The sequence below is a fragment of the Pseudomonas sp. LM13 genome (genome assembly GCF_041381355.1).
Classification (GTDB): Bacteria; Pseudomonadota; Gammaproteobacteria; order Pseudomonadales; family Pseudomonadaceae; genus Stutzerimonas; species Stutzerimonas frequens.
Genome location: NZ_JACBXH010000032.1, coordinates 1 through 53555, shown reverse-complemented (window position 1 = coordinate 53555; position 53555 = coordinate 1). Strand labels below are relative to the sequence as shown.

57 protein-coding genes, 1 other RNA gene and 2 pseudogenes (1 of these 60 running past the window's edge) are annotated in these 53555 nt (G+C 65.9%); 13 read left to right on the top strand and 47 right to left on the bottom strand.

Annotation, left to right across the window (positions count from 1 at the left end; translation table 11 throughout):
- The 16 genes from HZR81_RS17810 to HZR81_RS17735 all read right to left on the bottom strand — a co-directional run.
- Nucleotides 1-213: the 5' portion of a gp16 family protein gene (locus HZR81_RS17810; protein WP_313281186.1), read on the bottom strand. The gene continues 183 nt to the left of window position 1, outside the view; 213 of the gene's 396 nt are visible here — the first part of the coding sequence; the start codon lies at nt 211-213; its stop codon lies off the left edge, out of view.
- On the bottom strand, nt 210-404 hold the full coding sequence (locus HZR81_RS17805) for a hypothetical protein (protein WP_500128874.1): 195 nt from the start codon (nt 402-404) through the stop codon (nt 210-212). The genes HZR81_RS17810 and HZR81_RS17805 overlap by 4 nt, the downstream gene beginning before the upstream one ends.
- Nucleotides 401-682: a hypothetical protein gene (locus HZR81_RS17800; protein WP_143494306.1), complete on the bottom strand. Its 282-nt coding sequence runs from the start codon at nt 680-682 to the stop codon at nt 401-403. Before HZR81_RS17800 ends, HZR81_RS17805 begins: the two co-directional genes overlap by 4 nt.
- Nucleotides 679-906, bottom strand: coding sequence for a hypothetical protein (locus HZR81_RS17795; RefSeq protein WP_500128873.1), 228 nt, complete (start codon nt 904-906; stop codon nt 679-681). The genes HZR81_RS17800 and HZR81_RS17795 overlap by 4 nt, the downstream gene beginning before the upstream one ends.
- A 4-nt stretch (nt 907-910) precedes the next feature.
- Nucleotides 911-983: hammerhead ribozyme type II (locus tag HZR81_RS17790), an RNA gene on the bottom strand.
- Complete coding sequence (locus HZR81_RS17785; RefSeq protein ID WP_500128872.1) at nt 982-1281, bottom strand: HU family DNA-binding protein; 300 nt, start codon at nt 1279-1281, stop codon at nt 982-984. The genes HZR81_RS17790 and HZR81_RS17785 overlap by 2 nt, the downstream gene beginning before the upstream one ends.
- Nucleotides 1282-1295: 14 nt before the next feature.
- A complete protein-coding gene (locus HZR81_RS17780) occupies nt 1296-1523 on the bottom strand; it encodes a hypothetical protein (protein ID WP_143494308.1) in 228 nt (75 codons plus the stop codon).
- Nucleotides 1524-1531: 8 nt separating this feature from the next.
- On the bottom strand, nt 1532-1957 hold the full coding sequence (locus tag HZR81_RS17775) for a hypothetical protein (RefSeq protein WP_500128871.1): 426 nt from the start codon (nt 1955-1957) through the stop codon (nt 1532-1534).
- 1 nt (nt 1958) lies between these two features.
- The gene (locus HZR81_RS17770; protein WP_500128870.1) at nt 1959-2168 is read right to left on the bottom strand and encodes a hypothetical protein; all 210 of its coding nucleotides are present in this window, start codon (nt 2166-2168) and stop codon (nt 1959-1961) included.
- Between the two features lies 1 nt (nt 2169).
- The gene (locus HZR81_RS17765) at nt 2170-2787 is read right to left on the bottom strand and encodes a DUF3164 family protein (RefSeq protein ID WP_042919730.1); all 618 of its coding nucleotides are present in this window, start codon (nt 2785-2787) and stop codon (nt 2170-2172) included.
- Between the two features lie 11 nt (nt 2788-2798).
- Nucleotides 2799-3113 carry a hypothetical protein gene (locus tag HZR81_RS17760; protein WP_042919728.1) on the bottom strand — a complete coding sequence of 105 codons (315 nt, stop codon included), beginning with the start codon at nt 3111-3113 and terminating at the stop codon, nt 2799-2801.
- Nucleotides 3097-3483, bottom strand: coding sequence for a hypothetical protein (locus tag HZR81_RS17755; protein WP_500128869.1), 387 nt, complete (start codon nt 3481-3483; stop codon nt 3097-3099). The genes HZR81_RS17760 and HZR81_RS17755 overlap by 17 nt, the downstream gene beginning before the upstream one ends.
- The gene (locus HZR81_RS17750; protein ID WP_500128868.1) at nt 3480-4130 is read right to left on the bottom strand and encodes a hypothetical protein; all 651 of its coding nucleotides are present in this window, start codon (nt 4128-4130) and stop codon (nt 3480-3482) included. Before HZR81_RS17750 ends, HZR81_RS17755 begins: the two co-directional genes overlap by 4 nt.
- Nucleotides 4130-4858: an AAA family ATPase gene (locus HZR81_RS17745; protein ID WP_500128867.1), complete on the bottom strand. Its 729-nt coding sequence runs from the start codon at nt 4856-4858 to the stop codon at nt 4130-4132. Before HZR81_RS17745 ends, HZR81_RS17750 begins: the two co-directional genes overlap by 1 nt.
- A gap of 39 nt (nt 4859-4897) precedes the next feature.
- The gene (locus HZR81_RS17740; RefSeq protein WP_500128866.1) at nt 4898-6952 is read right to left on the bottom strand and encodes a Mu transposase C-terminal domain-containing protein; all 2055 of its coding nucleotides are present in this window, start codon (nt 6950-6952) and stop codon (nt 4898-4900) included.
- A complete protein-coding gene (locus HZR81_RS17735; protein ID WP_500128865.1) occupies nt 6945-7298 on the bottom strand; it encodes a helix-turn-helix domain-containing protein in 354 nt (117 codons plus the stop codon). The genes HZR81_RS17740 and HZR81_RS17735 overlap by 8 nt, the downstream gene beginning before the upstream one ends.
- Before the next feature lie 242 nt (nt 7299-7540).
- Here HZR81_RS17735 and HZR81_RS17730 point away from each other — a divergent pair, with 242 nt between their 5' ends.
- Nucleotides 7541-8209 (top strand): XRE family transcriptional regulator, encoded by a 669-nt coding sequence (locus HZR81_RS17730; protein ID WP_500128864.1) that lies wholly within the window; start codon nt 7541-7543, stop codon nt 8207-8209.
- A 234-nt stretch (nt 8210-8443) separates the two neighbouring features.
- On the opposite strand, the pseudogene HZR81_RS17725 reads toward HZR81_RS17730, so the two are convergent.
- Nucleotides 8444-8590: pseudogene (locus tag HZR81_RS17725) on the bottom strand (toprim domain-containing protein); the annotation flags it as partial.
- A gap of 188 nt (nt 8591-8778) precedes the next feature.
- Here HZR81_RS17725 and HZR81_RS17720 point away from each other — a divergent pair.
- Nucleotides 8779-8988, top strand: coding sequence for a DUF3079 domain-containing protein (locus HZR81_RS17720; RefSeq protein ID WP_063542673.1), 210 nt, complete (start codon nt 8779-8781; stop codon nt 8986-8988).
- A gap of 6 nt (nt 8989-8994) precedes the next feature.
- Here the strand turns inward: HZR81_RS17720 and HZR81_RS17715 are convergent, their stop codons facing one another.
- Nucleotides 8995-10224: a dicarboxylate/amino acid:cation symporter gene (locus HZR81_RS17715; RefSeq protein ID WP_500128863.1), complete on the bottom strand. Its 1230-nt coding sequence runs from the start codon at nt 10222-10224 to the stop codon at nt 8995-8997.
- A 193-nt stretch (nt 10225-10417) separates the two neighbouring features.
- Here HZR81_RS17715 and HZR81_RS17710 point away from each other — a divergent pair, with 193 nt between their 5' ends.
- The 3 genes from HZR81_RS17710 to HZR81_RS17700 all read left to right on the top strand — a co-directional run bounded on the left by HZR81_RS17710 (nt 10418) and on the right by HZR81_RS17700 (nt 12860).
- Nucleotides 10418-10741: a hypothetical protein gene (locus tag HZR81_RS17710; RefSeq protein WP_500128862.1), complete on the top strand. Its 324-nt coding sequence runs from the start codon at nt 10418-10420 to the stop codon at nt 10739-10741.
- A 72-nt stretch (nt 10742-10813) separates the two neighbouring features.
- Entirely contained in the window at nt 10814-11539 is a 726-nt protein-coding gene (locus HZR81_RS17705) for an SIMPL domain-containing protein (RefSeq protein ID WP_500128861.1), read from the top strand.
- 187 nt (nt 11540-11726) lie between these two features.
- Nucleotides 11727-12860: a Fic family protein gene (locus HZR81_RS17700; protein WP_500128860.1), complete on the top strand. Its 1134-nt coding sequence runs from the start codon at nt 11727-11729 to the stop codon at nt 12858-12860.
- Nucleotides 12861-12947: 87 nt separating this feature from the next.
- Here HZR81_RS17700 and HZR81_RS17695 read toward each other — a convergent pair whose 3' ends face one another.
- From HZR81_RS17695 to HZR81_RS17685, 3 genes are all read right to left on the bottom strand, one after another.
- Nucleotides 12948-13874, bottom strand: a complete 927-nt coding sequence (locus tag HZR81_RS17695) for an ABC transporter permease (protein ID WP_011914010.1) — start codon at nt 13872-13874, stop codon at nt 12948-12950.
- A gap of 65 nt (nt 13875-13939) precedes the next feature.
- Nucleotides 13940-15046 carry an ABC transporter permease gene (locus HZR81_RS17690; RefSeq protein ID WP_156243505.1) on the bottom strand — a complete coding sequence of 369 codons (1107 nt, stop codon included), beginning with the start codon at nt 15044-15046 and terminating at the stop codon, nt 13940-13942.
- A 12-nt stretch (nt 15047-15058) separates the two neighbouring features.
- Nucleotides 15059-16615 (bottom strand): ABC transporter ATP-binding protein, encoded by a 1557-nt coding sequence (locus HZR81_RS17685; protein WP_500128859.1) that lies wholly within the window; start codon nt 16613-16615, stop codon nt 15059-15061.
- A gap of 250 nt (nt 16616-16865) precedes the next feature.
- Between HZR81_RS17685 and HZR81_RS17680 the strand changes: the two genes are divergently transcribed.
- The gene (locus tag HZR81_RS17680; protein ID WP_156243507.1) at nt 16866-17786 is read left to right on the top strand and encodes an AraC family transcriptional regulator; all 921 of its coding nucleotides are present in this window, start codon (nt 16866-16868) and stop codon (nt 17784-17786) included.
- Between the two features lies 1 nt (nt 17787).
- Here the strand turns inward: HZR81_RS17680 and HZR81_RS17675 are convergent, their stop codons facing one another.
- The 11 genes from HZR81_RS17675 to HZR81_RS17625 form a co-directional block, all read right to left on the bottom strand.
- Nucleotides 17788-18243 carry a carboxymuconolactone decarboxylase family protein gene (locus HZR81_RS17675; protein ID WP_500128858.1) on the bottom strand — a complete coding sequence of 152 codons (456 nt, stop codon included), beginning with the start codon at nt 18241-18243 and terminating at the stop codon, nt 17788-17790.
- Nucleotides 18244-18253: 10 nt separating this feature from the next.
- On the bottom strand, nt 18254-18991 hold the full coding sequence (locus tag HZR81_RS17670; RefSeq protein WP_500128857.1) for an SDR family oxidoreductase: 738 nt from the start codon (nt 18989-18991) through the stop codon (nt 18254-18256).
- A 121-nt stretch (nt 18992-19112) separates the two neighbouring features.
- Nucleotides 19113-19583, bottom strand: coding sequence for a nucleoside deaminase (locus HZR81_RS17665; RefSeq protein WP_500128856.1), 471 nt, complete (start codon nt 19581-19583; stop codon nt 19113-19115).
- Between the two features lie 36 nt (nt 19584-19619).
- Nucleotides 19620-20414 carry an ABC transporter permease gene (locus HZR81_RS17660; RefSeq protein WP_014597319.1) on the bottom strand — a complete coding sequence of 265 codons (795 nt, stop codon included), beginning with the start codon at nt 20412-20414 and terminating at the stop codon, nt 19620-19622.
- Nucleotides 20401-21204 carry an ABC transporter ATP-binding protein gene (locus HZR81_RS17655; RefSeq protein ID WP_013983528.1) on the bottom strand — a complete coding sequence of 268 codons (804 nt, stop codon included), beginning with the start codon at nt 21202-21204 and terminating at the stop codon, nt 20401-20403. The genes HZR81_RS17660 and HZR81_RS17655 overlap by 14 nt, the downstream gene beginning before the upstream one ends.
- 4 nt (nt 21205-21208) lie before the next feature.
- Entirely contained in the window at nt 21209-22186 is a 978-nt protein-coding gene (locus tag HZR81_RS17650; protein ID WP_500128855.1) for an ABC transporter substrate-binding protein, read from the bottom strand.
- A 50-nt stretch (nt 22187-22236) separates the two neighbouring features.
- Nucleotides 22237-22986 carry an alpha/beta fold hydrolase gene (locus HZR81_RS17645; protein WP_500128854.1) on the bottom strand — a complete coding sequence of 250 codons (750 nt, stop codon included), beginning with the start codon at nt 22984-22986 and terminating at the stop codon, nt 22237-22239.
- The gene (locus HZR81_RS17640; RefSeq protein WP_500128853.1) at nt 22979-23959 is read right to left on the bottom strand and encodes an isopenicillin N synthase family dioxygenase; all 981 of its coding nucleotides are present in this window, start codon (nt 23957-23959) and stop codon (nt 22979-22981) included. The genes HZR81_RS17645 and HZR81_RS17640 overlap by 8 nt, the downstream gene beginning before the upstream one ends.
- A gap of 333 nt (nt 23960-24292) precedes the next feature.
- Complete coding sequence (locus HZR81_RS17635; protein ID WP_500128852.1) at nt 24293-25360, bottom strand: zinc-binding metallopeptidase family protein; 1068 nt, start codon at nt 25358-25360, stop codon at nt 24293-24295.
- 30 nt (nt 25361-25390) lie between these two features.
- Nucleotides 25391-27004 carry a response regulator gene (locus HZR81_RS17630; protein ID WP_500128877.1) on the bottom strand — a complete coding sequence of 538 codons (1614 nt, stop codon included), beginning with the start codon at nt 27002-27004 and terminating at the stop codon, nt 25391-25393.
- 85 nt (nt 27005-27089) lie between these two features.
- Nucleotides 27090-28613, bottom strand: a complete 1524-nt coding sequence (locus HZR81_RS17625; protein ID WP_500128851.1) for an ATPase domain-containing protein — start codon at nt 28611-28613, stop codon at nt 27090-27092.
- 300 nt (nt 28614-28913) lie between these two features.
- Between HZR81_RS17625 and HZR81_RS17620 the strand changes: the two genes are divergently transcribed.
- A complete protein-coding gene (locus HZR81_RS17620; protein WP_500128850.1) occupies nt 28914-30221 on the top strand; it encodes an ABC1 kinase family protein in 1308 nt (435 codons plus the stop codon).
- 16 nt (nt 30222-30237) lie between these two features.
- Entirely contained in the window at nt 30238-30939 is a 702-nt protein-coding gene (locus tag HZR81_RS17615) for an SDR family NAD(P)-dependent oxidoreductase (RefSeq protein ID WP_500128849.1), read from the top strand.
- Between the two features lie 6 nt (nt 30940-30945).
- Here the strand turns inward: HZR81_RS17615 and HZR81_RS17610 are convergent, their stop codons facing one another.
- Nucleotides 30946-33033: a response regulator gene (locus HZR81_RS17610; RefSeq protein ID WP_500128848.1), complete on the bottom strand. Its 2088-nt coding sequence runs from the start codon at nt 33031-33033 to the stop codon at nt 30946-30948.
- 231 nt (nt 33034-33264) lie between these two features.
- The gene (locus tag HZR81_RS17605) at nt 33265-34008 is read right to left on the bottom strand and encodes a helix-turn-helix domain-containing protein (protein WP_500128847.1); all 744 of its coding nucleotides are present in this window, start codon (nt 34006-34008) and stop codon (nt 33265-33267) included.
- A 126-nt stretch (nt 34009-34134) separates the two neighbouring features.
- Here HZR81_RS17605 and HZR81_RS17600 point away from each other — a divergent pair, with 126 nt between their 5' ends.
- On the top strand, nt 34135-35292 hold the full coding sequence (locus HZR81_RS17600; protein WP_500128846.1) for a DUF3047 domain-containing protein: 1158 nt from the start codon (nt 34135-34137) through the stop codon (nt 35290-35292).
- An 84-nt stretch (nt 35293-35376) separates the two neighbouring features.
- Here HZR81_RS17600 and HZR81_RS17595 read toward each other — a convergent pair whose 3' ends face one another.
- Nucleotides 35377-36216, bottom strand: a complete 840-nt coding sequence (locus HZR81_RS17595) for an isocitrate lyase/PEP mutase family protein (RefSeq protein ID WP_500128845.1) — start codon at nt 36214-36216, stop codon at nt 35377-35379.
- Nucleotides 36217-36446: 230 nt separating this feature from the next.
- On the opposite strand from HZR81_RS17595, the gene HZR81_RS17590 reads away from it, so the two are divergent.
- On the top strand, nt 36447-37076 hold the full coding sequence (locus HZR81_RS17590) for a LysE family translocator (RefSeq protein ID WP_500128844.1): 630 nt from the start codon (nt 36447-36449) through the stop codon (nt 37074-37076).
- 105 nt (nt 37077-37181) lie between these two features.
- Here HZR81_RS17590 and HZR81_RS17585 read toward each other — a convergent pair whose 3' ends face one another.
- On the bottom strand, nt 37182-39284 hold the full coding sequence (locus HZR81_RS17585) for a TonB-dependent siderophore receptor (RefSeq protein ID WP_161612219.1): 2103 nt from the start codon (nt 39282-39284) through the stop codon (nt 37182-37184).
- A 448-nt stretch (nt 39285-39732) separates the two neighbouring features.
- Entirely contained in the window at nt 39733-40629 is an 897-nt protein-coding gene (locus HZR81_RS17580) for a LysR family transcriptional regulator (protein WP_482738697.1), read from the bottom strand.
- Nucleotides 40630-40742: 113 nt separating this feature from the next.
- On the opposite strand from HZR81_RS17580, the gene HZR81_RS17575 reads away from it, so the two are divergent.
- Nucleotides 40743-41171, top strand: coding sequence for a VOC family protein (locus tag HZR81_RS17575; protein WP_500128843.1), 429 nt, complete (start codon nt 40743-40745; stop codon nt 41169-41171).
- Nucleotides 41168-41752 (top strand): glutathione S-transferase family protein, encoded by a 585-nt coding sequence (locus HZR81_RS17570; protein WP_500128842.1) that lies wholly within the window; start codon nt 41168-41170, stop codon nt 41750-41752. Before HZR81_RS17575 ends, HZR81_RS17570 begins: the two co-directional genes overlap by 4 nt.
- A 62-nt stretch (nt 41753-41814) precedes the next feature.
- Here HZR81_RS17570 and HZR81_RS17565 read toward each other — a convergent pair whose 3' ends face one another.
- The 10 genes from HZR81_RS17565 to HZR81_RS17520 form a co-directional block, all read right to left on the bottom strand.
- Nucleotides 41815-43083, bottom strand: a complete 1269-nt coding sequence (locus HZR81_RS17565; protein WP_500128841.1) for a carbohydrate porin — start codon at nt 43081-43083, stop codon at nt 41815-41817.
- A 276-nt stretch (nt 43084-43359) separates the two neighbouring features.
- Nucleotides 43360-45405: a PQQ-dependent dehydrogenase, methanol/ethanol family gene (locus HZR81_RS17560; RefSeq protein ID WP_476477993.1), complete on the bottom strand. Its 2046-nt coding sequence runs from the start codon at nt 45403-45405 to the stop codon at nt 43360-43362.
- Between the two features lie 317 nt (nt 45406-45722).
- Complete coding sequence (locus tag HZR81_RS17555; protein ID WP_285361273.1) at nt 45723-46490, bottom strand: lipoate--protein ligase family protein; 768 nt, start codon at nt 46488-46490, stop codon at nt 45723-45725.
- A complete protein-coding gene (locus HZR81_RS17550; RefSeq protein ID WP_110776322.1) occupies nt 46487-47188 on the bottom strand; it encodes a 2-oxo acid dehydrogenase subunit E2 in 702 nt (233 codons plus the stop codon). The genes HZR81_RS17555 and HZR81_RS17550 overlap by 4 nt, the downstream gene beginning before the upstream one ends.
- 2 nt (nt 47189-47190) lie before the next feature.
- Nucleotides 47191-47430 (bottom strand): lipoyl domain-containing protein, encoded by a 240-nt coding sequence (locus HZR81_RS17545; RefSeq protein ID WP_500128840.1) that lies wholly within the window; start codon nt 47428-47430, stop codon nt 47191-47193.
- A gap of 4 nt (nt 47431-47434) precedes the next feature.
- Nucleotides 47435-48457 (bottom strand): alpha-ketoacid dehydrogenase subunit beta, encoded by a 1023-nt coding sequence (locus HZR81_RS17540; RefSeq protein WP_279647825.1) that lies wholly within the window; start codon nt 48455-48457, stop codon nt 47435-47437.
- 13 nt (nt 48458-48470) lie between these two features.
- Complete coding sequence (locus tag HZR81_RS17535) at nt 48471-49541, bottom strand: 2,3-butanediol dehydrogenase (protein ID WP_500128876.1); 1071 nt, start codon at nt 49539-49541, stop codon at nt 48471-48473.
- 47 nt (nt 49542-49588) lie between these two features.
- Complete coding sequence (locus HZR81_RS17530; RefSeq protein WP_500128839.1) at nt 49589-50578, bottom strand: thiamine pyrophosphate-dependent dehydrogenase E1 component subunit alpha; 990 nt, start codon at nt 50576-50578, stop codon at nt 49589-49591.
- Nucleotides 50579-50601: 23 nt separating this feature from the next.
- Nucleotides 50602-52179 (bottom strand): GMC family oxidoreductase, encoded by a 1578-nt coding sequence (locus tag HZR81_RS17525; RefSeq protein WP_500128838.1) that lies wholly within the window; start codon nt 52177-52179, stop codon nt 50602-50604.
- Between the two features lie 49 nt (nt 52180-52228).
- Complete coding sequence (locus tag HZR81_RS17520) at nt 52229-52732, bottom strand: gluconate 2-dehydrogenase subunit 3 family protein (protein WP_048329608.1); 504 nt, start codon at nt 52730-52732, stop codon at nt 52229-52231.
- A 319-nt stretch (nt 52733-53051) separates the two neighbouring features.
- On the opposite strand from HZR81_RS17520, the pseudogene HZR81_RS17515 reads away from it, so the two are divergent.
- Nucleotides 53052-53555: pseudogene (locus HZR81_RS17515) on the top strand (IS5-like element ISPst5 family transposase); the annotation flags it as partial.

The following is a 53555-nucleotide window of genomic DNA, read 5'->3' as shown; positions in this document are numbered from 1 at the left end:
GCGATCGGGCGTTGGCTTGGGCTGCCGCCCGGCCTTGCGCGCGGGGGCGGGCTGCCAGCCCAGGCGCTGGAACTCGGCGATGACCAGCCCGACCTGGCGGCGGTTGAGGTCCTTGGCCGAGCGCACCCCCGCCACCCGCGCCAGCAGCGCGCGGTAGGTGTCATCGTCCAGGCCGAGCTGGGCCTTGGCGATATGGATCTTGGCGAGGCTCATTGCACCTTCCTCCGCTGGCGGTACTCGTTGGAGCAGGCGCGGCACCAGGCATCGAGCAGGCCGCCTGGACGGGAATGGAAGAACTCCGTATCGGCTGGCCAGTATTCGTCGCAACGAGGGCAGTAGCGCTCAACGCCGTACCAGACGTTGCGCTGCTTGGGCGGGCGCGGAGTGACGGCTTGGGTGTTCACGGTGTGCTCCTTGGGTCCATGGCCTTGGCGAAGCCGGCCGGGTCGGTCCTGGCCAGCCTGGCCAGGTAGCGGATGCCGAGCGTCAGCGCTTCGGCGTCTTCCTCGAAGCCACCACGGCTGCGCACCAGATCGAGGTCGGCGCGGGTGCCGCCGTAGATCTCCAGCTTGAGGGTTTCGGCCTGCATGGCCTGGCGGTGCTGGGCGAGGCGCTGGCGGCGATTGATCTGGCGCTCGCGGGCCAGCCGACGCTTGCGGTCGTTTGGCGTTTCATGGCTCATGCGGCGTGCTCCAGGAGGGTCATCGCTATGGCGGCGACATCGGCCGCGTAGAGGTAGCGCGGCTCCTCGGTCTCGTAGCCGGCCTGGCCGATCACCAGCACGGCGTAGCCGTAGCAGGGGTAGTGCGCCGGTTCGGGCGGGACGTTGTAGGCCGGGCGCAGGCTGATGCCGGCCAGGCGCTCGACCCAAGCTGCCCACTCGGCGCGGTTGCGTAACAGGTGCATAGTTCCTCGGCTGCTCATCAGTACCGGACCACCACGCCCGGCAGACCAGCCCCGGCCAGGCCGGGGTGGTTTCGCTTAGGGTCGGTTGATTGCTTCGTCCAGGCCCTTGCCGACGGCCAGGCGCACCGTGTTCTTGGGCGGGATCTCCATGACCGCTCCGGTGGCAGGGTTGCGGCCGGTACGGCCGGCGCGCTGGACCGGCTTGAGCTTGCCAAGGCCCGGCAGCGGTACGTCACCGCCGGCCTTGAGGGTGCGTGCGGCGACGACGGAGTAGCGCTTGAGCACTGCGTCCACCTGGGTCTTGCTGATCGGCGTACCGCTAGCGCCGAGTTCCTGGGTGATGGCGTCGATCAGCTCTTTCATGGTGATGGTCATGGGGTTGCTCCTTCTCAGTGGATGGTCTTGTTGGAGGTGGGGTGTTCGCCGCGCGCGGCCTTGCATTGCTCGCAGTCGCAGGGGGTTGCCTTGCGCTGGGCGATCGTCGAGATCACGCCCGGCAGAATGCCGAACAGGCCTTGGGCGAGCTGGGCGGCCTTGCTGTCGCTGCTTGCAGGCCCGGCCATGGCGATGGAGAGGCCGTCGCCTTCGTCTTTGATGGTGATGGTGTACTCGGCCATGGGGCCTCCTAGCGTTGGCGGCAGGCGATGCCGTGCTGACGGCAAAGCTGGCGCAGGTGTTTTTCGGTGATGTTCAGGCGCTCGGCCATGTCCTTCGGGGTGCGGCCGAGCAGGGCCCAGGCGCGGATCAGTGCCACCGGGCTGGGCGTTGCTGGTGCCGGCTGGGCGATGCGCCCGACCGGCTGCGGTGTGGCGACCGGCTGCGGCACGGCAGGCGCTGGCGTCCGCTCGGCCTGCTCGAACAGATGGGCATAGACCGGCGTGCGGCGCGGGTTAATGACGAACGGCTCGGGGCCGTCGAGCATCTTGGCGCCGACCTGCTCGATCTCGCCGCCGCGGGCGAGGAAGGCCTCGGTCGCGGCGGCAATCCGGCGGCTTTCGGCCTCCAGCTCCGGCGAGCGCGCGGGCAGCGCGCAGACGATGCGGGCGTGCATGTCAGCTTCCCTCCGTCACGGTGCTTTTGCGCGACTCGGTGAAGCGAGATGGGAACCAGTCGCACACCTCATCAGCCGGGATATGGCCGAACATCAAAGTGCAGCGGCGGCAATGCACACAGTCACCGCAGGTCTTGCCTTCCGGCAGGTCCATTCCATCCTCTGGCCGCTTGCCGCGCCGGTATGGTTCGCGTTCTTCAATCGTGTCCATCTCACACCCCCGCAATGTCGAGGCTGATGGGGCGGTACTGGTCGCTGTCGCCGTCCCGCTCGTAGACGCGGATGTACTCCTTGGAGCCGACCACCTGGCAGGCTTCGCCGATGGCCTTCATCGCGCGTTGCCAGCGGCCGTCGCCGATCTCCAGGCGGCGCAGGGCCAGAACGCGGGCGGTGCGGATCTCGCCCTTGGTGTCGGTGCGGAAGGCGTCGTTGACCAGGGTGACGACCTCGGGGCGGGCGCCTTCGGTCCAGTCGCGCAGGCATTCGTCGATCAGCGCGCGGGCGGCCTGCAGGCGTTCGTCCAGGACGATGCTTTCCTGCACGGCGAGCTGGATCTTGTAGCGGCCGTCGAAGCTGAGCAGGGTGACGTTGCCCTTCTTGCCGCCGACGCGGGCGCCGTATTCCTCGAAGCTCATCTCGATGAAGGCTTTGATGTCGCCGAAGGCGGCCTCCTTGAAGTCGCGCAGCTCGGCGCTGAGTTCGCCGGCGCGATCGACCAGGTGCCGCACCAGGCGGTCGCGCTCCATGTCGAGGGGCTTGATCATGCTTTCGTGCACCAGGCGGCCCTGGGCGTCTTGCCGGTAGCCGGCGGGAATCATTTGAGCGGTCATGCGGGTACTCCTTAGTGTCGGGTGGCCCATTCTTCGGGGCGGCTGTAGCTGATGGCTTCGCGCCATTCGAGGGTGACGCCCATGAACAGGGCGGTGTACTTGGTGCTGCCGGCGCTGGCCGAGCGGGTGAAGCCCTGCAGCACCTGGTGCTTGAGCAGGCGCCGGGCATCGTCCGGGTCGATGACCAGGCGGTGGCCAGTGGGGTCGAAGTGGTGCAGGCGCACCTCCATGCGGCGCAAGGCGCGGGCGGCTTCGTTGAAGCTCTGCAGGCGACCTGCCAGGGCCGGAGTCAGGACCTTGAGGGTGCGTTCAGCGGCGGTCTGCATGGCGGCTCTCCTGCGCGTGGCAGCTGGGGTTGTGCGGGCAGTGCTGGCAGGCTTTCCAGTGCTGCATGGCCAATGGGTTGTGGGTGGGGGCCGGCTTTTCGCGGAATGCTTGGCACTCGACGACGGTGACGACCGCGCCCTGGGCCGGGCAGTCGAGCCGGCCTAGGGCGTCCATCACGCGGCGCTCCACGCCGGCCGTGCTGTTAGACGGATAGCAGTTGCGCAGCACGGTGCTGACGGTGGCGCGGTTCATGCCGATGCGCTTGGCGGCGGCGGTGATGTTGGTGCGCTGCACCTCGGCATCGAGCAGGCGCACCCACAGGGGAGGCTCGGCGCCCCAGGCGCTGAGGCGTTCGGTTGGCTGGCTCATACGCGGGCACCCTCCATCGGGCCTGGCTTGGGCAGATTTACGAAGACGATTTCGCCCAGGTTGGGGTCGAACAGTTGGTGGCCGGTACGCTGCGCGCCAGAGCGTTGCAGCATCGGCGCCTTGGGGCCGGTGTACTTGCCCGGCACCAGGCTGTAACGCGCTGGCCGACCCTTGCAGCCCACCTTTCCGGGCGTCGACTCGACGACATAGCCGGCCTTGCGCAGCCAGCGCAGGTAGCTGCTGGCGGTCTTCAAGGTGGTTGGCACCGAGGCCGAGGCCTGCTCGGCCAGCTCTTCTGCGCTCACTTCGCCGAGGATGCGCAAGGTCCTCCACATGGCCTCGTTCACTAGCCCGGTGCGGCTCGGCGTGCCGTCGCGGGTGATGGCCGGGGCTTCGACGCCACAGTCCCTCACCAGGCGCCAGGGCCGCACTTCGAACAGGCCGGCCGTGCCGACCGGCGCCACATACCCGGCGCGCTGCAGCGAAAGCAGATAGACGCGCACGGTGTTGACATCCACTTTGGCCTGCTGGGCAATCTCGCCCGTTGCGATGCCTTCACGTCCGGCGCGCAGGACTTCCCATATCCGCTGCCGGTTGTTTTTCAAGCCTTTCATTTCCAGATTGATTGGCTTTTTGCCGCCCGCCATTACGCCCGCTTCCGCGCCGGCGCTTCGCCGGTAAACCAGGCGCGGCCGAGTTGCTTCCACTGCGCCAGGTTGACCGCCTGCAGGCCGATGGCTTCGGCCTCGCCCTGGATGCGGTAGAGGTTGACCGCGACGCGGCGCAGGCAGCCCCGCACCGCAATGCGCAGGTCTTCGAGCAGGTCTTCGCTCAGCTCCAGTTCCGGGTAGCTGGTACGGGCCAGCGTCTGCATGTCCTCCAGGGTGGCGGGTTGGGCCGGCACCCACTCCAGTACGCGGTTGTGCAGGCGTTCCAACTTGGCCAGGCTGGCCGGCACGCGCTCTTCGCCGATCAGCACCAGGGTGCCCTGGCTGGCGTTGTAGATGTCGGTGAGGATGTTGGCGGCGGCCTTGTCCAGCAGGTACTGAACGTCGTCGACAATCAGCGGGCGGCCGCTGCGCGACAGCTGCTCGGCCACCTGGTCGACCATCTCCGACATGTTGCGCGCCGGGGCGATGGCCATCTCGCGCAGCACGGCCAGCAGAAAGGCCTTCTTGGTCCAGGTGTCGCGGCACTCGACGTAGTAGGCCCGGTAGCGGTTGGCCGCCCAGGCGGCGCCGACCGACTTGCCCAGGCCGCTGGGGCCGTACATGGCAACCAGCCCCGGCAGGCCCAGCGGGCGTGCCTGGGCGCGCTCGATCGCGCTGGTCAGAAGGCCGACGTTCGTCAGCGGTACGATCTTGGTCACACTCATTTACTGCTCTCCTTGTTGGCCTCCCCCGAGGCCGGTGGGTTACGCCTGGACCTGTTGGCTCTGGTCCGCGTCGAACAAATCGCGCATCGAGGTGAACTCGCTGCGGCTTGGGTAATGGGCATGCCAGCGCGCTTCGTGCTCGCTCAGCGGCTCGCCGCCGTCGCGCACGCGGGCGTCGAGTTGCTTCCACAGGCGATAGCGGGCAACGCTGTCGCCGGGTAGCTGGAAGGTGCTCAGCTGCTCGATCTGCTGGGCCGCGTGCTGGCGTGCAGCGGCCATTTCTTCGTGGCTGAGCTGGGCGCTCGGCGCGCTGCTTGGCGCCAGCAGCTCGACGCGCTTGCCGGTAAGGGTTTCGAGCTTGTCCAGGGCGCGGGCCATCTGGCCCTGTTCGCGCTTTTCGTAGGCCTGCTCGATAAGGGGCTTTGGCATGTAGTCGCTGGCGTTGCCGTCGACCAGGGCTTCGCCGAGCAGCTCGCCCTCCAGGGTGCGAACCCAGATGCGCGAGGCGTCGCGCACGTCGTAGGCGATACGGACCTCTTGGCCGTGCAGTTCGCGCAGGTCGTTCATGAAGTAGCGCTGGCCGGCCCATGGGATCTCGCCGCGCAAGGTCTTGCGGATCACTTGCGGGCGCATCAGGTCGTGCACCAGTTCCGCCGGGGCCAGCATCGGTTCCCAGCCGGTCGCGCGCGCCGCTTCCCAGGCCTCGTTCGGGCTCTGGTGGCGCAGCTTTCCGGTGTGCGGGTCGCGCACCTTGGGCAGGCCGCGGTGCGGGCGGTTGTTGTAGGTCTCGATTTCGTACTCGACGCCGGCCATGAACTCGCCGAAGGTTGGAATGAGCCGGGTGCTGCCGGTTTCGCGCAGTTGCTTGCGGCTGAGCCGGTGCACCTTGGTGCCGGCGTGCTTGTCCATGTCGGCGCCGATGTAGCTGGGCAGCTTCTTGGCGGCGTTGACCCAGACGGTCTGATGGGCGCGTTCGATCAGGCCGCGCGCCTGGCTGTTGTAGGGCAGGGCGTGGGTCATGGTGCCGCCGAGGCGATCGACCACTTCCCGCACGGTGTCGTTGGCAAAGCCGGAGCCGTTGTCGACGTAGAAGATGGCGAACATGCCGCCGCGCTGCACGGCATCGCGCAGGGCGTCCATCACGCCGATGGTCGACTCCGCCTCGCCAATGCTGATGCCGAGGATGCGCCGGGTCGCCACGTCGATGACCGTGGTGGTCTCCGGGCGGTACGGCTTGCCGGTGCGCGGGTTGAGCACCTCGGCATCGAACTTGTGGCCGTCGGCCGTGTAGACATCGCCCGGCAGCAGGTTCTGGGTGCTGCGGCGCTTGAACGGCTGCAGGGCTTTGAGTTCCTGTGGTGTGCGGCGGCCCGTTTCGCGGGCCTCCGGGCTCAGCTTGTTCAGGAAGCGACGCACCTGGTGGATGCTCGGGCGCTCGCCCTGGCACTTGCCGGCGAACTCGGCATAGGCGGCTTCGACGCTGGGCTTGGTCGGCCGTTGGAAGCAGCGCAGGAAGTCGGCGGCCCAGTCCGGTACGCCCATGTCCTTCTGCCGCCGAGCAGGCGCGAGGGCGGTTTCGCCGTGCTTGCGGTAGTCCGACAGCCAGCGCTTGAGGGTGCGCTCGGAAAGACTGCGGTCTTCGGTCTTGCGGTCGTTGGCGCGGCTGACGCGCTCTTCCAGGTAGGGGCTGAGTTCGCCAGTCCTGGCCAGGCTCACCAGTGTTTCGATGGCGCGCTGCTGGGTGACCAGCTGGCTCATGCGCTCGATTTCACGCACGAAGGCCAGGCGCGCCGTCATTACGGAGCGCTGCGAATCACTCAAGCGTGACGCTGAAATGGTGTCACGCTGTTGCGGTTTCGCCACGGGCGCAGGCGGCAATTCGGGCGCCTTGGCGGCAGGGTCGTTGACCTGGGCGGCGAGCAGGGCGGCCTGGGTTTCAGGCGGCAGAACGGCGAAGGCGTACTCGATCGCCTTGCTGCCGAAGCGGCGCTGGCCTTCCCAGCGATCACGTTGGGCCTTGAGCTGGATTGCCCGGACGGTGGAGGGCAGACCGGGGAGGCCGGCGAGCTCTTGGGCGGTGAACCAATTACGCATGGCGACCACCTCGTCCGGTGACGGCTTTAACGTGTTCAAGGTCATAAGCTGCTGTATGCTTTTGGCCATACGTTGCGTTGTTTTCCGCGCGGCGGCGGCGAATACGGTGAGGCGTGCCATTGCCGTTCCAGCGCTCGGGCCAGAGGTCGGACGGCTTCAAGCCGAGTGCTTCAGCAATGGCGCGTTCCATACGCGGGTAGGCAGTGCGCTTGGCGTTCTTTACCGCGGTATCCGAGACGCCCAGCTCACGGGAGAGTTGTGCCAGGGAGGTGCCCCGTGCTCGGAGTTGGTATTTGATCCATTCCCAGCGCAGGGTCGGATCGAGCGGTATTTCGGTTTTGTTCATGCCCTTCATCCATTTCCAACCACCTGGCAGGGTGGTTTTTTTGGGGTGTCTAACGTCACCTTCGGCATAAACATAGCCAATACCAGCTATGCGGTAAAGCGAAAAATGGCGTTTCGCTTCTGGTTTTGGCTTGGTCGAGTGCTAAAAATGGCTATCTTGTTGATTTGTAAGGGTTTAATGACAAAGCTAAATTTCGCTTTGTCGACGAGCGGCGTTTCGCTTTGTGCCTTGGGGAAAACGAAATGACCGCAGACCTGGCGGCGCGCATAAGGCGTTGTGCAGAGATAGCCGGAAGTGGCGATGAGCTGGCGCGAATAACTGCTATCCCGCGGCGGACGCTTGAGTACTACCTGACGGGCCAGAGCGAGCCGAAGGTCTCCCGTTGCGTGGAGATCGCTAAAGCGGTGGGTGTTGACGTGGGGTGGCTGGTTTCGGGCGAGGGGGAGGAGCGTCCATTGCCGCCTGTGCCGCAGCAGAACAACCTCGACCCCGACCTCTACGCCCTCATCCCGCTCTACGACGCCCGCTGCAGTGCTGGCTACGGCTCCTGGAATGAAGGCTGCCGGGTGCTCACGCATCTCGCGTTCACCCGTTACAGCTTGCGCAAGAAGGGGCTTGAGCCGGCGCGGTTGTCCGCAATCCGCGTCGACGGTGACTCGATGGAGGGGCTGCTGAGCGACGGCGACACGGTCATGATCGATCACAGCCGCAACGCCCTGGAGGGGGAGGCCGTCTACGTGATCCGCCTGGACGACCACCTGTACGCCAAGCGCCTGCAGCGCCAGTTCGATGGCTCAGTGCAGATCATCAGCGAGAACCAGGCGTACCGTGACATGCTCGTCCCAAGGGACCGCCTGGCTGACCTGGAGATAGTCGGCCGCGTGGTCTGGGCTGGTGGCTGGATGATTTGAGCGCCTGACTCACTAGGCGCTGAGTGAGTGCCAAACCTCGCGCCAACCGCTGATTTTGAATTGCATCAATTGCCGAAAGCGCTTCGCAGCTATTTGGCACAAATTGACAGCCCGTCGGCCCGCGCGGCTCGGCGCTATCCCGCACCGCGTCTGGCTGTCAGGGTTCCTCCCGGATTGTCCCGGCTCATCCCACCGACTTTCGGCCCCTGTGCCAAACATAAAACCTCCCCACACCGGCGGGGCGGTCTCCAGCAAGTGGCCGATGCACCAGGTCACCGTCACCCCTGCACCCTGCAGGCAGCCGTCGCCGCGCCGATTGGCGCCGAGAACCTTGGCGATGTCGCGGGCCTGGGAGGGTTTTTCGCAGAGGAAGAGCTGCATGCGCGGCGATGACGACGGTGGGCGATGGCGCGAAGCATGTGCACAAATGGCGCGTCAGGCAATCATTATCTGTATGTGCATACAGTTATTTTGCGCGGATGCGCTGCGTTCTTGAGCGTGATCAAGTCTGGAGACGGCACGCAGGCTTAGCCTGTACAGCCTGCAACAACGCCACGAAGGCATGTGCGATGGCCAAGAAATTCCCGCTCAACCCACCGCATCCGGAGCGCATCTGCTGGGGCTGCGACCGCTATTGCCCAGCCACCTCGCTGGCCTGCGGCAATGGCGCCGACCGCACCATGCATCCGTCTGAAATCCTCGGCGAGGATTGGCACACCGTCGGCGGCTGGGGCAACGAGGCGGAGATCATCGTCAGCACCCGGAACGAGCCCTCCTGAGCCGGGCTATTCGCGATCGGCGAAACGCTGCACCACCACGCTGCCGATGATGTCGCCCTCGACGTTGACCGCCGTGCGCACCGTATCCAGCAGGCGGTCGATCGGCAGCAGGATCGCCACCGCCTCGGCCGGCAGGCCGACCGCCTGCAACACCATCACCATGGTCACCATGCCGGCGCTGGGAATGCCCGGCGCGCCGGTCGAGGCGATCATCGCGGTGAAGAACACCACCGCCTGCTGCGCCAGGCTCAGCTCGATACCCATCAGATTGGCGACGAACAGCGCAGCCGCCGCTTCGTAGAGTGCGGTGCCGTCCATGTTCATGGTCGCGCCTAGCGGCAGCACGAAGCCGGCGATGCCCGGGCGCACCTTGAGATTGTCCTCCGCGCAGCGCAGAGAGATCGGCAACGTCGCCGCACTGGAGCTGGTGGCAAACGCCGTAATCAGCGCCTCGCGGGTGCCGCGGAAGAACCACAGCGGCGACTTGCCGGTCGTGAGAAAGAGAATGCCCGGCAGCACCACGATGCCGTGGAACAGCGTGGTGGCGAACACCAGCACGATGAAGCCGCCCACCGCACTGAGCAGCGCCACATCCTGCTCGGCCACCAGCTTGATCAGCAGGGCGAGGATGCCCAGCGGCGCCAGGCGCATGATCCAGCCGATGATGCGCATCATCAGCTCGAGAAATTCCTGCAGCACCACGAGGATATTGCGGTAGCGGTCGCCGCCGGCCACCAGGGCGATGCCGATGAACATGGCGAACACCACGACGGCCAGGATGCTGCCGTTGGCCAGCGCGGCGAAGGGATTCTGGAACAGGTTGGCGAAGAAGTGCAGGAAGAACTCGGGCAGCGTCAGCTGGCGCGCCTCGAAGTCGTTCATCGCCTCGGCGAACAGGTCCAGCGACAGCCCCGCGCCCGGCTTGAACAGGTTCGCCGCGACCAGCGCCACCAGCATCGCCGCACTGGTGGTGAGGGTGAAGTAGACCAGCGCGCCGCCCCACACCCGGTGCACCTGATGGTGCGCCTGCAGGTTGGCCACGCCGACCACGATGGAGGTGAAGATCAGCGGGATCAGCACCATTTTCAGCAGGCCGATGAAGATGCTGCCGGCCAGGGTGCTGGCGTAGAGCACGCTTTCGCGCACGGGTGCGTCGGTTGGCAGCGTGCCGGTCAGCCAGCCGATGGCCACACCCAGGCAGGCCGCGATCAGAATCTGCAGGTTGAGACTGGGCAAAGGGGTGGCTCCTCGAATCGGTAGCGGTGGCGCTGAGCAAGAGAATGAACGCTGCGGCAAAAGTTCGCATCGGGCGGGGTGCAATCATACAGACGCGACGCAACCGACGTGCCAATGACCTGGCGTCGGCCGGCCGCTGACAAAGTCACGCAGCTGGGTTTTCATGACGGGGCAGGTAGAAGAGGCGCGAGTCATGAGCGATCAGGACATCGAACAACGCATCGCCCGCGACATCGCCAGATGGCAGCGCGGCGTGCAGGAAAAAGGCGAACCGCTGGTGGTGGACGAAGGCTGGCTGCAGACGCCGCCGGGCCTGCGCTTGCCGTTCTCGGTGCTGAAGAGCGCCGGGGTGCCGCCACGGGAAGTGGAGTTGCTGGCGCAGCGTGCCGCGTTGCGCGAACGGCTGGATGCCTGCAGCGATGCGCAGCAACGTGCGCGACTGGAGTGCGAGCTGAGCGAGCTGGAGCAGCACATCGCCTTCCGGCTTGAGGCGTTGCAGCGCCTGGGTCGCGGTTGAACGCTGGCAACTGGCGTTCGCCCGGCGCTGGAGTAGCATGCGTATTCGGTCAATTCCTACAGGGAGAAGCACGTGGCTACAGCACGAATCGGATTTCTGCCGGCGGCGTTGATCGCCGCGGCGGTGGCCTTCGCCGGCTGGTCGGTGGGGCAGGGCGTGGAGCGTTTCCGCATGGCCGACCGTACGGTGACGGTCAAGGGACTGGCGGAGATGGACGTGAAGAGCGACTTTGCGGTGTGGACGCTGGGCTTTCGCCGTGGTGGCGATCGGTTCGCCGAGGTGCAACAGGGGCTCAGCGACGACCGCCAGCGGGTGCTGGATTTCCTCCACGAGCAGGGCTTCAGCGACGAGGAGCTGGAGGTGCGGCCGTTGCAGGTCCAGGATCTGCTGGCCCGCGAATGGGCTTCGCGCGATGTGGCGCTGCGCTTCAACGGCCAGGGGCAGGTGCTGGTCAAGTCCGAGCGCGTCGATGCCGTGGGCAAGGCAGCGAATGCAGTCGATCCGCTGATTCAGGCCGGTGTCCAACTGGATACCGAGGTGAACGGCTTTGCCGGGCCGCGCTATCAGTTGCGTGGCTTCAACGAGCTGAAGCCGCAGTTGCTGGAAGCGGCGACCAGCAATGCCCGTGAGCAGGCGACGCGCTTCGCCGAGGATGCTGGTGCCACGCTGGGGCGCTTGAAGAATGCCAACCAGGGAGTGATTCGGGTGATCGATGACGATGGCAGCGATATGGACAGTGGGCGGACCATCGGGAAGCGATTGCGGGTGGTGAGTACCTTTGAATACACCCTGGATTGATATGGGCTGAGCCTCTGAATGAAGCGCCAACCGCCTGCCAAGGTGGATCAACCGCACTGCCCAGGCGCTTTCAAGCCCGGTAGCCGATGGCTTTAAGGGTTAGACAGTGAGCCGATTAGCCGGCATTATCGGCTCACCAAATGAGCCGAATAAGCTCGTTAATCGGCTCACAGAGGAGCCAGCCCTCATGAATGACCCGCTCTGGGTCTGGCAGCAGCCCAACTGGCCGCACTTCAATTGGCAAGCCGACGCACTTGCCCCGCTGCTGCGTACCTGCAGCCAGGCTCAGGGCCGCTTGCTCGGCATGCTCGGTGCCGTGGGCAGCGACACAGAGGTGCAGAGCAGCCTGGATGCCATGCTGCAGAACATCGTCACTTCATCGGCCATCGAGGGTGAGCAGCTGGATGTCGGCTCCGTGCGCTCGTCACTGGCGCGGCGCCTGGGGCTGAACGATGAAGGGCGCATCACCTCGCGTTCCGAAGGTCTCGCGGAACTGCTGCTTGATGCCACCCGCGCGTATCAGCAGCCACTCGATCTGCAGCGGCTGTTCACCTGGCATGGCTGGCTGTTCCCCAGCGATGGTCACTTACTGGCCCGCCCGCTACGCATTGGCATGCTGCGCGGCGAGGAGCCCATGCAGGTAGTTTCCGGAAGACTCGACCGCCCAACCGTGCATTTCGAAGCGCCACCCCGCGCCGGGCTGGAAGAACAACTGGGTGACTTCCTTGCCTGGTTCGAGAGCAGCCGCCGCGATGCAGGCCTCGATCCATTCCTACGAGCTGGCATTGCGCACTTCTGGTTCGTCACCCTGCACCCCTTCGATGACGGCAACGGCCGCCTAACGCGCGCCATCACCGACCTGGCACTGGCTCAGGGAGAACAGCAGGCCATCCGCTTTTACGCCATGTCGGCGAGCATCCTCGATGACCGGGCCGGCTATTACCGAATCTTGGAAGCGAGCCAGAAAGGCACGCTGGATATCACCGCCTGGTTGCAATGGTTCCTCGCCACGCTGCTCAAGAGCATGGAGCAGGCCCTTGCTCGTATCGATCGCGTGCTGGTCAAGGCACGCTTCTGGCAGGCTCATCGTAGCCAAACCCTGTCTGCCGAGCAGATCAAAGTGCTTAACCGCCTGCTCGATGGCGGCGAGAGAGGTTTCGGGAACGGCATCAGCGCGGCGCAATACCAGGCCGTGGCCAAGGTCTCGAAAGCCACCGCCACGCGCCATCTGAGCGACCTTGTCGAGAAGGGTTGCCTGGCCAGGCTACCGGGCGGCGGACGCAGCACGCGCTACCAGATACAGCACTCGGCACAGGCTTGAAAAAGCGAGTCGCTCAACAGGGCGAAACCAGGCCTACATCAAGTCCTTGAATAGGCCTGGTTCTGGGTATTCAACCGGCCCGACAAATCAATGCCCCGGCTGCCAGGGCTGCCCCAGCGACACCGGCGCGTACAACCGCGTACGGATCGCATCCCGCGACAGCAGCACCAGCACCAGAATGGTCGCCACATACGGCAGCATCGCCAGCAGGTTGCCGGGGATCGCCAGACCGAGCCCCTGGGCCACCAGGTGGAGGATGCTGGCCAGACCGAACAGGTAGGCGCCGAGCAGGACGCGGCTCACCCGCCAGCTGGCGAACACCACCAGGGCCAGGGCGATCCAGCCACGGCCGGCGGTCATGTTTTCCGCCCACATCGGCGTGTACGCCAGCGACATGTAGCCGCCGGCAAGCCCGGCCATGGCGCCGCCGAACATCACCGCCAGGGTGCGCACGCGCAGCACCGGCAGGCCCATGGCGCTGGCGGCGTTGGGGTTTTCGCCGACGGCCTGGATGATCAGGCCGATGCGGCTTTTCAGCAGCACCCAGGCCACCAGCGCGAACAGTGCGAAGGACAGGTACACCAGCAGATCCTGAGCGAACAGCATGCGGCCGATCACGGGGATTTCGCTGAGCAGCGGAATGGCGATTGGCTCGAAGCCGGCCAGTGGCTTGCCGACCCAGCTGGCACCGACGAAGGACGACAGGCCGACGCCGAAGATGGTCAGCGCCAGGCCCGTGGCGACCTGATTGGCGTTGAAGCCCAGCGCCACCATGGCGAACAGCAGCGAGAGCAGCACGCCGGCCAGGCAGGCGAACAGCACGCCGAGCCAGAGGTTGCCGCTGGCGAAGGCGACGATGAAGCCGATCACCGCGCCGAACAGCATCATGCCTTCCTGGCCGAGGTTGAGCACGCCGGTCTTTTCGCACACCAGCTCGCCGAGGGCGACCAGCAGCAGCGGCGTACCGGTGCGGATCATGGCGTAGAAGATATTGGTCAGCAGATCCATGTCCATCGGTCAGGCCTCGAACTTCAAGCGGCAGGCAGCGGGTGAAAAGGGAAGTAGCGCAGCGCGGACGATCATGTGGCCGGCTCCTCTTTGGCGCTGACGAGCTGGGGCTTGCGCGCCCACAGTTTCAGGCGCGGGCGGTAGAGGATCAGCACGTCGCAGGCGAGCAGGAAGAACAGCACCATGCCCTGGAACAGCTGGGTGATGGACTGCGGCAGGTTGGCCGCCATCTGCGCGTTCTCGCCACCGAGGTAGAGCAGCGCCATCAGCAGGCTGGCGAAAACGATGCCGATGGGGTTGAGACGGCCGAGGAAGGCCACGGTGATCGCCGCGTAGCCGTAGCCCGGCGACACCTGCGGCACCAGCTGGCCGATCGGCCCGGTGACTTCGGCGACGCCGGCCAGCCCGGCTAGGCCGCCGCTGATCAGCAGGGCGATCCACACCAGCTTCTTGTCGCGGAAACCGACAAAGCCGGCGGCGCGCTTGTCCAGGCCCAGCACCTTGATCTGGAAGCCGAGAAAGCTCTTCTGCAGCAGCACCCAGACCACCACCAGCGCCAGCAGGGCGAAGTAGAAACCGGCATGCACCCGCAGACCTTCGATCAGCTCGGGCAGCCGCGTGGCGTCGCCGAACATCGCCGACTCCGGGAAGTTGAAGCCTTCCGGGTCCTTCAGCGGGCCGTGCACGGCGAACAGCAGCAGGTTCAGCGCGATGTAGTTGAGCATGATGCTGGTGAGGATCTCGTTGGCGTTGAAGGCCGTCTTCAGCCAGGCGCAGAGTCCGGCCCAGGCAGCGCCGCCCAGCGTGCCGAGCAGCAGCGTCAGTACCAGTGCCCAGCGCGAGTCCCAGTCGATGATGTTGACCGCCAGCGCGCTGCCGGCCAGGGCACCGATGAGCAGCTGGCCTTCGGCGCCGATGTTCCAGATGCGTGCGTTGTAGACCACCGCCAGACCCAGCGCGCAGAGCAGGATCGGCAGCGCCTTGACCAGCAGTTCGGAGACGCCGTAGAGATCGCCGAGCGGGTCGACCAGCAGCACCTTGAGCGTTTCCAGCGGCGGATGGCCGAGCAGGGCGAACAGCAGGGCGCCGCTCAGCAGCGTCAGCAGTGCCGCCAGCAATGGCGAGAACCAGAGCATGGCCCGTGAGGCCTCGCCGCGGGGTTGCAGGGATAACAGCATGATGGATTCTCGTCAGGCGGCAGAGGTGGAAACAGGGGTGTCACTGGTATCGAACTGGCCGGCCATCCAGCGGCCGACTTCGACCGGGCAGGTGCTGGCGGTGGCGCGCTGCGGCGACAGCCGGCCGTCGCTCAGGGCGGCGATGCGGTCGCTGATCTGGAACAGCTCCTCGAGGTCTTCGGAGATCACCAGGATCGCCGCGCCGGCATCGCGCAGTTCGATCAGCGCGCGGTGGATCGCCGCCGCCGCGCCGACATCCACGCCCCAGGTCGGGTGCGCGGCGATCAGGAGCCTCGGCTGCTGCAGGATCTCGCGCCCGAGGATGAATTTCTGCAGGTTGCCGCCGGACAGACTTGCCGCCGGGGCCTGTGCATCGGGCGTCTTCACGGCGAAGCGCTGGATGACCTGTTCGGCGAAGGCGCGCACCTTGCCGCGTCGGATCATGCCCTGCTCGACCATGCCGGTCTGCTGGAAGGCGGTGAGCAGGCCATTGTCGGCCAGGCTCATGCTCGGCACCGCGCCGTGGCCGAGACGCTCGGCCGGCACGAAGGCCATGCCGTGGCGGCGGCGGGCGTCGGGGCGCAGGTGGGCGACATCGTCACCGAGAAAACGAATGCGCATGGCTTGTGCGGCCGGCAGGCGCTGTTCGCCACTGAGCAGGGCGAGCAGTTCGTCCTGGCCGTTGCCGGCGACTCCCGCGATACCGACGATCTCGCCGGCGCGCACTTCCAGGTCCACCTCTTCGAGGGATACGCCGAACGGATCGGCGTTGTGCCAGGACAGCCGCTCCACGCGCAGGAACGGCGCGCGGCCCTCGCTCTTCGGGTATTCGGCTTCCAGCCCCTCGGCATCGCCGACCATCAGTCGCGCCAGTTCCAGGTCCGAGCATTCGGCGGGGATGCATTCACCGGACACGCGACCGCCGCGCAGCACCGTGGCGCTCTGGCACAGCGCGCGCACTTCATTGAGCTTGTGGCTGATGAACAGGATGCTGCAGCCCTCGGCCGCCAGCCGGCGCAGGGTCACGAACAGCTCGTCGGCCTCCTGCGGGGTAAGCACCGAGGTTGGTTCGTCGAGGATCAGCAGGCGGATGTCCTGCATCAGGCAGCGGACGATCTCTACCCGCTGGCGCTCGCCGATGGACAGGCTGTGCACCAGCCGTTGCGGCTCCAGCGGCATGCCGTAGCGCTGCGAGACCTCGCGGATCTTCGGCTCCAGCTGCTTCGGCGTACCGGCCTTGGCGCCCAGCGCCAGGGCGATGTTCTCCGCCACCGAGAGCGTCTCGAACAGCGAGAAGTGCTGGAACACCATGCCGATGCCGCGTTCGCGGGCCTGGGCCGGGTCGCGCATGGTCACCCGTTCGCCCTGCCAGTGGATCGCGCCTGCGTCGGGCTGGGTCACGCCGTAGATGATCTTCATCAGGGTGCTCTTACCGGCGCCGTTCTCGCCGAGCAGGGCGTGGATCTCGCCCGGCTGGATCGACAGGTCGATACGGTCGTTGGCCAGGCAGCCTGGGTACTGTTTGGTGATGCCGCAGAGCTGGAGGCGCGCGGTTTGGGATTCGGGCATGGAGGCGTCCGCTGGGTTTTTCATGACCAGGGTGTAGCAAAAAGCTGGCCAGGCAGTCAGGAATTGAGATGCGACGCGGCCATGGCAGCTGCGCCACCGGTTGGCCATGCGACGATGTTAGCCGGTGCATCGCTTTGGTGCTTCACTCGATGACACTGTCGTGCCGATGCACTGGCATGGGGCGGGACGACCGGGGGCCGGATGGGCTGCTAAGCTAAACGTCCTTTCCGCTCCCACCGGTTTGCCTGCAATGAACCAGATGGACCTTCATTCCGCCGAGGAAACGATTGCCCAGCGTGCCGCGCTGGCGCGGCTGATCGATGGCCTCGTGCGCGACGACGGCATGCATCCCACCGCCATCGACGATCTGTTCCTGATCCGCTGCAGCGCGCCGAGCGAACTGGTGCACGGGCTGCACAAGCCGGCGCTGTGCATCATCGTGCAGGGCAGCAAGGAGGTGCGCCTGGGCGATGAGCTCTACACCTACGATGCGCTGCATTACCTGGTGGTCTCGGTCACTGTGCCGGTGGCCGGTCGCGTGCTGGAGGCCTCGTCCGGCGAGCCGTACCTGTGCATCCGCCTGGATATCGACCCGGCAATGGTCGCCACCCTGGTGGCCGAAAGCGCGCCGTTGAGCCAGCCCGTGGAAGGGGCGGCACGCGGTGTCTATCTGGACCGCATCGATGCGCCGTTGCTCGACGCCACGCTGCGCCTGGTGCGGCTCTTGGCCAGCCCGCAGGACATCCCGGTGCTGGCACCGCTGGCCATGCGCGAGATCTTCTACCGCCTGCTCTGCGGTCGCCAGGGCCGCCATCTGCACGAGATCGCGGTGCGCGACAGCCAGGGCCATCGCGTCACCCGCGCCATCGAGTGGCTGAACCGCAATTACGTCGAGCCGCTGCGCATCGAGGAACTGGCGCAGCGGGTCAACCTCAGCAGCTCGACGCTGCATCACCGCTTCAAGGCGCTCACCTCGATGAGCCCGCTGCAGTACCAGAAGCAGCTGCGCTTGCAGGAGGCGCGGCGGCTGCTGATCGCCGAGGGGCTCGACGTGTCCAGTGCCGGCTACCGGGTCGGCTACGAAAGCCCCTCGCAGTTCAGCCGTGAGTACAGCCGGCTGTTCGGCGCCTCGCCGGTGAAGGATCTGGCCCGGCTGCGCAGCACCGCTTAATTCAGCGCGACGCCGGGTCCGGCACCTCGCGCAATGCCTGGGCGGCATCGATGGCGCGGGGAAAGCCGGCGGTCACGGTGGTCAGGTAGACCACCTCCTTCAGCTCCTCACGGCTGACGCCCAGGCGCAGCGCGTAGCCGGCGTGGATCTTCATGTAGGGCAGATTGCCCTGGGCGGCGAAGGCGGCGACCGCGGCCAGCTGGCGGGTGCGGTCATCCAGCTCGCTGCGTCCCCAGACATCGCCCAGCGCATAGCCGGTGATGCCCTCGGCGAGAAACGGATAGTCCTCGCGCAACGCTTCGAGCACCGGTTGCCCGGCACCGCCGGACAGGTGATCCATCACCTCGACGCCACGCTCGTGGCGCTCGTTGCCGGCGGCTTCCAGCGAGGCGAGGGTAAGCGAGCCGAACACGGCCAGGTATGCCGCGGCCAGGGTGTTGCTGGTATGAAGGCTCATGGCGGCGTCCTCAGTAGGGGCTGGCGGTGGGACGCACCACCAGCTCGCTGACGTCGACATCGGCCGGCTGGTCGATGGCATAGGCGATGGCGCGGGCGATGGCGTCGGCCGGAATGGCGATGCGGCGGAAGTCGTCCATGGCCGAGCGGGCGGTGTCATCGGAAATGCTCTCGGCCAGTTCCGATTCGGTGACGCCGGGCGAAACCAGGGTCACGCGAATATCGCCGCCGACCTCCTGACGCAGGCCTTCTGAGATGGCGCGTACCGCGTACTTGGTGGCGCAGTACACCGCCGCGGTCGGGCTCACCGCGTAGGCGCCGATGGAGGCGATGTTGACGAACTGGCCGGCGCGCTGGCGCTGCATCAGCGGCAGGCCGGCGGCGATGCCGTGCAGCACGCCACGGATGTTCACGTCGATCATGCGGTTCCACTCGTCGACCTTCAGCGCATCCAGCGGCGAAAGCGGTATCACCCCGGCGTTGTTGATGATCACGTCGACGCGGCCGAAGCGCTGTTCGGCGAAGTCGACGAAGGCCTGGGTGTCCTCGCGGCTGGTTACGTCCAGCGCGCGGCAGACGGCGACGCCACCGCGTTCGCCGATCTCGGCGACCAGCTTTTCCAGCCGTTCGAGACGCCGCGCGCCCAGCACGACGGTTGCGCCCTGGGCCGCCAGCAGGCGGGCCGTGGCTTCACCGATGCCGCTGCTGGCGCCGGTGATGAGTACGATTTTGCCGGTGATGTTCGACATGGGGTTGTCCTCCGCAGGTGGATTCGGGCGACGTCGGTGACGCCGTGGTTCGAACACTGCGATGGAGGACGGTGCCGGCGTTATGGCGATCCTGCCGGGCGCTTGCCTGATTCTGGCGCGCCTACCAGATGCCTTCGTGCAGGGTGGCCGCCTCGTCCTCCAGCAGCGGGCCGAGCACCTCGACCTTGCGCTGGCCGGCGGCGAAGACGATGCGGCAGGGCAGGTCCAGCGTCGGGTTTTCCGGATGGTTGCCGGTGAGGTCCTTCAGGCTGCGCTCGGAAAGGCCGTAGACCACGCGCCCAAGACCGACCCAGTAGGCGGCACCAGCGCACATGGCGCAGGGTTCGGCGGAGGTGTACATGGTGCAGCGCGAGAGGAATTCCGGCGTATAGCGGGTCGAGGCTCGGGTCATCAGCACCCGCTCGGCATGGCCGGTCATGTCGTGGTCGGGCATGTAGGCGTTGCCCTGTTCCAGCAGCACCTCACCGTCCGGCCCGACCAGGATGGCGCCGAACGGATGGGTGCCGTTTTCCAGCGCGCGGCGGGCGACGTCGAAGCTTTTGCGCAGCAGGGCGAGATCGTCGAGAGGCATGGCGATATCCAGACTGAGATGAAGGGGTGGTGGGCTTCAGTGCCCCGCCTTAGGCAGGCTCCAGGGAAAGCAGATCTTCTGCAGCAGCCCGATCAGGTGGAACAGCAGCAGGCTGATCACCACCAGCATCATCAACGCGGCGAAGGCTTGCGGCACTTGGAACATCGAGGTGGAGAAGTTGATGAAGTAGCCCAGGCCTTTTTCCGCCGCGACGAACTCGGCGACCACCGCACCGATCACCGCCAGGGTGATGGAGATGCGCAGCGCCGAGAACAGGTGTGGAATCGCATAGGGCAGGCGGATGTTGCGGTACTCGCGGGCCTTCGACGCGCCCAGCGAGCGCGACAGTTCCACCAGCTCTTCCGGCGTCGCCAGGAGGCCGGTGACGCAGGACACCACGATGGGGAAGAAGGCGATCAGGAAGGTGATGAACACCCGCGGCAGGTCGCCGGCGCCCATCACCACCACGATGATCGGCGCCACCGCGACGATGGGTGTGGACTGTACGATCACCAGCAGCGGATAGAGCGTGCGCGACATCACCCGCGACGAGGCCAGGGCGATGGCCAGCGGGATGCCGATCAGGATCGACAGGCCGTAGCCCATCAGCGTCACCCGCAGGGTGGCGAAGATGTGCTCGGCCCAGGCACCGAGGCCGACCTTCTGCGTCGCCGCGAGAATGGCGCTGGGCGAGGGCAGCACGAAGCTTGGCAGCTTGAGCAGGCGGCAGGCCGCCTCCCAGACCAGCAGCAGGACGACGAAGGCGAGCCAGGGCGCGAGGCGATCGGCCTGCGTCTTCAGGCGATGTGTCCTGGGCTTAATGGTCGGCATGGCGCGAGAAGACCTTGCGGCGGATATGGTTGGCGAGCTCATTGAAACGGGGCTCCGTGAGGGTCTGCATGGACCGCGGTCGCGGCAGGTCGACGTCGATGATTTCCTGAACGCGGCCGGGGCGTGCCGACATCACCAGGATGCGGTCGGCCAGCAGCAGCGCTTCGGGAATCGAGTGGGTGATGAACAGCACCGTCTTCGGGCGCTGGGTCCAGATATTCAGCAGCTCCAGGCTCAGCTCGTCGCGGGTCAGGGCATCGAGTGCCGAGAACGGCTCGTCCATCAGCAGAATTTCCGGGTCGTGCAGCAACGCCCGGGCAATCGCCGCGCGCTGCTGCATGCCGCCGGAGAGTTCGTCCGGGCGCTTGTTGCCGAATTCCTTCAGCCCCACCAGTTCCAGCAGCTCCTCGCCGCGGGTGATCTCCTGGGCGGTGACGCGGCCGTACTTGTGGCGCATGGGAAAGGTCAGGTTGTCGCGGATGTTCAGCCAGGGCAGCAGCGTCGGCTTCTGGAAGACGATGCCGATCTCGTCACGCGGGCCGTCCACCGGGCTGCCGTAGATGCTGACCTGGCCGTGGGTCGGTCGCACCAGCCCGGCGAGGATGCGCAGCAGCGTGGACTTGCCGCAGCCCGAGGGGCCGAGCACGGCGATGAACTCGTGGCGGCCGATGTCGAAACTGGCGTTGTCCAGCGCCACCACCTCGCTGCCATCGGAGGAGGTGAAGACCTGGCTGACCCGATCGAAGCTGATGTTGGGGCGCGGCGTGGCTGGCAGGACGGCAGCGTTCATGGCTTCACTCGCTCAGGCTGGTGTCGATGGCGCTGGCCGGGTCGAGGGCATCAATCTGCATGCCCTGCGCCTTGGCCACCCATTCCCAGGTGGTGGCCAGCCGCTTGGCGTCGAAGCCCGGGCCCTCGGCATCGCTGATCTCGTTCTGCATCAGTGGCACCGAGGCGACGAACTGCTCTTCGGCCTGCTGCTGGTCGACTTCGGCAACCCTCTTTTTCAGCGCGGCCGCCGCTGCAGCCGGATCGGCGATGGCGTTCTTCTGCGCCTGCCGGTAGGCCTTGACGAACTTCTTGGCGACCTCGGGATGGCTCTGCACGAAGCGCTGCGACGCCACCAGCGACAGGCCGTAGCCTTCGAAGCCGTATTCCGACCAGGGAATGGTCTTCAGCGTCTTGTCCGCCTCGCCGAGGGCACGGACGAAGCCGGGCGCGACGGTCAGCCAGTTGATGGTGGCGTCCACCTTGCCGGTGGCGAGCATCGGCGCCAGCGCGCCGGGGTCGAGCTTGAGCAGCTTGACGCTGGCCGGGTCGATGCCGTTGCGCTCCAGCAGCAGCGGCCAGACCACGTTGGAGGCGGAGAAGGTCGGGGTGGCGACCGTCTTGCCGACGATCTCCTTGAAGCTCTCGATGCCCGAGCCTTCGGTGGTGAAGAAGGCGTCCGGCTGCTTGTTGTAGATCGGCGCGACGGCCACCACCGGCACCTCGCCCTGGGCCTTGGCCTGCAGCAGCGAGGCCAGGCCGGCCGAGCCGAAGTCGGCGCTGTTGGTGGCCAGCTTGGTCACCACGTCGCTGCCACCGCGGGCACTGGCGATCTCCACTTCGATGCCTTCGGCGGCGAACAGGCCCTGTTCGACACCGAGGTAGATCGCCGCCTTGTCGCCGGCCGGCAGCCAGTCGTTGAGCCAGCGCACCTTGTCGGCGGCCAGAGCGGATTGGCTGAACAGCGCGAGCAGGGCGCTGGCGAGCAGGGTTTTCTTGAACATGGTGAAGCTCCTTGAAGGTCTGGCGTGATGAGCGCGATGCAATAAACGGGTCAGCGCACGGGATGTGGATGGCGCGCGAAGAAATCCAGCAGGGCGGCGAGCAGCGCGTCGGACATGGCCAGTTGCGGCGCATGGCCACAATCGAGGCGCACGCGCTCGGCACCCGGCACCAGCTGCTGCATGCGCTGCTGCACCCGCGGCAGCACGGAGCGGTCCTGGGTGGCTTCGATATACAGCCGTGGCAGACGACCGAAACGCGCGGCCGTCCACTGTGCGGCGATATCGCGGCCGCCGTCGGGCTGCACCGTCAGGCGGCGCGCGGCAGTGATCGCGGCCTGTGCCGGTGCATCGTGAAAGAACAGGGCGCAGGCGGCATCGCCCGGTACGCGGCTGCCACCGGGCGCGGCCTCGAGATAGGGACCGATGCCGCTGACCTCGGGAAAGTCACGGGCGAGCTCGGCACAGAGTTCGCCAAAGCCCATGCCGCTGGGCAGCATCATGCCGGCGACATAGGTGACCCCGGCGATGCGCTCGGCATAACGTTCGGCCACGGCAGTGGCGGTGATGCCGCCGCCGGAATGCGCGACCAGATGGATCGGGCCGGGCAGCGTCTCGATCAGCGCGCCGACATGTTCGACGTAGCGCTGCAGCGAGACCTCGGCGAGCGGCGTGGCGTCGCTGCCGTTGCCCGGCAGGTCGAGCGCGTGCGGTCGGTGGCCGGCATCGCGCAGGCCAGCCTGCAGCGAATCCCAGACCCAGCTACCGGCCCAGGCCCCGTGGATGAGAACGATGTCAGCCATAGGTCCTCCGGTACATCTCGCGGTGGTGTTCTTCCACCGTCACCGCGGGGTAGCGCGGCGCCTCGCCGGGCGCGAGGCAGGTCGGCAGGCACTCGACCACATGGTCCGGGTTGCCGCTGAAGAAGAACGGCACGCTGTAGCGCTCGCGTCCGGACATGTTGACCACCCGGTGCAGCGTCGAACGGTACTGGTCGTTGGTCCAGCGGGCGATCATGTCCCCCAGATTGACCACATAGGTGCCGGGCACGGGCGCCGCGTGAATCCAGCTCTTGCTGTGGCGATCCCAGACCTGCAGGCCGGGGTTCTCGTCCTGCAGAAGCAGCGTCAGCCCGCCGAAATCGGTATGCGCGCCACAGCCCTTTTCGCCGGGTGCGGCATTGGCCGGCTGCGGCGGGTAATGCAGCAGGCGCAGGGTGCTCATGGAGTCGCGGCAGAAGCCGGCGAAATGATCCTCCGGCAGTTGCAGCGACAGCGCGATGGCCCCCATCAGCCGATTTGCCAGCGCATTCATCGCGTCGCGATAGCGCTCCATGGTCGGGCGAAACTCCGCGAGCCCGCTCGGCCACTGGTTGGCGCCGTGGTTGAAGCGCCCGGCCAATACCCGTGGGTCGTCCTCGGCCAGCTCCTCGCCGATATAGAAGCCTTCCTTGAGATCGGCCGGCGCACCGGCTTCCAGCACCTGCCCGCGCAACGGCTCATAGCCGCGATTGGCCTTCGAGAACACCTTGTCCAGCGCACGCTTGCTGGCCTCCGGTTGGGCAAAGAAGGCCCGCGCCTGCTCGAACACCGCCTGCTGCAGCGCCGCGTCGACGCCGTGGTTGGCGATGCAGAAGAAGCCGACCTCGCGACAGGCCGCGCCGATGCGTTTGGCCACGGCGACGCGCGCGTCGATGTCGGGAGAAAACAGCCCGGCGATATCGATCAGCGGCAGCGCGGCGGCTTCGAGATGGCGGGCGCAAAGGGATTGGTTCATGGCTCGATCCTGCTCTGCCGACCGCGGAATGGCGGCCGGCGAGCGCATTATCTGACCGTGGCTGCTGTGCGCAGAAGCAGAGAATATCGAGCATACCGATGCCATTTCGGCAGCAGTAGCGGATGCCTTTCGGTGGTGCGCGGGGCGGTCCGCGTTGGTGCGCAATCGAGCCGAGGCGTGACGCGCGAATGGCCACTCGGAAGCACCTCACGCCGATCGGAACGCCCTCGAACGGGGCGTGCGCGGGGCCCGAAGCGGGCCGAAAAAAATAATGGTCGGCTGCTCAGCTGCTCAGCTGCTCGAGCGGGATTGCGCTCGGTCCGCCCGCGGGCGCTATTGCAGGCTGACCAGATACTCGACCAGTGTTTCGGCGCAGGCCTGCATCGCGTCCTGCATGATCACCTCATAGCCGTGCGTGTTCTCCGTCGGGATCGTCAGGCAACCGGCCTGCGGAGCTGAGCCCGAGCCAAGCACTGCGCTCGCGTCCGACGCAAAGCCGGGCATCAACGCCGGTTGCGGGCAGTAACCGCAGCGTGATGCGGCCCTGAGCAAGCCGTCGGAAACGCGCTTGGTGTAGTAGCCCTTCTCATCGCCGGTAAGCACGATGGGGTCGAGCGCCAGGCGCGTGTCATACTCGGCTGCGATCGGCCCCACTTCCAGGGCGATGCACAACGCCCCCGGCAGTGTGCGCGCCGCGTACTGTGCCCCGGAATTGGTTTCCTCTTCGTTGGTCGTCAGCACGATGAGCACGTCGCCGTGCAGTTCCTCCCTGCGCGCCGCCAGGCGCCTGGCGGCCACGAGGGCGGCAACCACAGGGGCCCGATCGTCGCGGAAGTGCGCGGCAATGCAGTCGCGTATCTGGAATGGCTTGCGCCAATGCCGGCTCAGCACCACCCGTGTGCCCGCGCGCACGCCCAGCTCGCCGAGTTCCGCCTTGCTGTATCGGGTGATGACGTGCACATCGTTCCACTGCACATCGCCCTGAAGCACATGCATCGACTGGCTCGATTCGCTCGTCCCGTGCATCGTGCCGAAAGACAGCGCACCGGCGACCGTGCCGGTGTCTCCCATCACGTCCACGGGGCACATGCCGAAGTTGACCGGAAACGCACCGCCCAGCGCCGCGACTCGCAGGCGCCCATCCGGGTCTATGCGTTTGACCACCATGGCGATCTCATCCTGATGGGCCATGATTCGGGTTGTCTGGCGTTCCGCCTCGTCGGGCGCAACCCCGACCGCTTTGATTCGCCCGACGAGATTGTCAGCGGCGTCTTGCCAGACGGCGTCGCAGCATCGCTCCAGCTCTCGCCTGCACACCTGGCGGACTTCTTCTTCCTGGCCTGCCGGCCCTCGCGCAAGCAGAAGTTCTTCCAGTAGCGCCAGTTGTTCCTGGTTTTCCATGCATCCTCCGCGATCGGTATTGCCAATCGTTTAGGACCAACGTCGCAGCTGACCGTGCGGGGATTGCGCTGCGCCATCAATCGCTTCGCGCAGGGCGGTGGCCAGGTCCTCGAGCCGATAGGGCTTGGCCAGCACATGCACGCCTTCGGCGGCCGCCGCCTGCTGAGCGGCCTCGGCGTAGCCACTGGTCAGCAACACGGGAACGCCGAGCGCGCGGGTGCGGATCTCGCGAGCCAGTTCAACCCCGTTCATGCCGCCGGGCATCATGATGTCGGAGAACACGATGTCCACCGTGCAACCGTTCTGCAGCGCGCTCAGCGCATCCGTGGCGCTGGCGGCGTGCGTGACGCGATAGCCGAGGTGTTCGAGCATCTCGCCGACCAGCGCCGCGACTTCCTCATCGTCGTCGACGAGCAGCACACTGCCGACGAGCCGGTTGTCGGGCGCATCGGCGCCGTGATCGTCGGCCTCGGGCTGCTCGGGCATGTCTGCCGAGCGCGGCAGCAGCATGATCACACGGGTGCCGCGCCCGCATTCGCTTTCGATCCATACGGTGCCCCCCGATTGCCGGGCGAAGCCGTATACCTGCGCCAACCCCAGACCCGAGCCCTTGCCGATCTCCTTGGTGGTGAAGAAGGGGTCGAAGACCCGCGGCCGGACCTCCTCCGGAATGCCGGTGCCCGAGTCGGTCACGGTCAGCCGGACGAAGTCGCTGCGTAAGCCCATGACGTCCTCGTCCGGTGCGTTGCAGGCTTCGATGAGGATCAATCCGCCGTTTGGCATGGCGTCCCGAGCATTCACCGCCAGGTTGATGATGACCAGTTCCAGCTCGCCCGGGTCCGCCTCGACGGGCCAGAGGTCCGGCGCGAACTGCACCTTGACCTGCACCGCACCGCTCAGGCTGCGGTCGAGCAGGTCGCGCATGCCGCCGATATGCAGGGCCAGATCAACGGCCTTCGGCGCCAATGACTGGCTGCGGGAAAAGGCCAGCAGCTGGCGGGTCAGCGCCGCGCCGCGCTGGGCGGCCTGGCGCATGCCGGTCAACAGGCGCTCGCGACGCTGCGGGTCCTTGCGCCGATCGAGCATGTCGAGGCCGCCGCTGATGACCATCAGCAGGTTGTTGAAGTCATGGGCAATACCGCCAGTGAGCTGGCCGATGGCCTCGATCTTCTGCGCCTGACGCAGGGTCTCCTCGATACGCGCACGCTCGGCCATCTGCGTGCGCAGCTCCTGGTTGGCCTTTTCCAGCTCGCGGGTGCGCTCGACCACCAGGGCTTCGAGCTGTTTGGACGCCAATTCCTGCGCTTCCAGCAATGCCCGCACCTCGTACTGGCGCTGACGTGCCCGCACTGCGGCCTTCAGTGCGCTGGTCAGGGTGATGCTCTGCACCGGCCGCTCCAGCAGCGATACATTTCGCAGCGCCAGCACCATGCGCTGCCTCCAGGCGGCAACCGCCGGAGGCTGGTGTTTGCTGGTCAGCACGACGAAGGGGAAGTCGGACCAGGCTGGCTGTCGGTCGACCCAGCCGGCGAGGTTCTCGAGGTCGTGGCCGAACAGACCTTCCTCGGCGATGAACACCGCATCGGCGTCGGTCTCGGCACGCTGCAGCACTTCCTCGACACTGTGACAGATCGCTGCGCGCATGCCGCTGCGGTTGAGCAGCTCGGCCGAAGCTGGGGCGTCGCGGCCGATGGGTGCGTAGACGACCACGAGAGAACGGCGTTTTGGGTCAGGCGTAGTCATGCTCGTCCGGAAGCAATTTGGCGGGGTCACCGGTGTACTGCGGTGCACTGGAAAGAATGCCATCCAGACCGCTCAGCGCTGGCCCGACATGGATGCCATCGGCGCAAAGGCGATACTCGCGCACGGTGTTCTCGTGCCATCCGCTGCGCTTCTTCACCACCGAAAGGGCGCGGCGGATGGTGCCCTTGTGCTCGAAATAGCGCTGCATGATCAGTGCGTCGCTCAGGTAGCTGATATCGACGGGCGTGTCGGCGGGGTTGATCACACCCTGCTGGGCCAGCACCAAGATGCTGACCACGCCCTTCTGGCCGAGGTAACTCAGCAGTTCGTGCATCTGCAGGATCAGGAATTTGCCGTCCGGCATCGCGTGCATGTAGCCGTTGAGGCTGTCCAGCACGATCAGTCGTGTGCCGTTTTCCTCGACACTGCAGCGAACGGCCGAGGCGAACTCGCCGGGCGACAGTTCCGCCGGGTCGATCTGCTGCAGGTGCAGCAGCCCCTGGTCGATCCAGGGCTCCAGCGGCAATCCCAGCGCGCGGCCGCGGGCGCGCAGGGTGCTGGTGTTCTCGTCGAATACGAACAACGCCGTCTGTTCACCGCGCTTACAGGCCGTTACCGCGTAACTCAGGGCCAGCGACGACTTGCCCACCCCGGCGGTGCCGACCAGCAGAGCGTTGGTACCGCGCTCCAGGCCACCTCCGAGCATCCGGTCGAGGGTCTCGTTGCCGGAACGCACCAGGTCGCCGGAGACAACCGCGTGATGCTCGGCCGCCACCAGACGCGGGAAGATGCGCAGCCCGCCCTTGCGAATCACGAAGTCGTGGTAGCCGCCGCGGAACTGAATGCCGCGCATCTTTACTACTCGCAGGCGCCTGCGTTCCGCGCCGTAGTCGATCGACTGCTGTTCGAGCATCACCACGCCATGGCAGATGGAATGCAGCTGGAGATCGCCGCTCTCCGAGGTCTGGTCGTCGAGCAGAATCACCGTGCAATTGCGAGTGACGAAGAAGTGCTTGAGCGCCAGCACCTGTCGCCGGTAGCGCAACGGGCTCTGTGCGAGCAGGCGCATTTCCGAGAGACTGTCGAAGACCACCCGGGTCGGGTTGGTCTGGCTGACCCGGTCGAACAATTGGCGGGTGGTTTCGCCCAGCTCGATTTCGGCTGGGTGCAGCACCGTCAGCTCCAGCTCCGGGTCGAGGCTGGCCTCGGGTGTGACCAGTTCGAACACATCAATACCATCCAGCGACCAGCCGTGCCGCTTGGCGATCAGCTCCAGTTCGGCCTGGGTTTCCGACAGGGTCACATACAGCACCCGCTCACCCTGGCGCACGCCTTCGAGCAGAAACTGCAGGGCAAGGGTGGTCTTGCCGGCGCCGGGGCTGCCTTCGTATAGGTACATGCGGTCGGGGTCGAGCCCGCCGCCAAGGATATCGTCCAGCCCTTCGCTGCCCGTGGAGATGCGTGGCGCTTCCTCCCTCTGGCCGCTGTTCGGGCGATCGGCATCATTCATTCCGTGCTCCTTACGCAGGCTCCGCTGCGTGCAAAGTCCTTGCGCCGGAAAGATTTCCGGGCCGAGGCTGGAGAAACACCCGTTGCCCCTCGCGGGTGCCGGGCAATACCACTCAAGCGGCGTCGCAGAGGCGCGCGCTGAATGCAGTCAGTGTTCCGACTCGCCGTTTGCGGGCTCGTTCCACGCCTTGCGCCGGGTTGCACGGCGGCACCCGCGGCGACGCAACAGGCTGCAACCATTGCACCTTGGATCGAGCCCGACACTGCTCCATGATCAGCTTTTGCTTTTCGGGTCGCCTGCATGCCTCGATTCTCTCGTCCCTCGGCTTCGGCGCTGGGCCGCTTTCTGCAACTGGGCGGCACTGGTGCACGGATCGCCGGCAACCTGCTGGTGCAACGCGTCACGCCAGGCAAGGCGCGCATCGATTGGCAACCGGTGGGCGAGCTGCTGGGCGATGCACTCGGGCAGATGAAGGGCCCGGTGCTCAAGCTCGGCCAGCAGGCCTCGCAATGGCAGGATCTGCTGCCCGAGCCGATCAGCGCGGCGCTGGCGCGCCTGCAGAATCAGGTGCCCTCGCTGATGTTCGCGGAGCTGGAAGCCAACCTGCAGCGGCTGTACGACGGCCAGCTCTACGAGCTGTTCGAAACCATCGAACCTGCGCCCGCCGCGGCCGCCTCGCTGGGCCAGGTCCATCGTGCCCGCGATCGCCAGGGCAGGGCGCTGATCATGAAGATCCAGTACCCCGGCATCCACGCGATCTGCGAAGCGGATCTGCGCCAGCTGCGTCGGCTGATGCCGCTCGGGCGGTTGTTCGGCACGCCAGCGGCGCGGCTGGAGGCGGTCTACACCGAGCTGCAGCGGGCAATCGATGAAGAGCTGGACTACGCCGCCGAACGCGACAGCCTCGAAGCCTTCCGCGCGCACTTCGGCGACTGGCCCGGCCTCGGCATTCCCTTTGCCGCCAGCGAGCTCTGCCGCCCCGGCGTGCTGGTGTTGGAAGATCGTCCGGCCCGTTCCATGGCCGAGGTCGAGCAGGCACCGGTCGAGATCCGCCAGCGCCTGGCGGAAAACCTCTGCCAGTGGCTCGCCGAGCAGGCGTTCGGCTTGCAGCGGCTGCACACCGATCCGCACCCGGGCAATTTGGCCTGGACCGAGCAGGGCGAACTGGTGGTCTACGATTTCGGCAGCGTGCTGCGCCTGGAATCGCGCCTGCTGGCCGGTTACGTGCAGATCTTCGAGGCGCTGCGTGGCACTTCCAGCGAGGCGCTGGAGGCCGGCTTCCAGATGCTCGGCGGGCGCCAGCCTGGCAGCATGCCGCCGCACGGGCTGTATCGGCGCATCCACCTGATGCTGCACCCGTTGTTACAACCGGGCGCGCAGTGGGACTTCCGCGAAGCGGCGCTGCACCAGCAGCTGTCCGAACTCTTCCCCTTGCTGATGTCGGCACTGGGCAGCCTGCAACCGGCTTCCGGTACCTTGCTGATCAACCGCACCCTGGAAGGCCATTACTGGAACCTCTACCGGCTCGGCGCTTGCCTGCCCATCGCCGACCTGCTCGCCGAGCATATCGAGCGCTGGCGCGGCGAAGCCTTTACCGCTCGCCCCTGAACCACTGGAGAACGTCATGCCGCTGCAGTCATTCCCCGAAGGGTTTCGCGCGCTGATCATCGGTGCATCCGGTGGCATCGGCGCCGCACTGGTCGATGCCTTGCGCAGCGATCCGCACTGCGCATCGGTCATCGCCCTGAGTCGCTCGTCCGAGCCGGCGCTCGACCTGACCGATCCCGCCAGCATCGAACAGGCCGCGGCCAGCGTGGCGGGGCAGGGGCCGTTTCACCTGATCATCAACGCCGCCGGCGTGCTGCACGGTGCCGACTTCATGCCGGAGAAGCGCCTGGCTGATCTCAACCAGGCGCAGCTGCTCGCCACCTTCCAGATCAACACCTTCGGCCCGGCCATGCTTCTGCGCCACTTCAGCGGCCTGCTCGATCGCCAGCGTGGCGTGTTCGCCATGCTCTCGGCCAAGGTCGGCAGCATCGGCGACAATCGGCTCGGCGGCTGGTACAGCTACCGCGCCTCCAAGACCGCGCTGAACATGCTGATCAAGACCGCTTCCATCGAAGTGCGCCGCAATCAGCCGAATGCCGTGCTGCTGGCGCTGCACCCGGGCACGGTGAACTCACGTCTGTCGCAGCCGTTTCGCGGCGCCGAGATCGGCCGGCCGGCGGCCGATGCCGCGCACGATCTGCTGCGGGTCATCGACAGCCTGGGGCCGGAGGCCAGCGGTGGATTCCATGCCTACAGCGGGGCGGAGTTGCCGTGGTAACGGCCCTCAGCCAACCGGTGCGGCAAGCGCGTGGGTGACGGTTTCGGCCAGCAGTTCGAGGGTGAAGGGTTTGGTCATCAGGTGCATGCCGGGAGCAAGGCAATCGAGGCGGGTCGCGGCCTGTTCGGCATAGCCGGTGATCAGCACCACCGGTAGGCCGGGGCGCCGCTGCTGAAGCATTTCGGCAAGCTGGCGGCCGTTGAGCCCCGGCAGGCCGACATCGGTCAGCAGCAGGTCGAGTGAGTCGAGATCTGCGGCGAGCTCCAGGGCGCGCTGACTGTCGGCCGCCACATGCACGTGATAGCCGAAGTCCTCGAGTGCGCTCTGCAGCAACGGGCGCACCGCGTTGTCATCCTCGACCAGCAGAACCTTTCGCCCGCCACCTGCGCCGGGCATGCGGATCGGAACCGCAGTCGGCTCCTCCTGCGCGTCGGCCGATGCCGCCGGCATGTGCAGCGCGATGCGAGTCCCTTCGCCCTGACAGGTGTCGATGGAGATGAAACCGCCGCTCTGGCGGACGAAGCCGTAGACCATCGACAGGCCGAGCCCGGTGCCTTCGCCGAGGGGTTTGGTGGTGAAGAACGGTTCGAACACCTTGTCCACCAGTGCTGCCGGGATGCCGACGCCGCTGTCGATCACCCGCACGCAAAGATACTCGCCGGTCGGTACGCCGTGGCGGGCGGCCTGCTCCGCTTGCAACGCCAGGCGCTGCGTCTCGATGCGCAAGGTGCCGCCGTCCGGCATCGCATCGCGGGCGTTGAGCGCCAGATTGAGCAGGGCGTTTTCCATCTGGCTGGGGTCGACCAGGGCGAGCCCGGCGGCGTCCTCGAGGGCCAGCTCGAAGCGGATGGTCTCGCCCAGGCTGCGCTGCAGCAGCTCGGCCAGCGAGCGGATCAGAGAATTGACTGCGGTCGGCCGGGTCTGCAGTGGCTGGCGGCGGGAAAAGGCCAGCAGGCGCTGGGTCAGCGAGGCGGCGCGCTGCGCCGAGCCATGCGCCGCGTCCAGATAGCGCGGCAGGTCGTTGTAGCGTCCGGATGCCGCGCGCACACGGATCATGTCCAGCGCGCCGATGATGCCGGTCAGCATGTTGTTGAAGTCGTGGGCGATACCGCCGGTGAGCTGGCCGACTGCATCCATCTTCTGTGAGTGGCGCAGCTGCTCCTCGGCACGGCTGCGTTCCTGAACCTCGACGGTCAGCTGGTCGAGCGTCCTCTGCAAGGCCTGGGTGCGCAACTCGACCTCACGCTCCAGCGCATGATTGAACTGACGCAGCATCACTTCGTTGCGCCTCTCGGCGTCGACGTCGATGATCACCAGCGCCGCGCCCATCGGCTGCTCGGCGTGATCGTAGAGCGGCACGCCGCTCAGGCGCAGCCAGCGTTCGCCGCCTGACTCGGGGTAGTAGCGGAAGTCCTGGCCATTGACCTGCTCGCCGCGCAGGGCACGGGCACCGACGTATTGGCTCGGCGGTATCACCTGCCCATGGCTGTCCAGACCGACCCAGCGCCGTGCCCGCTCGGGCGCCGTCGAAGGAATCTTTCGATTGGGGACGTACTCGTCGTACTTGGGGTTGCTGAGCAGCGTATTGCCATCGGCATCGATGAAGCAGACGCCGATCGGAAGGTTCTCGATCAGTCGCTCGAAGCGGGTTCGCTGGTCGGCTCGCTCGGTGGCTTCGGCGTGGTGCGCGCGCTGATGCTGACGCAGGCGCATGCACGTGGTCAGGCAACTCAGCAAGGTGGCCGGCCCCACAGGCTCGCCGAGGACCACGAAGTCGTTGATCGTCGACGGCAGGCGGGCTTTCAACGCAGCATGGGGTTCGGCGTCGCGGCTCAGGAGAATGAACGGGATGGCACTGCCGGCTGGCAGTTTCTCGAGCGCGGCGCCGACCTCATCCAATGGCATCGCTGCCAGCTCGTCGGCGAGTATCACCACCTCTACCGTTGCGTCGATCCGCTGCGCCAGGCCCGCCTGGTCGGTGCAGTGGCCGACGTGGTAGCCCTCGACCGTCAGCCGCGTGGCGAGCTCGCGTCGTTCCGCACTGTCGCGCATGCCGAGAAGGATGCGTTTTGCTTCCGCGGTTCCGCCTGCCATGTCGTTATTGCGCCTTTCTGAAGGGGTAGTCCGACCAGCATCCCTCCTGATCGGCCGAGCGAAGCAACGCGGCTGTCCGCATGCGGACAGAGCACTATCGCGTCTGTCTTTGAGCGGACTGCAAGCAAGCGAGAGCGTTCCAACGAGCCGTCGGGTCGTCACGCCCGCGGCATGGTATCGGTCATTGGCCGTCAGCGATAGCAAGCTGCGTCCAGGCGCTCCCCGCGACAGTCAGCGTTCGAACCGCTGCAGGCTGCGAAAGACCTGCGCGGGGCTGGCGCCGATATAGCGCTTGTAGCAATTGCTGAAATGGCTGGCATCGGCGAAACCCGCATCGACGGCCGCCCGCGTCAGGCAGTCCGTACGCTGCATATACTCGGCCGCGAGCAGCAGGCGCTTCCAGATGCGGAAGCCGCGGTAGCTCATGCCGGTTTCGGCACGGAACAGGTGCGCCATGCGCGAGGGAGAGAGGTGTACCAGCGAGGCGGCCTGCGCCAGCGCGTGGTTGACGTCGCCCTCCTGGCGCAACAGCTCGAATACCGGCGTCAGGCGGCCCGCAGCGGTTGCATCGTCCACGGCGGGCATCAGCGCCAGCAGGGTCTGCCGCGTCTGCTCCTTGCTCGGTGCCTCTTCGTAGAGCGCGGTCAGCGTATCGATCAGCACGGGATCGTGCAGCGGTAGCGCACACTGCCCGGGGCGCCAGGCAAAGCGTTGCACGAAGCGCCCGTACAGCTCGCTGTCGCGCTCGACGAACAGCTTGGCCAGCACGCCGCCCTGCGCATCCACCGCATGCGCCACACCGGCGGGTACCACCACGGCCCGGCAGGGCAGGGCGGTGCCCGCCAGTTGCAACACAAGCGGGCGATAGAGGCCGACCATGAGCACCGCCGCGCCGTTGACGCGTCTGTCCAGATGCCGCAGCGGGCCGAAGTACAGCAGCATGTCCGGCCACATCAGCAGGTGCGAAGGCAGCATGCCCGGGCTCCTCAAGTCAGCTCGTTTTTACAAGCCTCACGCTAGCAGCCGGCTCTAGCATCGGGACATCGTACTTTGGCGCCGAAAGCCCGGCTCAGGCGTCCGCACCCGCACGGAGGAAAAACAATGACAAACACCATCCCGCTCGAGCCCCTCGCCAATACCGGCTCTGTGTCGACGCCGGCGCAATTCGAGGCCCAACTCACCGACATCGCGGCGCCGCTGGCGGGCGAGGCGGTGCTCGGGCTGCGCGCGCTGTACCTGTCCTGGCGCGTCGGGGCCTGGCTGGACACCGGCCTGCAGGTAAAGGCCGGCGATCGGCTGACCTTCGTGCTCGAGGGCGGCGTCGAGGTCTCCCGGGCGCTGGGCATCCGTTATTCGGCGGAGCTGGCGACCTGGGCGCGTATCGGCGAGCGGGGGCCGATCTTCCGCGCGTTGCACGACACTCAGGGCTTCACGGTGGAGCAGGACGGCCCCCTGCAGCTCAAGCTCTACCCGCGCGACCGCTGGCTCGATGCCAGCGGCCGCTACCGTGGCGAGCCGCCCGCGTTCAACCCCGACGAAGGCGGCGGCGGCAATGTCGGCATCATCCACTGGCGGCCCGGCACCGATGTCGCCGCGCTGCTGGGCCAGGCCGCGGCCGGTCGCGACGCCGCGCACTGGGCCAGCCGCGAGCTGGCGCGCCTGCGTTCACCGCGTGCGCCCTTGCCCGGTGGCTGGCAGGAGCTCTGGGAACTGGGGCCGTCCACGGTGTTCTCCGCTGTCACGCCGGCCCAGGCGGGTCGGGCGCCGGCACAGGCCATCCGCCTGCATACCCGTGACGATGTCTCCATCCTGCAGAAAGAGGCCGACCTGCCGCTGAGCGCACACACCACGCTGAGCTGGAAGTGGAAGGTCGACCGATTGCCCTCGTCGGTCGCCGAAGACCAGATCCACACCCACGACTACCTGAGCATCGCGGTGGAGTTCGACAACGGCCGCGACCTCACCTTCTACTGGAGCCGGGATCTCCCCGAAGGCACGCACTTCCACTGCCCGCTGCCCGGCTGGCACGACCGCGAGACGCATGTCGTGGTGCGTTCGGGCACCGCCGATCTCGGCCAGTGGCTGTGCGAGGAGCAGAACATACTGGACCACTACCGCACCGCCATCGGCGGCGAGCCGCCAGCACGCATCCGGCGGGTCTGGCTGATCGGGGTCAGCCTGTTCCAGCATGGCGAAGGGGAGGCGACGTTCGGCGATATCCTGCTCAGGGATGTCGATATCGAAAAGCGCCTCTACTGAGCACTTCACGCCCGGTCACCGGCATCGTGCCGGCGGCCGGTCGCGGCGTATATCGCCTCTCTGCCAGGTTCGCGGCTTGCCCTGTCAGCGCGGTGGTTCCGTGGCGCGCAACAGGTCGTTGAGTTCCGCACCAGATGGCGTGCCGCCGAAGCCATCGAACCGGCCCTGTTCGATCATCCTCCGCGCCGCATCCATGAACCCGCCCCAGGCCGCGCGCGCCAGCGCCCCGCCGACACTGATGCGCCTGACGCCAAGCTCGGCCAGCGCCTCGACCGTCAGCTCGCTGTTCCAGCCGATCAGTACGTTCACCGGCTTCGGCGCGATTGCCTGGACGACCGTCTGAATATCCTCCCGCGTCTTGAGACCCGGCGCGTACAGGCAGTCGGCCCCGGCCTGCGAATAGGCGAGCAGGCGCTCGACCGTGTCGTCCAGGTCGGGGCGGCCGACGAAGTAGTTTTCCGCACGGCCCACCAGCAGGGTGTCGCCGCCGCCGGCATCGATGGCGGCGCGCGCCGCCTGCAGGCGCTCGACAGCCTGCGCCTTGTCGCGCACCGGCTGGGCGGGATCGCCGCTCGAATCCTCGATGGACAGGCCCGCCACGCCGGTCTCCAGCGCCAGGCTGACACTGTCGAAGACCGCCTCGGGCGTGGCCCCGAAGCCGCTCTCGAAATCGGCGTTGATCGGCAGGTCGCTCATGGCCGCCATGTAGCGCATGTGCGCCAGGGTATCGTCGCGTGACAGTTGCCCATCCGCCTGGCCCTGAGACCAGGCATAGCCTGCGCTGGTGGTCGCCAGGGCCCGGTAGCCGAGGCGCTCGAGCAGGCGAGCACCGCCGGCGTCCCACGGGTTGGGCAGCAGGAAGCACCCTGCATGGTGCATCTCGCGGAAGGCCGCGCGTTTATCGCTTACGGTGGGGCGGGTCATGATGGCTCCGGGAGCAGGGGGCTTGTCGTCATCCTATAGCCCACCACGTGCGTGACGCGCCACCGCGGCGCCATCCAGGGAGCGCCGACTTGCACGAAATTGGCGATTTGGCCGTTAACACGCTTGCCTGATACAACGCACATCAGGCCGCCGCAAACACCGGCAGTTCCCGTCCTGCCGCCGGCCGTCCAGAGTTCGGCCGACAGGCTACGAACCCAGGAGCACTACCGATGATCGATCTCCCGCTGTTGCTCGCCTTTGCTGCAGCCGCCTCGCTGCTGACCGTCACGCCGGGTGTGGATACGGCCATCGTGCTGCGCACCGCCACGCTGGAAGGGCGGCGCCAGGCCGTGCTGGCCGCGGCGGGCATCTGCCTGGGCTGTCTGGCCTGGGGTGTGGCCGTGTCGCTCGGGCTGGGTGCGCTGCTGCAGGCTTCGGAACTGGCCTATACGGTTGTCAAATTCGCCGGCGCCGCCTACCTGATTTGGCTCGGCGCGCGGTTGATGCTCAACCCGCGCCCCTCGTTCGACTCAGACCCGAAGGGGGCGACCGCCGCAGCGAGCGGCCAGGCCTTCTGGCGCGGCTTGCTGACCAACCTGCTGAACCCGAAGGTGGGCGTGTTCTACGTCACCTTCCTGCCCCAGTTTGTCCCGCTCGGCGCCGATGTGGCGGGTTATTCGTTCTTCCTTGCGTGCCTGCATGTGCTGTTGTCCCTGGCCTGGTTCACCGTGCTGATCGCCGCGACGATTCCGCTCGGGAGGCTGTTGCGCCGGCCTGCGCTGACGAGGGCGCTGGACCGATTGACGGGTGGGGTGCTGGTGGCGTTTGGGGTGCGGTTGGCGGCTTCGAGTGGGGAGTGACGACGCTTAGCGATTACATATTCAGTGATCGCCTTACCGACGCTGGGTTGGACGAGTCGAGTGGGCAACCCCTGGCTTGGCGCCAGGGGGGAGGAGATACGACGATCAGAAGCGGTAGTTCACCCCCAGCGTCAGGGTACGGCCCGGTGCTGGCTGGCGTCCCTCGGGACTGGTGTCGATGCCGCGGAAATAGTACTGGCGGTCGAACAGGTTGCTGATACCGGCCGAGGCGGTCAGCACGCTCTGGTCCTGCAGCTTGAACTCGCGCTCGATGGCGGTGTTCCAGATCCAGTAGGCAGGCAGCTCGCCAACTGAGGCGCTGGCGTTCTCCTCGGCGCTGTTGGCGTCGTCGGTATAGGCGCTGCTGACGTAGAGGCCATCCAGGCTGTAGGCCCAGAACTCGGCGAAGCGGTAACGACCATCGACGGTGAACTGGTGCTTGGAGCTGTACGGCACCTCGTTGCCCTTGAAGTCGCCGGTGCGCAGTTCGGCATCAAGGTAGGCGTAGCCGGCGTGCAGGTCGAGGGTTGGCAGCGCGGTCGGGGTCCAGAACACCTCGGTCTCTATCCCCTGGTGGCGGGTGCTGCCGAGATTCTGGAAGCGGCTGTTGGCGAACACGATCTGGTCGTCGAAGTCGATGCGGTACAGGCCGAAGTCGATGCGCAGGTTGTCTTGTGGAGTAAAGCGCACGCCGGTCTCGTAGTTGCGCGAGATTTCCGCCTGGACCACGCCATCCCTGACGATCTGGAACACCTGAGGCACCCGCAGCGAGCGCTGCGCGTTGGCGTAGACGAACCAGTCGTCGCTGGCCTGGTAGCCGATGCTCAGACCGGGCAGCCACTCTTCGGCCACGGTCTTGCGCTCGACGCCGCTGACGCCGTCGGCGTACTCCATCTTGGCGTGCTCATAACGCATGCCGGGGGTGATAGTCAGGCGGTCATCGAGCAGCTTGATTTCGTTGCTCACATAGGCAGCTTGGCCCTTGGTATCGAATACCCAGTCGCGTACCACGCTGGTGGTACCGGTATTCAGGTTCAGACGGTCGACGTCGAAATCGACGTTTTCCTTGACCAGGCGGGCGCCGAGCAGCCAGGTCTGGCTGACGCCATCACCGTCGATGCCGAGGCTCAGGCGCGGCTCGCTACCCCACACGCGGAAGTCGCGGGGCGCATCCTGCAGGGTGGCCGGCGTGGCATCCGGCGCGAAGGGCAGACCGACAATAAAGTTGCGATAGCTGTTCTGGGCGAAGTTGGTCCAGCTGAACTCCACGTCGTCGAACGGGCCCATGGCGCCGAGGTATTGGGTATAGGTGCCCCAGACGCGGTCGCTGTCGCCTTCGAAACGATCGAGGTCGCGGGTCGACTGCCGCGGGTCGTCCTTGTAGTCGGCCACGCTGAGGGCGCCGGCCAGGTCCATGTCGGCGATGTAGCGCTGCACGCCGAAACTCAGGCTGCGGCTGTCGTCGATGTCCCACTGGCCGCGCAGGCGGTAGTTCTGCACATCGGTATCGGAGTGCTCGCGGCCGTATTCGCCGCTGATGGTGTTGACGTCCAGCTGCAGGCCGAAGTTGTCGGTCAGGCGCCCACCGGTGCCCAGGTAGCTGTCGTACAGCTGGCGCCCGCCGGGCGCGAAGGTGACACGCTCCTGCAGGGTGGTTTCCCACTTATCCGGAATTGGCCGGCTAATGAAGTTGATCACGCCGCCGACGTTGTTCGGCCCGTACTGCACGGACGCGCCGCCACGCACGATGTCGATGCGATCGACCGTCGCCAGGGTCTGCGGAAACAGCGACAGGCTGGTCTGGCCATAGGGCGCCAGGGCCAGCGGGATGCCATCGGCGAGCGCCTGGATGCGGCCGCTGCGACTTTCCGAAAGCCCGCGCACGGACAGTTGCGGCAGTACCCCGGTACCGGTCTCGTCGAGAATCTTCACCCCCGGGACCCGAGCCAGCGCGTCATCCAGGCCACGCACGCTGGCCTTCTCCAGTTCCTGGGCCTGGACCACGCTGCGGCTGCCCGCATAGGTGCGTACTTCTTCGTTGCTGGCGCTGCCCAGCACATCGCCCTGGATGACGAGCGGGGCAAGGGATACCGGGCCGTCCTGCTTCTGCTGACGGTTGTCCTCGGTCTCGTTGGCCTGCGCGGCCTGGGCAATGGCGATGGCCAGCAGACTGGCAGTGACGCCGATACGGCGGGTCGTCCTGATCATGCGGAGAAAATTTCCTGATTGTTTGGCGTCAGGTGCAACTGCGCAGCAGAGGGGAACGCTGTCTGTCACCTTCAGCCTGTTGTGGGCAGAGTGTTGCGGCTCTTCTGGGAGCTATTTTGATAATGCTAAGCCTTAGCGGCTGAGAATTATTATCGTTGCGTAAGGTGTATGTAAAGCGGAAGGTGGAACGGTATGTTCCCCGGAAAGCGTCGACGCGCTAGATCGGTGTTCTGCAAAAACTCATGACCGAGAGGTAGCGGCGGCGCTTTACCAGCAGTCGTCGCTAGCAAGCGAGAAGCAGCCAAGCTGCAGACTCGACTACCCAAGCAGTTCTTGGATCGGCGCTACCACCCTGGTTCGGTGCGTTGGTGACGGGACGAAACCGCTGCTTCTACGGTTACCAAGTTTCGACTTGCTTCGCACCGTCTACGTGGGCGCCCGTTACTCCTTATCGAGACTCCGGCAACCCCCTCTCCAGCCTCGGACAAACCCACTCCACAAACGCCCGCACCCTTGGCGATAGCTGCAAGGCGTGCGGGTAGACGAGCTGGATCGGCAGGTCCTTCGGTTCGTAATCCTTAAGCACTCTTACCAAACGACCATCGGCCAGTTCATCGGCGACCTGGTAGTGCAGCAGGCGGGTGATGCCCAGGCCTTGCACGCAGGCCAGGCTGGCGGTGCGGATCTGGTTGCAGGTCAGGCGTGGGGTGATTTCTTCGGCCTGTTCTTTCTCGCCGTGGCGGTAGTACCAGTGGCGACCCTGGGCGGCGAACAGGATGCAGGCGTGGTCCTCCAGCGCCGCCGGGGTGTCGATGGCGGGGGCGGTGCTCAGGTAGTCGGGGCTGGCGCAGGTGACCAGCCGGGTGCTGCCGATCTGTCGGGCGACCATTGCCGAGTCGGGCAGGTGGCCGATGCGCAGGGCGAGGTCGAGGCGTTCGTCCAGCAGCGGGACGATCTGGTCGTTCAGGTTCAGCTCCACCTGTACCTGCGGGTGCTCCTTGAGAAAGACATTCACCAGAGGCGCCAGGTAGCGCTGGCCGAACTCCACCGGGGCGGTTAGGCGCAGCAGGCCGCGGACGTCGCCGTCCTGCGCGTCCAGGCGCTGCTCGATGTCGGCAAACTCGGCAAGCATGCGCCGGCTCCAGGCCAGGTACTCGGCACCCTCGTCGGTCAGGGCCATGCGCCGCGTGCTGCGGTTGAGCAGGCGCACACCTAGGTGGCGCTCCAGCGCGGCCAGCGAGCGCACCACCGATGCCACGGACTGGCCGCTGGCGTCGGCCGCCGCGCTCAGGCTGCCGTTGTCGACGATCCTCACGAAATTGGCCATCGCCTTGAGCTTGTCCATTGCCACCTTCGATTTGTGCGATTGCTGTAGGGGTGTTGTCAGGTCCGCGGCATAGCTGGGATGCGCAGGGCGGCGGACACTGTCCTGGACCGACGACTTCCGGAGTTTCGCACATGAACCCACCATCCAGCCCCGCTCGTATCCTCGCCTACGACCACATCGGCATCCGCGTCAGCGACCGCTGCCGCGCCATGGCCTTCTACCAGGCGCTGGGCTTCGTCGAGAGCGCCAGCTTCCCGCTGTTCGAGGCCAACGAGATGCTCAGCCCGGACGGCGTGCGCATCAATCTGATCTTCAACGGCGCGCGTACCCGCGACGCGCACAATGTACTGCTGGATGCGCCGGTCAAGCGCCCGGGCATGACCCATCCGGCGTTCATCGTCGATGACCTCCAGGCGCTGCAGCGCTGGCTGGGCGAGGAGGGCATCGCCATCACCGAAGGGCCGCACCCCATCGGCCCGCGTCGGGTCGCGCTGTTCATCCGCGACCCGGACGGCAACGTTCTGGAGTTCAATCAGCTCGTCAGAGGAGATGCGCAATGAAACTGTATGACCTGGGCCCATCCGGCAACTGCTACAAGGTGCGGCTGTTCGCGGCGCTGGCCGACATCGAGCTGGAGCGGGTAGCGGTTGATTTCCCCAATGGTGCGCACAAGAAGCCGCCGCTGTCCGAGCTGAACCCGCTGGGGCAGTTGCCGATTCTGGATGATGGCGGGCATATCGTCCGCGACTCGCAGGCCATTCTGGTCTACCTCGCCGGTACTTTCGGCGGCCTGGCCTGGTGGCCGGAGCACGCCCGCGGGCAGGCCGAGATCGTGCAGTGGCTGTCCTTCGCCGCCAACGAGATCCAGCACAGCCTGTGCGCGGCGCGGCTGGTGGAGAAGTTCGGCTATCCGCTGGACAAGGAAGCGGCGCTGGCGAAGGCACCAACGGTGCTCGGGGTGCTCGATGCGCATCTGCAAGCCAACGATTGGCTGGCGATGGGGCGGCCGACCATCGCCGATTGCGCCGTCTACCCCTACGTGGTGCTGGCGCCGGAAGGCAGCGTCGACCTCGGCCCGTATGGCAACGTGGCACGCTGGATGACCCGCATCGAAAGCCTACCCGGCTACGTGAAGCCCTGAGGGCGCCGCTGCGACACGCAGGCGGCCCGGCAAACCGCCGGGTCGCCTTGCCCGCCGTGGTGTCAGAAGCTGATCACCGTCTTCAGGCCGAACACCACCACGTCTTCCGCCTCGTCGAAGCCGCCCGGCCGGTGGAAGTACTGGACGTTTGGCGTCAGCGAAACCGCAGGTATCAGCGCCACGCGGTAGTACAGCTCGGCGGGGTATTCCACGTCCGGCACCGGCTCGCCCTGTTCGCGCAGGCGCTTGCGCGCGTCGTCGTTGATTTCCAGGCGGCCGAGGCCGAGGCCGAGTTCGTCATCCGGGCGCGAGGCGAAGGGCGCGGAGAGGCTGCCGCCCACCTGCCAGATGCGCTCGATATAGGTCACGTCCGGGTCGGACTGGATGAAGTTGGCAAACAGCTTCAACCGTCGCGCCGGCAGCGCCGCGCTCTGCCAGACCTGCTGTTCGGCCATCAGGTAGCCGCCCGTGGCGTGGTCGTGCTCGGCCGCCGCGGCACCTGAAAGCGACATGGGCCGGCCGGCACCGTCGCGGTAGAGGTCTTCGAAGTCACCGGTGTTGCGCCACAGGCCGAGCCGATAGGCGCCGGGTTGCCCGCCCAGGGTTGGCGTCCAGCCGAGTTCGGCGACCGCGTGGTAGCCGGTGGTGCCCGACGGGCTGCCGAAGTTCAGGCCCTGCTCACGCTCGGTGAAGCGCGGGTTGACCTGGTAAAGCGCAGTCTGCAACGACCATTCTTCGTTCAGCTGGTAGCGCGCGGTAGCGCCCCATTGGCTGATCGGCCAGGTGTACCAGTTGGGCGTGACGTAGCCGGGCACCGTGCCGCAGAAGCCGAGGTTCTGGAACGGGCAGGCGAAGGGGTAGATGTCCCCGCTCATGGGCAGCCGGCCGAGCTTGATCAGCAGGCGGTCATCGAGCAGCGCCTGCTGGTAATAGAACTGCACCAGCCGGGTGGTGCTGCCATAGCCGTAGATTTCCTGCGGCTGCAGCAGCACGCCGAGGTCGGCTTCGGCGTTGAGGTTCTCGCCGTTGCGGTTGACTACCGTGAAATGAAAGCCGGCGCCGGACCAGCCCAGCAGTTTGTCCAGGTCCAGCGCGGCGTCGAACATCACCTGGTCGGCGTAGGTGCCGGTGTGGTCATCGCCGCCCTGCGTGTTCCAGGCCAGCTCGTTGACGTAGGTGATCTGCAGGTCGACGCCGGCCTCATGCAGGCGGGTGCGGTTGCCGTTCCAGTCGCCGAACAGGAACTGATCGGGTGAATACTCGGCCGCTTGGGCAGAAGTGAACAGGCAGGCGGCGAGAAGGCCGCTGCCGAAGCGCAGGCTTGTTGTCATTGTTCTGATCCTTCGGATGTGACGATGCGCAAGTGCCGCGAATAGCGTTAGGTGCAAGGCCTATGGCATGAACGGTATTCGCAAGCGCTTGTGCTCATGGGGCATTACCTGTGGCTCGGTAACGGTGGCTGCGTTGGCGGTTCCACCGAGTTGAAAGCCCGAACCGGTCGTGACTGAAGGCTGTCGCCGGCACGTTCCATCACTTGGGTTCGGGCTCAGCCAAACTCGACCGCTTCTCGGTGTTACCGGCTAAGCGGTCGGTTTGGCGTTGAAGGACTAGTGCCCTCCGCCCGACTTCACGCCGTCATGCGCTTGCCGGCGAACGAAGTGACGAATGCTTTCCAGCTCGGCATCGGTCAAATCCGGGAACTTGGGCATGCCGTTGGCGAGCAACGCCCCACCGCGCACAACACGCTCAAAGGCTTTTTCGTTGCCCGAGAGCAGGATTGGCGATTCCCGCAGATCGGGCGCTTTCATCCCCGCAACCGCGCCGGCGCCATGGCAGCCGACACAGAGGTTTTCCGCAAAAGCGCCCGCGCCGGCTTCCGCTTTCTTGGCGTCGACCTTGAAGTTCTCGTCGATGATGGGCTTGGCCAGTTGCGGTGCAGGCTGTTTGGGGATGACCGCTTTTCCGTCGAGCGAGAAGGTCATGATCCGGCGTTCATGCACCCCGTATTTCCAGCCATGGCTTTCGAAACCCAGCTCACCGTTGCCGCCGAAGTTGGAGGCCAGCGCCCCACCCGGGCCGACCAGCAGGGACACCATCTGCTTGCCGTCCAGCTTGTAGGTAATCGGTGGCGCGGAGATGCCAAGGCCTACGTCGTAGGACCAGAGCTCGTCGCCGGTGCGCGCATCGTAGGCCTTGAACAGGCCGTCAGGCTGACCCTGGAAAACCAGGTTGCCGGCCGTGGTCAGGGTGCCGCCACCCCATGGGCTCTTCTGGTTGACTTGCCACACACGCTCGTTCTTGACCGGGTCCCAGGCCTGCAACGAACCGCGAGTTTCATGCGGGTCTTTGGTCAACTCCCATCCGGTCAGGCCCAGATAGAGTTTGTGGCTCGCCATCTTGTGGCCAGGCTTCGTGTTCTTGCCGTCGTCCTTGAAGGTATTGCCCAGATGGTTGGTGGGGATAAAGGCAAGATTCAACTCGGGGTTATAGGACATCGCGTGCCACGAGTGAGCGCCGAAGGCCGAGGGGTAGATGTTCTTCTCGCCATCGGGGTATCTGGCGTCCTTGGCGACAATATGGCGTTGCTCTTTCAGGTCGTAGCGGGGTGACCAGTTGGCGTCGGCAAATTTCTCGGCCGACAGTACCTTGCCGTTCGAGCGGTCGATTGTGTAGAAGAAGCCGTTCTTTGGCGCATGCAATACGGCGTCAACATCCTTGCCATCGATTTTCAGGTCGGCCAGCACGATGTCCATGTTCGAGTTGTAGTCCCAGGTATCGCCGGGCGCCGTCTGGACGTGCCATTTGTACTTGCCGGTATCCGCATCTACCGCCACGACCGAACACAGGAACAGGTTGTCGCCGCCCTCCGGGCTGCGTACCTTGATGTTCCATGGGCCACCGTTGCCGGTGCCAAAGATGAGCTGGTTGTACTTGGCGTCGTACGTCCAGCCGTGCCAGGCATTGCCGCCGCCGCCGTTTTCCCACCACCGGCCGCTCCAGGTTTTGGCCGCCATTGCCTGAGCAGGGTCCTCGAACCCATCGGCAGGGTTGCCGGGCACGATATAGAAGCGCCAGATCTGTTTGCCGGTTTCGGCATCGTAAGCAGTTACATAACCGCGCATCGGGCCGAGTTCCGTTCCGCCGTTACCGACAAATACCTTGCCATCGAAGGCCTTGGGATGGCCGGTGATATTCAACGGCTGGTCGTGATCGAAGGTTCGGGTTTGCCAGACTTCCTTGCCGTCTTTTCGGTTGATCGCGATCAGGCGGCCATCCCAGGTGGCGATGAACAACTTGTCGCCATAAGTCGAAAGGCCGCGGCTATGTTTCCAGAAGACCTTCTTCATGTTGTTGTCGAGAATTTCTTTGGAAACCTGCGGATCATATTCCCAGAGCTTCTTGCCGGTGCGGGCATCGAATGCGCGCGTTCTGTTCATTTCGCCCACGTAATACATGACGCCATCGACGACCAGGGGCGTCCCGACCATATCGGATCGGTCCGGAAGAGGGGCGTACCATTCGGGCTTCAGCTGGCTGACGTTTTCTACATTGATATCTTTCAGGGGGCTGAACCGCTGTTCGGAGTGTGTGCGTCCATAAGCCAGCCAGTCAGCAGTGTTTGATTCATCAGACAGTTCTTTGTCGGTAATCATCCTGTCTGATGCATACAATGGCGCAGTTGCAAAAAGCGAAGCCGCCATTAACACAGGTACCCTTAGAGTTGGTCGTCTTGATTTCATTTTTATTATTACCTTGTTTAGGGTTGTTCAGCGCTTCCGGCATGCGTCAAGCGAGCATCTACCGGTAGTGTTTTTAAAACGTGTTTACTCCCTGATGTTCGGCGCTGTTCGGCCGAAGGGCTGGATACCGCGCTGGTCGCGCAGACGCACTTTGGGCGGGGCGGTGGTGGGGTAGCTCATGGTGTTGCCTCCGATGCATGGCCAGGCCGGATGGCTGACCGTGTTGTTGTTCAAAGCAAGGGGGAGGGGGGACCGGCGACCGCGCTTGCGGTCGGGCACGGCAAAGGGCGGGCGCCGAGCTGCAGACCTTGCCAGGCCAGAACGCGCTGATAACGGTCGGCCAATGACTCGGCCTCGCTCCACGCGGCCGGCAGTCGCTCGCTGAGAGCCAGATGGCTGTCGGCGTGGCAGCGGAGGTCGTTGGCGCAGGCGTGATAGAAGCGGTTGACGACATCGGCCATGGGCTCGCGCCAGTCCTCCATCAGCACAGCCGCATGAGCGAGCACTGCTGGGCGGCCGTCGCAGCTGCGCCGCCAGCGCTGCGCGGTGCCGGCCAGCTTGCGGCCCTCCAGCGTCAGGTTGAAGCGGCCGTCGCAAAAGGCGCCTGGAACCGCGCCGACTCCTGCCCGCAGACCATGTTCGGCGAGCCATAGCGCCAGGGGATCGAGCAGGCGCTCGTAGGCGACGACGATGCGCTTGCCGGTCTCCTCGCTGACCGGCATGGTGCAGGCCAGCGCGATGTTGAGCACCGCCGATGATTGCGGCACCGGCTCGCCGCCGGTGTCGCGCAGCAGGATCGGCCAGCCCTGCGCCGCGCAGCGTTGGCTGGCCAGGGCGAAACCAGGGCGGCGCTCGAAGCTGCCGGGCATCACCAGTGCCTGGCCGGTGGGGCGCCAGAGCAGCAGCTGGCAGTCGAACAGTCCGTCACAGACGCGCTGCAGCAAGGCCCGCTCGGCATTCAGGCCGGCGCCTACGCTGAACCGAGCGATGCCGTTCATGCCGCGTACCCCTCGATGCGCCGACAGAGATCATCGAGAAATTCAGCCGCGGGTGAGCCGTTGACAGCGCGGTGATCGAAGGTCAGCGACAGGCCCATCCACTCGACTTCCACCAGTTCGCCGCTCGGCCCGAGTTCCAGCCGCCGCTGGATGCCACCGACCCCGAGGATAGCCACCTGCGGCGGATTGAGGATCGGCGTGAAGTGGTGCACCCGCGACAGTCCCAGGTTGGAGACGGTAAAGGTGGCGCCGGTCAGCTCCTTGACCGACAGCTTTCCGGTCTGGGCCTTGTCCACCAGCGCCTTGCGCGCCTGGGACAGGCTTTCGCCGTCCAGTTGTTCGGCATTGAACAGCGCCGGGGCGACCAGCAGATCGCCCGGCAGTGGAATGGCGAGGCCCAGATGCACCGCCGCGTGCTGGTGGATCACCTCTTCTTCCAGCGTGGCATTAAGGCTGGGGTGGGCCTGCAGCGTCTCGATCACCTTGAGCAGCAACAGGTCCTGCACGGACACCGCGCTGCCCTCGGCCTTCAGCTCGGCGCGACGGGTCTTCAGCGCATCCAGCCGGCATTCGCTGTGGTGGGTCAGCTGCGCGGTGGTCTGCAGGCTTTCGTGCATCTTCGCCGCGATCATCTTGCGCATGCCCTTGAGCGGCACCCGTTCGGAAGCGCGCTCGGGCAGGATTTCCAGTCGAGTCATGGCTATTCCACCTGGCCGATGACCGCACCCTTGGCGATCACCGCGTCTTCTTCCTCGATGATCTTCAGCACGCCGGCAGCCGGCGCCTCGATCTCGAACTGGGCCTTTTCCGACATGATCTCGGCAACCAGGTCACCGGCGGCAACTTCGGCGCCGTCGCTCACCAGCCAGGAGGTGATAACCGCTTCGGCGTCGCCTTCCCAGAGGTCGTCTGCGATCACGATGGGGGTTGGGTTACTCATGGGGTCATTCCTTGTTCAGGGCGTGATAGGCGGCCACGATCTTGTCCGCATTGGGCAGCGCCCATTGCTCCATGACCGGGGTGAAGGGGATGGGGATGTCGGGGAAGGCCACCCGTTGCGGGCGTGCCTTGAGCATGCCGATGTCGTGCTCGACCACGCTGGCGATGATCTCGCCGCTGACGCCGAAGCTGTGGTAGTCCTCGTCGATCACGATCAGCCGGCCGGTCTTGCGCACCGAGGCGATGACGTGTTCGCGGTCCAGCGGCACCAGGCTGCGCAGGTCGATGACCTCCGCGCTGACGCCGTCCTTCTCCAGCTGCGTGGCGGCGCGCAGGGCGTGATGCACCCCGGCGCCGAGGCTGACCAGGCTGACGTCTCGGCCCTCGCGCACCGTCTTCGCCTTACCGATCTCGACGATGTAGGGCTCTTCCGGCACCGGCACCGTGGCGCCTTTCTCGGTGCCCAGCCAGCCCATGCCCTGCAGCGCCTTGTGGAAGAGGTAGACCACCGGGTTGTCATCGCGGATGGCCGCGGTCATCAGGCCCTTGGCGTCGTAGGCGTTGCTCGGCACCACCACCTTCATGCCCGGCAGGTGGGCGAAGGTGCCGTAGAGGCACTGCGAATGCTGGGCGGCGTCCGAGTAGCCGGCACCGGTGGAGGCCATCAGCACCATCGGCACTGGCACCTTGCCGCCGGAGAAGTAGGTGTTCTTGGCCATCAGGTTGTAGATGGCGTCCATGCAGACGCCGAAGAAGTCGACGAACATCAGCTCGACGATCGGCCGCATGCCGTCCGAAGCGGCGCCCACCGCGGCACCGATGAAGGCCGTTTCGGAGATCGGCGTGTCGCGGATGCGCGCCTTGCCGAACTCTTCATAAAGGCCACGGGTGTTGCCGAACACACCGCCGAGCTGGCCGATGTCCTCGCCCATCACGAACACCTTCGGGTCCAGGCGCATCTCCTGCGCCACGGCTTCGGCCATGGCGCGGGCGACGGTGAGTTTTCTTTCCTTTACTGCTGTGGTCATGGTGGTCTCCTGCTCAGCCGGCCAGCGTGCTGGGGCTGACGATGATCTTGACGTTGCGGTCCTTGTGGTTGGCCAGTTCTTCGAAGCCCTGCTCGAGGATGTTGTCCAGGCCGATGCGGCCGGTGATCAGCGGGGTGACGTCCATCCGGCCGTCGCTGATCAGGGCGATGACATCGGCGAACTCCCCTGCATAGGCGAGCGAGCCGATCACCTGTTTCTCGGTGGCGACGATCTCGAAGAAGTTGAATTCCGAGGGCTCCTCGAAGATGCCCACCATCACGCAGCGCCCGGCCTTGCGGATCACGTCGATGGCGAGCTTGGCGGTGGCCTTGTGGCCGATGCACTCGAAGGAGGTGTCGGCGCCGTAGCCGCCGGTGAGCGCCTTGATCTCGGCGATGGCGTCGCACTCGCTGGGGTCGATGACCCGCGTGGCGCCGACTTCCAGGGCCTTGGCCTTGCGCGCGGCGGACATTTCCAGGGCGATCACCTGGCCGGCGCCGGCGGCCTTGGCGCACATGATGGTGCACAGGCCGATGGTGCCGGCGCCGACCACCACCACCGTCTCGCCGAGCAGGCTGCCGGCCTTCTTCACCGCGTGCATGCCCACTGCCAGGGGCTCGATCAGCGCGCCGGCTTCCAGCGGAAAGCCTTCAGGCAGGCGGTAGAGCAGCTCGGCGGGTACGTTCACCAGTTCGGCGAAGGCGCCGTTGTTCATTAGGCCCGTGAAGGCCAGCTGCTCGCAGAGGTTGTACTGGCCGGTCTTACAGAAACGGCACTGGCCGCAGTGCTGGCAGGCGTCGGCGGCGACCTTGTCGCCCGGCGCATAGCCCTCGACGCCTTCGCCCAGGGCGACGATCTCGCCGCAGAACTCGTGGCCGAGAATGCACTGGCCCTTGATGCCGGTGAGCGGGTGGGGCGCATCCACCGGGATGAAGACCGGGCCGGCGAGGTACTCGTGCAGGTCGGAACCGCAGATGCCGCACCAGTGCACGCGAATCTGCACCCAGCCCGGTTGCGGTGCGCCGGGCAGCGGCACCTGCTCCAGGCGGATGTCCTTGCGGCCGTGCCAGACGGCGGCGGTCATGGTGGCTTGGCTGTTCATGGGGTGTTCCTCGTGTTATTCGGATCGGTTCACACGAACACTTGCTCGAGCGCCTCTTCCGGGCGCGGGTAGGGACTTTCACGGGCGAACTCGATCGCTTCGTCGATACGGCCGCGGGCACGCGCGGCAATGTCCTCGGCCTGCGCCTCGGTCATCACGCCTTCGTCGATCAGGCGCTGGCGGTAGCCGGGAATGGGGTCCTTTTTCATCAGGCCGTCCTTCTCGCCTTCGGGACGGTAGGTTTCGCCATCGCCCATGAAGTGGCCGGCCAGGCGATAGGTCTCGATCTCGATGAGGGTCGGGCCGCCACCGGCGCGGGCGCGCTCGATGGCTTCACCGGCCGCGCGGAACACGCCGTCCGGGTCGTTGTTCTCGACGAACACACCGGGCATGCCGTAGGCCGCGGCGCGCACGTGGTGCTGCTTGATGCAGGTGGCGCTGGCCTTGGCCACCGAGATGCCCCAGGCGTTGTCCTCGATGACGAACACCACCGGCAGCTTCCACAGCGCGGCGAGGTTCAGCGTTTCGTGGAAGGCGCCCTGGTTGGCTGCACCCTCGCCGATGAAGGACACCGCCACCCCGGGCTTGCCCTGCATCTGCCGCGACAATGCGGCGCCGACGGCCGGCCCCATGCCTTCGGCGATGATCCCCGAGCAGGAGAAATTCACCCGGCCATCGAACAGGTGCATGTGCCCGCCGCGGCCGCCGGAAAGCCCGGTGGCCTTGCCGAATATCTCGGCCATCATCTCGTTGAGGTCGACGCCCTTGGCCACGGCGATGTGGTGCGGGCGGTGGGTGGCGGTGACGATGTCCGCGGCCTGGAGGTGCGCACAGACGCCCACCGCGCAGGGCTCCTGGCCGTTGGAGAGGTGCATCTCGCCGGGAATCGGCCCCTTGGCCATGTTGAACACCGGCGTCTTGCCTTCCATGTAGATGCGCTCGATGGATTCCTCCATGTAGCGGCTGGTCAGCATCTGCTCGTACATCCACAGGCGCTGCGAGTTGTTGGGCTGGGTCATGGTCGACTCCCTTGTAGTGGTGGTCAGATCGCGCGTTCGTTGAGGAGCCGGCCGATCTGCTCGGCCTGGCGCAGGGCCAGCGCGACGATGGTGAGGGTGGGGTTCTGGCCGCCGCTGGTGGTGAACTGGCTGCCGTCGGAAACGAACAGGTTGGGGATGTCGTGGCTCTGGCCCCACTTGTCCACCACGCCGTCACGGGCCTTGGCGCTCATGCGGTTGGTGCCCATGTTGTGGCTGGCCGGGTAGGGCGGCAGCTCAATCACGTCAGTGGCGCCGGCGGCCTCGTAACACTTGGCGGTGGCGGCGACGCCGTGCTTGCGCATGGCGGCATCCATGGGGTGATCGCTCTTGGTCACCACCGGGATCGGCAGGCCGTACTGGTCCTTCTCGGTGCCGTGCAGGGTGATGCGGTTGCTTTCCAGCGGCAGGTCTTCGCCGCACAGCCAGACGCCGGACATGTGGTTGTACTTTTCCATCCGCGAGGCGAACTGGCGGCCCCAGCCCTTGGGCGTCGGGTCGAGGAAGGCGGACAGGAACGGCAGGCCGAGGGCGAGGATTTCCAGGCGGTAACCGCCGACGAAACCGCGCGACGGATCGTTGTACGACTCGTCGGAGATCACCCCGGCGCAGGTGGTGCCGCGGTGCATGTTCACCGGCTTGGGCATCACGGCGAAGATGCCCGCAGTGGTGTGGGTCATGTAGTTCCTGCCGACCTGGCCGGAGGAGTTGGCCAACCCGTCGGGGAACATCGAGGAAGCGGAGTTGAGCAGCAGGCGCGGCGACTCGATGGAGTTGCCCGCCACGCAGACCACCCGGGCCTTCTGCCGCTGGATGGTGCCCTGGGCGTCGGCGTAGACCACGCCGTTCACCTTGCCCTTGGCGTCGTGTTCGATGCGCAGCACCATCGACTGCGACCGCACCTCGCAATACCCACTGGCTTCGGCGCGGGGAATGTCGGTGTAGAGCGTCGACCACTTCGCGCCCATCTTGCAGCCCTGCATGCAGAAGCCGATCTGCTGGCAGGCGGCGCGGTCGTCGTAGGGCTCGGTGTTGATCGCCATCGGCCCGGAGAGGATCTCCTTGTAGCCGACCCGCTTGGCGCCGGTGGCCAGCACCTTGAAGGAGTTGTGCCAGGGGTGATAGGCCATGCCGGTGCTGGGGCCGGTCACGCCCATGTGCTTCTCGGCCTTCTCGTACCAGGGCGCCATTTCTTCCAGGGTCACCGGCCAGTCCAGCAGGTTGGCCCCGGCGATGTCGCCGTTGATGCTCCGCATCCTGAATTCGAAATCACGGAAGCGCAGGGCGATGCCGGCCCAGTGCACGGTGCTGCCGCCGACGCCCTTGACGATCCAGGCCGGCAGGTTGGGGTTGTTCTCGGCCAGGTGCCAGTCGCCGGCGGCGATGCGCTTGTCGAGCCAGGAGATCTTCTTGAACATCGCCCACTCGTCGTTCTCGATGTCCTCCAGCGTGTGGCGCTTGCCCGCCTCGAGCACCACGCTGCGAATCTTCTGTTTGGCCAGCGCGTTGGCCAGCGTGCCGCCGCCAGCGCCGGAGCCGATGATCACCACGACGCCATCGTCGTCCTGGGCAAAAGTTGCCATGGGGTATCCCTCTCTTGTTCTTGTTGTCGGCGCCGCGAGGCGCCCTGGCTCAGAGCCAGTTGAGATCGTCGAAGCCGCGGTTGACGTAGCCGCCGTATTCCCACGACGAGCCCTCGTAGCCGAACAGCGGGAATAGCGTCTTGTTGTCGTACAGGCCGAACATCAGGCTGCTGCGCACCGCCTTGAAGAACGGGGTGTTCTCGATGTCGCTGAGCAGCGCCACGCGTTCGGCTTCGTCCAGCTGTTCGAAGCGCTTGCCGTGGGCCTTGCGTGCCTGCCGCTGCAGCTCGTCGAGCCCGCCGCCGATCAGCGCCGGCTCCTGTTCCGCCAGGTCGAGCAGGGGCTGTACGTAGTGGCGATCGCTGATGAAATCGTGGGGGAAGATGTCGCGACCCATGCGCAGCAGGCCGTCAGGCAGTTCCGCCTGCCGCTCCTCGGCGAGCAGGTTCACCGGGATCAACTGGCTCAGGCTCAACGCCAGCAGCGACTGGCTGGACAGAGAAAGAAAACGTCGACGGTTTAGCGTGCCGTGCGGACGAGCTGAATCGTGCATGACAGTAGCTCCTGATTATTACCAACAGCGCTGAGGGGAGCAGGCGGCTGGCGATCTTGTTATGCGAAGAGTTTGTTCCGCACAGGGTGATCAGCAGGGGTCATGCCAACTTTCATGTATGAATCTTTATTTAGCTATATGTTTGAAATTAAAGGATTTATATTGTTTGAATTGGATGGCCGTAACGGTGGTGTAACGCAAGTTGCGCTTTACACCTGTAAAGCGTTGTAAAGCGCTTTACAACGTGCGGCTAAGGATGGTCTGAAAAAGACTTCCCGAATCTGGTGAAATACGCCGATCCCGTTGCCCGAGTTTCCCGATGAAGCAAATGACCTTCGCCGACGCCGAGTACGCCGGCAAGCGCAAACAGACCCGTAAAGAGCTGTTCCTGGTCGAGATGGATCAGGTGGTGCCGTGGAAGGGTTTGATTGCCTTGATCGAGCCGCATTACCCCAAGGGTGAAGGTGGTCGTCCGGCGTATCCGCTGATGGCGATGCTGCGCGTACATTTGATGCAGAACTGGTTTGGCTACAGCGACCCGGCGATGGAGGAAGCGCTGTACGAGACGACCATCCTGCGCCAGTTTGCCGGGTTGAGGCTGGAGCGCATTCCCGACGAAACCACCATCCTCAACTTCCGCCGCCTGCTGGAGAAACACGAACTGGCTGCCGGTATCCTGGCCGTCATCAATGGCTATCTCGGTGACCGCGGTCTGTCGCTGCGTCAGGGCACTATCGTCGATGCTACGTTGATCCATGCACCCAGTTCGACCAAGAACAAGGACGGCAAGCGCGACCCGGAGATGCACCAGACCAAGAAGGGT

Excerpts from the sequence above, each read along its gene's own strand:
- HZR81_RS17525 (WP_500128838.1), bottom strand. The coding sequence starts at position 52,179 with ATGGCAACTTTTGCCCAGGACGACGATGGCGTCGTGGTGATCATCGGC.
- HZR81_RS17585 (WP_161612219.1), bottom strand. The coding sequence starts at position 39,284 with ATGATCAGGACGACCCGCCGTATCGGCGTCACTGCCAGTCTGCTGGCC.
- HZR81_RS17615 (WP_500128849.1), top strand. The coding sequence starts at position 30,238 with ATGCCGCTGCAGTCATTCCCCGAAGGGTTTCGCGCGCTGATCATCGGT.
- HZR81_RS17605 (WP_500128847.1), bottom strand. The coding sequence starts at position 34,008 with ATGCTGCCTTCGCACCTGCTGATGTGGCCGGACATGCTGCTGTACTTC.
- HZR81_RS17785 (WP_500128872.1), bottom strand. The coding sequence starts at position 1,281 with ATGACCATCACCATGAAAGAGCTGATCGACGCCATCACCCAGGAACTC.
- HZR81_RS17765 (WP_042919730.1), bottom strand. The coding sequence starts at position 2,787 with ATGACCGCTCAAATGATTCCCGCCGGCTACCGGCAAGACGCCCAGGGC.
- HZR81_RS17685 (WP_500128859.1), bottom strand. The coding sequence starts at position 16,615 with ATGCCCGAATCCCAAACCGCGCGCCTCCAGCTCTGCGGCATCACCAAA.
- HZR81_RS17740 (WP_500128866.1), bottom strand. The coding sequence starts at position 6,952 with ATGCGTAATTGGTTCACCGCCCAAGAGCTCGCCGGCCTCCCCGGTCTG.
- HZR81_RS17635 (WP_500128852.1), bottom strand. The coding sequence starts at position 25,360 with ATGGAAAACCAGGAACAACTGGCGCTACTGGAAGAACTTCTGCTTGCG.
- HZR81_RS17700 (WP_500128860.1), top strand. The coding sequence starts at position 11,727 with ATGAATGACCCGCTCTGGGTCTGGCAGCAGCCCAACTGGCCGCACTTC.
- HZR81_RS17640 (WP_500128853.1), bottom strand. The coding sequence starts at position 23,959 with ATGAACCAATCCCTTTGCGCCCGCCATCTCGAAGCCGCCGCGCTGCCG.
- HZR81_RS17560 (WP_476477993.1), bottom strand. The coding sequence starts at position 45,405 with ATGATTACCGACAAAGAACTGTCTGATGAATCAAACACTGCTGACTGG.
- HZR81_RS17580 (WP_482738697.1), bottom strand. The coding sequence starts at position 40,629 with ATGGACAAGCTCAAGGCGATGGCCAATTTCGTGAGGATCGTCGACAAC.
- HZR81_RS17550 (WP_110776322.1), bottom strand. The coding sequence starts at position 47,188 with ATGACTCGACTGGAAATCCTGCCCGAGCGCGCTTCCGAACGGGTGCCG.
- HZR81_RS17770 (WP_500128870.1), bottom strand. The coding sequence starts at position 2,168 with ATGGACACGATTGAAGAACGCGAACCATACCGGCGCGGCAAGCGGCCA.
- HZR81_RS17600 (WP_500128846.1), top strand. The coding sequence starts at position 34,135 with ATGACAAACACCATCCCGCTCGAGCCCCTCGCCAATACCGGCTCTGTG.
- HZR81_RS17610 (WP_500128848.1), bottom strand. The coding sequence starts at position 33,033 with ATGGCAGGCGGAACCGCGGAAGCAAAACGCATCCTTCTCGGCATGCGC.
- HZR81_RS17745 (WP_500128867.1), bottom strand. The coding sequence starts at position 4,858 with ATGAGTGTGACCAAGATCGTACCGCTGACGAACGTCGGCCTTCTGACC.
- HZR81_RS17680 (WP_156243507.1), top strand. The coding sequence starts at position 16,866 with ATGAACCAGATGGACCTTCATTCCGCCGAGGAAACGATTGCCCAGCGT.
- HZR81_RS17655 (WP_013983528.1), bottom strand. The coding sequence starts at position 21,204 with ATGAACGCTGCCGTCCTGCCAGCCACGCCGCGCCCCAACATCAGCTTC.
- HZR81_RS17730 (WP_500128864.1), top strand. The coding sequence starts at position 7,541 with ATGACCGCAGACCTGGCGGCGCGCATAAGGCGTTGTGCAGAGATAGCC.
- HZR81_RS17735 (WP_500128865.1), bottom strand. The coding sequence starts at position 7,298 with ATGAACAAAACCGAAATACCGCTCGATCCGACCCTGCGCTGGGAATGG.
- HZR81_RS17595 (WP_500128845.1), bottom strand. The coding sequence starts at position 36,216 with ATGACCCGCCCCACCGTAAGCGATAAACGCGCGGCCTTCCGCGAGATG.
- HZR81_RS17540 (WP_279647825.1), bottom strand. The coding sequence starts at position 48,457 with ATGACCACAGCAGTAAAGGAAAGAAAACTCACCGTCGCCCGCGCCATG.
- HZR81_RS17690 (WP_156243505.1), bottom strand. The coding sequence starts at position 15,046 with ATGCTGTTATCCCTGCAACCCCGCGGCGAGGCCTCACGGGCCATGCTC.
- HZR81_RS17660 (WP_014597319.1), bottom strand. The coding sequence starts at position 20,414 with ATGCCGACCATTAAGCCCAGGACACATCGCCTGAAGACGCAGGCCGAT.
- HZR81_RS17710 (WP_500128862.1), top strand. The coding sequence starts at position 10,418 with ATGAGCGATCAGGACATCGAACAACGCATCGCCCGCGACATCGCCAGA.
- HZR81_RS17800 (WP_143494306.1), bottom strand. The coding sequence starts at position 682 with ATGAGCCATGAAACGCCAAACGACCGCAAGCGTCGGCTGGCCCGCGAG.
- HZR81_RS17675 (WP_500128858.1), bottom strand. The coding sequence starts at position 18,243 with ATGAGCCTTCATACCAGCAACACCCTGGCCGCGGCATACCTGGCCGTG.
- HZR81_RS17520 (WP_048329608.1), bottom strand. The coding sequence starts at position 52,732 with ATGCACGATTCAGCTCGTCCGCACGGCACGCTAAACCGTCGACGTTTT.
- HZR81_RS17545 (WP_500128840.1), bottom strand. The coding sequence starts at position 47,430 with ATGAGTAACCCAACCCCCATCGTGATCGCAGACGACCTCTGGGAAGGC.
- HZR81_RS17535 (WP_500128876.1), bottom strand. The coding sequence starts at position 49,541 with ATGACCGCCGCCGTCTGGCACGGCCGCAAGGACATCCGCCTGGAGCAG.
- HZR81_RS17575 (WP_500128843.1), top strand. The coding sequence starts at position 40,743 with ATGAACCCACCATCCAGCCCCGCTCGTATCCTCGCCTACGACCACATC.
- HZR81_RS17780 (WP_143494308.1), bottom strand. The coding sequence starts at position 1,523 with ATGGCCGAGTACACCATCACCATCAAAGACGAAGGCGACGGCCTCTCC.
- HZR81_RS17775 (WP_500128871.1), bottom strand. The coding sequence starts at position 1,957 with ATGCACGCCCGCATCGTCTGCGCGCTGCCCGCGCGCTCGCCGGAGCTG.
- HZR81_RS17695 (WP_011914010.1), bottom strand. The coding sequence starts at position 13,874 with ATGGACATGGATCTGCTGACCAATATCTTCTACGCCATGATCCGCACC.
- HZR81_RS17750 (WP_500128868.1), bottom strand. The coding sequence starts at position 4,130 with ATGGCGGGCGGCAAAAAGCCAATCAATCTGGAAATGAAAGGCTTGAAA.
- HZR81_RS17555 (WP_285361273.1), bottom strand. The coding sequence starts at position 46,490 with ATGAACGGCATCGCTCGGTTCAGCGTAGGCGCCGGCCTGAATGCCGAG.
- HZR81_RS17530 (WP_500128839.1), bottom strand. The coding sequence starts at position 50,578 with ATGACCCAGCCCAACAACTCGCAGCGCCTGTGGATGTACGAGCAGATG.
- HZR81_RS17590 (WP_500128844.1), top strand. The coding sequence starts at position 36,447 with ATGATCGATCTCCCGCTGTTGCTCGCCTTTGCTGCAGCCGCCTCGCTG.
- HZR81_RS17665 (WP_500128856.1), bottom strand. The coding sequence starts at position 19,583 with ATGCCTCTCGACGATCTCGCCCTGCTGCGCAAAAGCTTCGACGTCGCC.
- HZR81_RS17795 (WP_500128873.1), bottom strand. The coding sequence starts at position 906 with ATGCACCTGTTACGCAACCGCGCCGAGTGGGCAGCTTGGGTCGAGCGC.
- HZR81_RS17565 (WP_500128841.1), bottom strand. The coding sequence starts at position 43,083 with ATGACAACAAGCCTGCGCTTCGGCAGCGGCCTTCTCGCCGCCTGCCTG.
- HZR81_RS17570 (WP_500128842.1), top strand. The coding sequence starts at position 41,168 with ATGAAACTGTATGACCTGGGCCCATCCGGCAACTGCTACAAGGTGCGG.
- HZR81_RS17620 (WP_500128850.1), top strand. The coding sequence starts at position 28,914 with ATGCCTCGATTCTCTCGTCCCTCGGCTTCGGCGCTGGGCCGCTTTCTG.
- HZR81_RS17670 (WP_500128857.1), bottom strand. The coding sequence starts at position 18,991 with ATGTCGAACATCACCGGCAAAATCGTACTCATCACCGGCGCCAGCAGC.
- HZR81_RS17720 (WP_063542673.1), top strand. The coding sequence starts at position 8,779 with ATGGCCAAGAAATTCCCGCTCAACCCACCGCATCCGGAGCGCATCTGC.
- HZR81_RS17760 (WP_042919728.1), bottom strand. The coding sequence starts at position 3,113 with ATGCAGACCGCCGCTGAACGCACCCTCAAGGTCCTGACTCCGGCCCTG.
- HZR81_RS17645 (WP_500128854.1), bottom strand. The coding sequence starts at position 22,986 with ATGGCTGACATCGTTCTCATCCACGGGGCCTGGGCCGGTAGCTGGGTC.
- HZR81_RS17650 (WP_500128855.1), bottom strand. The coding sequence starts at position 22,186 with ATGTTCAAGAAAACCCTGCTCGCCAGCGCCCTGCTCGCGCTGTTCAGC.
- HZR81_RS17625 (WP_500128851.1), bottom strand. The coding sequence starts at position 28,613 with ATGAATGATGCCGATCGCCCGAACAGCGGCCAGAGGGAGGAAGCGCCA.
- HZR81_RS17755 (WP_500128869.1), bottom strand. The coding sequence starts at position 3,483 with ATGAGCCAGCCAACCGAACGCCTCAGCGCCTGGGGCGCCGAGCCTCCC.
- HZR81_RS17630 (WP_500128877.1), bottom strand. The coding sequence starts at position 27,004 with ATGCGCGCAGCGATCTGTCACAGTGTCGAGGAAGTGCTGCAGCGTGCC.